47 protein-coding genes and 2 pseudogenes (1 of these 49 running past the window's edge) are annotated in these 57,353 nt (G+C 63.3%); 23 read left to right on the top strand and 26 right to left on the bottom strand.

Features of this window, described 5'->3' with window-relative positions:
- Window positions 1–114, bottom strand: partial view of a hypothetical protein gene (locus ACODSJ_RS07285; protein WP_489101073.1) — the 5' portion only. 123 nt of this gene lie to the left of the window's left edge; the window shows 114 of its 237 coding nt (coding positions 1–114); its start codon is at window positions 112–114; its stop codon lies beyond the left edge, outside the window.
- Window positions 115–285: 171 nt separating this feature from the next.
- Between ACODSJ_RS07285 and ACODSJ_RS07280 the strand changes: the two genes are divergently transcribed.
- On the top strand, window positions 286–627 hold the full coding sequence (locus tag ACODSJ_RS07280; protein ID WP_489101072.1) for a hypothetical protein: 342 nt from the start codon (window positions 286–288) through the stop codon (window positions 625–627).
- Window positions 628–733: 106 nt separating this feature from the next.
- Here ACODSJ_RS07280 and ACODSJ_RS07275 read toward each other — a convergent pair whose 3' ends face one another.
- Window positions 734–1,636: a LysR family transcriptional regulator gene (locus tag ACODSJ_RS07275; protein ID WP_489101071.1), complete on the bottom strand. Its 903-nt coding sequence runs from the start codon at window positions 1,634–1,636 to the stop codon at window positions 734–736.
- Between the two features lie 95 nt (window positions 1,637–1,731).
- On the opposite strand from ACODSJ_RS07275, the gene ACODSJ_RS07270 reads away from it, so the two are divergent.
- On the top strand, window positions 1,732–2,745 hold the full coding sequence (locus ACODSJ_RS07270; RefSeq protein WP_489101070.1) for an aldo/keto reductase: 1,014 nt from the start codon (window positions 1,732–1,734) through the stop codon (window positions 2,743–2,745).
- A 33-nt stretch (window positions 2,746–2,778) separates the two neighbouring features.
- Here the strand turns inward: ACODSJ_RS07270 and ACODSJ_RS07265 are convergent, their stop codons facing one another.
- On the bottom strand, window positions 2,779–3,156 hold the full coding sequence (locus ACODSJ_RS07265; RefSeq protein WP_489101069.1) for a hypothetical protein: 378 nt from the start codon (window positions 3,154–3,156) through the stop codon (window positions 2,779–2,781).
- Between the two features lie 307 nt (window positions 3,157–3,463).
- On the opposite strand from ACODSJ_RS07265, the gene ACODSJ_RS07260 reads away from it, so the two are divergent.
- Window positions 3,464–4,867: an alkaline phosphatase D family protein gene (locus ACODSJ_RS07260; protein WP_489101068.1), complete on the top strand. Its 1,404-nt coding sequence runs from the start codon at window positions 3,464–3,466 to the stop codon at window positions 4,865–4,867.
- Between the two features lie 33 nt (window positions 4,868–4,900).
- Here the strand turns inward: ACODSJ_RS07260 and ACODSJ_RS07255 are convergent, their stop codons facing one another.
- Window positions 4,901–6,145 (bottom strand): acyl-CoA dehydrogenase family protein, encoded by a 1,245-nt coding sequence (locus ACODSJ_RS07255; RefSeq protein WP_489101067.1) that lies wholly within the window; start codon window positions 6,143–6,145, stop codon window positions 4,901–4,903.
- Window positions 6,146–6,498: 353 nt separating this feature from the next.
- Between ACODSJ_RS07255 and sfnG the strand changes: the two genes are divergently transcribed.
- From sfnG to ACODSJ_RS07220, 7 genes are all read left to right on the top strand, one after another.
- Window positions 6,499–7,596: a dimethylsulfone monooxygenase SfnG gene (gene sfnG, locus ACODSJ_RS07250; RefSeq protein WP_489101066.1), complete on the top strand. Its 1,098-nt coding sequence runs from the start codon at window positions 6,499–6,501 to the stop codon at window positions 7,594–7,596.
- 14 nt (window positions 7,597–7,610) lie between these two features.
- Entirely contained in the window at window positions 7,611–8,771 is a 1,161-nt protein-coding gene (locus ACODSJ_RS07245; RefSeq protein ID WP_489101065.1) for an AMP-binding protein, read from the top strand.
- Between the two features lie 13 nt (window positions 8,772–8,784).
- Window positions 8,785–9,567, top strand: a complete 783-nt coding sequence (locus ACODSJ_RS07240; protein ID WP_489101064.1) for an ABC transporter ATP-binding protein — start codon at window positions 8,785–8,787, stop codon at window positions 9,565–9,567.
- A gap of 233 nt (window positions 9,568–9,800) precedes the next feature.
- Entirely contained in the window at window positions 9,801–10,682 is an 882-nt protein-coding gene (locus ACODSJ_RS07235) for a branched-chain amino acid ABC transporter permease (protein ID WP_489101063.1), read from the top strand.
- 13 nt (window positions 10,683–10,695) lie between these two features.
- Window positions 10,696–11,763, top strand: a complete 1,068-nt coding sequence (locus ACODSJ_RS07230; RefSeq protein WP_489101062.1) for a branched-chain amino acid ABC transporter permease — start codon at window positions 10,696–10,698, stop codon at window positions 11,761–11,763.
- 73 nt (window positions 11,764–11,836) lie between these two features.
- The gene (locus ACODSJ_RS07225; RefSeq protein ID WP_489101061.1) at window positions 11,837–13,162 is read left to right on the top strand and encodes an ABC transporter substrate-binding protein; all 1,326 of its coding nucleotides are present in this window, start codon (window positions 11,837–11,839) and stop codon (window positions 13,160–13,162) included.
- 58 nt (window positions 13,163–13,220) lie between these two features.
- Window positions 13,221–14,015, top strand: coding sequence for an ABC transporter ATP-binding protein (locus ACODSJ_RS07220; protein WP_489101060.1), 795 nt, complete (start codon window positions 13,221–13,223; stop codon window positions 14,013–14,015).
- A gap of 163 nt (window positions 14,016–14,178) precedes the next feature.
- Here ACODSJ_RS07220 and ACODSJ_RS07215 read toward each other — a convergent pair whose 3' ends face one another.
- Window positions 14,179–15,282: a sigma-54 interaction domain-containing protein gene (locus tag ACODSJ_RS07215; protein WP_489101059.1), complete on the bottom strand. Its 1,104-nt coding sequence runs from the start codon at window positions 15,280–15,282 to the stop codon at window positions 14,179–14,181.
- A gap of 579 nt (window positions 15,283–15,861) precedes the next feature.
- On the opposite strand from ACODSJ_RS07215, the gene ACODSJ_RS07210 reads away from it, so the two are divergent.
- The 4 genes from ACODSJ_RS07210 (at window position 15,862) to ACODSJ_RS07195 (ending at window position 22,005) form a co-directional block, all read left to right on the top strand.
- Entirely contained in the window at window positions 15,862–17,262 is a 1,401-nt protein-coding gene (locus ACODSJ_RS07210) for an amino acid permease (RefSeq protein ID WP_489101058.1), read from the top strand.
- A gap of 309 nt (window positions 17,263–17,571) precedes the next feature.
- Window positions 17,572–19,293, top strand: a complete 1,722-nt coding sequence (locus tag ACODSJ_RS07205) for a type I secretion system permease/ATPase (RefSeq protein ID WP_489101057.1) — start codon at window positions 17,572–17,574, stop codon at window positions 19,291–19,293.
- Window positions 19,286–20,653, top strand: a complete 1,368-nt coding sequence (locus tag ACODSJ_RS07200) for an HlyD family type I secretion periplasmic adaptor subunit (protein WP_489101056.1) — start codon at window positions 19,286–19,288, stop codon at window positions 20,651–20,653. The genes ACODSJ_RS07205 and ACODSJ_RS07200 overlap by 8 nt, the downstream gene beginning before the upstream one ends.
- Window positions 20,654–20,655: 2 nt before the next feature.
- Window positions 20,656–22,005: a TolC family outer membrane protein gene (locus ACODSJ_RS07195; protein ID WP_489101055.1), complete on the top strand. Its 1,350-nt coding sequence runs from the start codon at window positions 20,656–20,658 to the stop codon at window positions 22,003–22,005.
- Between the two features lie 18 nt (window positions 22,006–22,023).
- On the opposite strand, the gene ACODSJ_RS07190 is transcribed toward ACODSJ_RS07195, so the two are convergent.
- Together ACODSJ_RS07190 and ACODSJ_RS07185 are read right to left on the bottom strand one after the other, a co-directional pair.
- Window positions 22,024–24,597: a bifunctional diguanylate cyclase/phosphodiesterase gene (locus ACODSJ_RS07190; RefSeq protein ID WP_489101054.1), complete on the bottom strand. Its 2,574-nt coding sequence runs from the start codon at window positions 24,595–24,597 to the stop codon at window positions 22,024–22,026.
- A 280-nt stretch (window positions 24,598–24,877) separates the two neighbouring features.
- Window positions 24,878–26,125 (bottom strand): annotated as a pseudogene (locus tag ACODSJ_RS07185) (ATP-binding protein); the annotation flags it as partial.
- Here ACODSJ_RS07185 and ACODSJ_RS07180 point away from each other — a divergent pair.
- Together ACODSJ_RS07180 and ACODSJ_RS07175 are read left to right on the top strand one after the other, a co-directional pair.
- Window positions 26,122–26,814: pseudogene (locus ACODSJ_RS07180) on the top strand (thioredoxin family protein); the annotation flags it as partial. The pseudogenes ACODSJ_RS07185 and ACODSJ_RS07180 sit on opposite strands and share 4 nt — an antisense overlap.
- Before the next feature lie 228 nt (window positions 26,815–27,042).
- A complete protein-coding gene (locus ACODSJ_RS07175) occupies window positions 27,043–27,369 on the top strand; it encodes a hypothetical protein (RefSeq protein WP_489101053.1) in 327 nt (108 codons plus the stop codon).
- On the opposite strand, the gene ACODSJ_RS07170 is transcribed toward ACODSJ_RS07175, so the two are convergent.
- From ACODSJ_RS07170 to ACODSJ_RS07100, 15 genes are all read right to left on the bottom strand, one after another.
- A complete protein-coding gene (locus ACODSJ_RS07170; protein ID WP_489101052.1) occupies window positions 27,333–27,455 on the bottom strand; it encodes a hypothetical protein in 123 nt (40 codons plus the stop codon). The two genes, ACODSJ_RS07175 and ACODSJ_RS07170, sit on opposite strands and share 37 nt — an antisense overlap.
- 194 nt (window positions 27,456–27,649) lie before the next feature.
- On the bottom strand, window positions 27,650–28,567 hold the full coding sequence (locus tag ACODSJ_RS07165) for a dihydrodipicolinate synthase family protein (RefSeq protein ID WP_489101051.1): 918 nt from the start codon (window positions 28,565–28,567) through the stop codon (window positions 27,650–27,652).
- A 151-nt stretch (window positions 28,568–28,718) separates the two neighbouring features.
- Entirely contained in the window at window positions 28,719–29,747 is a 1,029-nt protein-coding gene (locus ACODSJ_RS07160; protein ID WP_489101050.1) for a trans-3-hydroxy-L-proline dehydratase, read from the bottom strand.
- Between the two features lie 120 nt (window positions 29,748–29,867).
- The gene (locus ACODSJ_RS07155) at window positions 29,868–30,590 is read right to left on the bottom strand and encodes an amino acid ABC transporter ATP-binding protein (protein WP_489101049.1); all 723 of its coding nucleotides are present in this window, start codon (window positions 30,588–30,590) and stop codon (window positions 29,868–29,870) included.
- Window positions 30,583–31,233 carry an amino acid ABC transporter permease gene (locus ACODSJ_RS07150; protein WP_489101048.1) on the bottom strand — a complete coding sequence of 217 codons (651 nt, stop codon included), beginning with the start codon at window positions 31,231–31,233 and terminating at the stop codon, window positions 30,583–30,585. The genes ACODSJ_RS07155 and ACODSJ_RS07150 overlap by 8 nt, the downstream gene beginning before the upstream one ends.
- Before the next feature lie 12 nt (window positions 31,234–31,245).
- Window positions 31,246–31,911, bottom strand: coding sequence for an amino acid ABC transporter permease (locus ACODSJ_RS07145; RefSeq protein WP_489101047.1), 666 nt, complete (start codon window positions 31,909–31,911; stop codon window positions 31,246–31,248).
- Window positions 31,904–33,682 carry a cis-3-hydroxy-L-proline dehydratase gene (gene lhpI, locus ACODSJ_RS07140; protein ID WP_489101046.1) on the bottom strand — a complete coding sequence of 593 codons (1,779 nt, stop codon included), beginning with the start codon at window positions 33,680–33,682 and terminating at the stop codon, window positions 31,904–31,906. Before lhpI ends, ACODSJ_RS07145 begins: the two co-directional genes overlap by 8 nt.
- Window positions 33,683–33,692: 10 nt before the next feature.
- Entirely contained in the window at window positions 33,693–34,511 is an 819-nt protein-coding gene (locus ACODSJ_RS07135) for an ABC transporter substrate-binding protein (protein WP_489101045.1), read from the bottom strand.
- A 231-nt stretch (window positions 34,512–34,742) separates the two neighbouring features.
- The gene (locus ACODSJ_RS07130; protein ID WP_489101044.1) at window positions 34,743–35,492 is read right to left on the bottom strand and encodes an AraC family transcriptional regulator; all 750 of its coding nucleotides are present in this window, start codon (window positions 35,490–35,492) and stop codon (window positions 34,743–34,745) included.
- Window positions 35,493–35,813: 321 nt separating this feature from the next.
- On the bottom strand, window positions 35,814–37,070 hold the full coding sequence (locus ACODSJ_RS07125) for an FAD-dependent oxidoreductase (protein WP_489101043.1): 1,257 nt from the start codon (window positions 37,068–37,070) through the stop codon (window positions 35,814–35,816).
- Window positions 37,067–37,303: a 2Fe-2S iron-sulfur cluster-binding protein gene (locus tag ACODSJ_RS07120; RefSeq protein ID WP_489101042.1), complete on the bottom strand. Its 237-nt coding sequence runs from the start codon at window positions 37,301–37,303 to the stop codon at window positions 37,067–37,069. Before ACODSJ_RS07120 ends, ACODSJ_RS07125 begins: the two co-directional genes overlap by 4 nt.
- A gap of 158 nt (window positions 37,304–37,461) precedes the next feature.
- Entirely contained in the window at window positions 37,462–38,577 is a 1,116-nt protein-coding gene (locus ACODSJ_RS07115; protein WP_489101041.1) for an NAD(P)/FAD-dependent oxidoreductase, read from the bottom strand.
- Window positions 38,574–39,506 carry a 4-hydroxyproline epimerase gene (locus tag ACODSJ_RS07110; RefSeq protein ID WP_489101040.1) on the bottom strand — a complete coding sequence of 311 codons (933 nt, stop codon included), beginning with the start codon at window positions 39,504–39,506 and terminating at the stop codon, window positions 38,574–38,576. The genes ACODSJ_RS07115 and ACODSJ_RS07110 overlap by 4 nt, the downstream gene beginning before the upstream one ends.
- A gap of 111 nt (window positions 39,507–39,617) precedes the next feature.
- A complete protein-coding gene (locus ACODSJ_RS07105) occupies window positions 39,618–40,289 on the bottom strand; it encodes a GntR family transcriptional regulator (RefSeq protein WP_489101039.1) in 672 nt (223 codons plus the stop codon).
- Between the two features lie 210 nt (window positions 40,290–40,499).
- Window positions 40,500–41,666: an MFS transporter gene (locus ACODSJ_RS07100; protein WP_489101038.1), complete on the bottom strand. Its 1,167-nt coding sequence runs from the start codon at window positions 41,664–41,666 to the stop codon at window positions 40,500–40,502.
- 143 nt (window positions 41,667–41,809) lie between these two features.
- Between ACODSJ_RS07100 and ACODSJ_RS07095 the strand changes: the two genes are divergently transcribed.
- Complete coding sequence (locus ACODSJ_RS07095; protein WP_489101158.1) at window positions 41,810–43,201, top strand: aminotransferase-like domain-containing protein; 1,392 nt, start codon at window positions 41,810–41,812, stop codon at window positions 43,199–43,201.
- Window positions 43,202–43,564: 363 nt separating this feature from the next.
- A complete protein-coding gene (locus ACODSJ_RS07090) occupies window positions 43,565–45,706 on the top strand; it encodes a TonB-dependent siderophore receptor (RefSeq protein WP_489101037.1) in 2,142 nt (713 codons plus the stop codon).
- Window positions 45,707–45,824: 118 nt separating this feature from the next.
- Here the strand turns inward: ACODSJ_RS07090 and ACODSJ_RS07085 are convergent, their stop codons facing one another.
- Both ACODSJ_RS07085 and ACODSJ_RS07080 read right to left on the bottom strand, forming a co-directional pair.
- Window positions 45,825–46,259 carry a nuclear transport factor 2 family protein gene (locus ACODSJ_RS07085; protein ID WP_489101036.1) on the bottom strand — a complete coding sequence of 145 codons (435 nt, stop codon included), beginning with the start codon at window positions 46,257–46,259 and terminating at the stop codon, window positions 45,825–45,827.
- Between the two features lie 170 nt (window positions 46,260–46,429).
- Window positions 46,430–47,323, bottom strand: a complete 894-nt coding sequence (locus ACODSJ_RS07080; RefSeq protein WP_489101035.1) for a LysR family transcriptional regulator — start codon at window positions 47,321–47,323, stop codon at window positions 46,430–46,432.
- 197 nt (window positions 47,324–47,520) lie between these two features.
- On the opposite strand from ACODSJ_RS07080, the gene ACODSJ_RS07075 reads away from it, so the two are divergent.
- The 5 genes from ACODSJ_RS07075 (at window position 47,521) to nahK (ending at window position 55,717) form a co-directional block, all read left to right on the top strand.
- Entirely contained in the window at window positions 47,521–48,840 is a 1,320-nt protein-coding gene (locus ACODSJ_RS07075; protein WP_489101157.1) for an MFS transporter, read from the top strand.
- The gene (locus ACODSJ_RS07070; protein ID WP_489101034.1) at window positions 48,837–50,111 is read left to right on the top strand and encodes a glucarate dehydratase family protein; all 1,275 of its coding nucleotides are present in this window, start codon (window positions 48,837–48,839) and stop codon (window positions 50,109–50,111) included. Before ACODSJ_RS07075 ends, ACODSJ_RS07070 begins: the two co-directional genes overlap by 4 nt.
- Window positions 50,112–50,468: 357 nt before the next feature.
- On the top strand, window positions 50,469–51,653 hold the full coding sequence (locus ACODSJ_RS07065; RefSeq protein ID WP_489101033.1) for a porin: 1,185 nt from the start codon (window positions 50,469–50,471) through the stop codon (window positions 51,651–51,653).
- A gap of 328 nt (window positions 51,654–51,981) precedes the next feature.
- Window positions 51,982–53,145, top strand: a complete 1,164-nt coding sequence (gene nosP / locus ACODSJ_RS07060; protein ID WP_489101032.1) for a nitric oxide-sensing protein NosP — start codon at window positions 51,982–51,984, stop codon at window positions 53,143–53,145.
- The gene (gene nahK / locus ACODSJ_RS07055; RefSeq protein WP_489101031.1) at window positions 53,075–55,717 is read left to right on the top strand and encodes a hybrid sensor histidine kinase/response regulator NahK/ErcS'; all 2,643 of its coding nucleotides are present in this window, start codon (window positions 53,075–53,077) and stop codon (window positions 55,715–55,717) included. Before nosP ends, nahK begins: the two co-directional genes overlap by 71 nt.
- 119 nt (window positions 55,718–55,836) lie before the next feature.
- Here nahK and ACODSJ_RS07050 read toward each other — a convergent pair whose 3' ends face one another.
- Both ACODSJ_RS07050 and ACODSJ_RS07045 read right to left on the bottom strand, forming a co-directional pair.
- Window positions 55,837–56,502, bottom strand: coding sequence for a response regulator (locus tag ACODSJ_RS07050; protein WP_489101030.1), 666 nt, complete (start codon window positions 56,500–56,502; stop codon window positions 55,837–55,839).
- A gap of 59 nt (window positions 56,503–56,561) precedes the next feature.
- Complete coding sequence (locus tag ACODSJ_RS07045) at window positions 56,562–57,095, bottom strand: PQQ-dependent catabolism-associated CXXCW motif protein (protein ID WP_489101029.1); 534 nt, start codon at window positions 57,093–57,095, stop codon at window positions 56,562–56,564.
- Between the last annotated feature and the right edge of the window lie 258 nt (window positions 57,096–57,353).

Below are 57,353 nucleotides of genomic sequence, written 5' to 3'. Positions count from 1 at the left end.
CGGGTCGGGTTCAGTGCTGCTCAACAGCACGCTTTCGTACTGGACCAGGTAATCGGCCACCCGCTCCCGGAAATCGGGGAGTACCGCGTCGCGAATCAGGTCAAATGTTCTCATGCAGAGGCCTCATCAATCGTTCCCAAGGATGCGTATTGGACGGCAGGGCGCGCAACTATTGCTAGGAGTAATAGTGACCATTACCAAATGCAAGTTCTGCTTTGCCGACAATCACTGGAAAATCACCGCCATCGAACACGCAGCCCAGTATTTTATTTTCAGGATAGACCCATGCGCCCTTTATTTTCGCTCTCCCTGGCGTTTGCCTCATTGTTGCTCGCCGGTTGTGCCTCCGCGCCGAACGACCCGACCCTGACCATGCAGACCAGCAAGACGCCAGCCCAGTACGCCGACTGCGTCGTGCCTAAATTGCAAGGCAGCGCGTTGAGCCCCACCGTCTCGCAGACCTCGCGCAGCTACCGGATCGTGGTGCCGAGCAAGGTTTCGGCGGACAACGTGCTGGAAGCCTACAAGGCTGGGGAGGGTGGCAAGGTGTTCCTCTACGAGCGCCACTTGCTGGCCTCCAACTTGCTGCCTTCGAGTTTTGAACGTGCCGCACAGGACTGCCTCTGACGGCGACACGTAACGGTTTGCACCGCGCTCCTTTGGTTGGCCGCAACCAACCAATTCCCTTGCCCCGCACCGTATTCGGTCGCGGGGCTTTTTTTGCCCGCCGGTTTCAGCGTCGCCCCGCATCCGCCCGGATGAACTCGATGAGCGCCTTGAGGGCCGGTGGCACATGGCGTCGGCTGGGGTAGTAGAGGAAGAACCGGCTTGGCGGCGCTTTCCAGGGCGCTAGCACTTGCGTGAGATGCCCATTGCGAATGTCATCGCGCACCAGCTCTTCGTAGACGTAGGCAATCCCGGCGCCATCTTTCGCGGCCTGGATCATCAGCGCATCGTCCTCAAGAATGAGCGGGCCGGTGACGGACAAACGGATCGGTTGCCCATCGGCCTGATATTCCCAGGCGTACAGTTTACCGCTGGGGAAACGCCGGGCGATGCAGGCGTGGTTTAGCAAGTCGCGGGGCGCCTGGACGGGCCCGTTTGTGGCCAGGTAAGCCGGTGAAGCAACGGTCACGAAGGATTGAGGAGGGCCGACAGGGACGGCGATCATGTCGCCGGCCAGGTTTTCGCCAAAGCGGACGCCGGCGTCAAACCCGTCGTTCACGATGTCGGTCAAGCCATCATCGGTGATCAGGTCCAGTTGGATACGTGGGTATTTGGCCACGAACGGTGCGAGCACTTTCGCAAATACCGCACGGGCCGCCGGCCGCGCCATGTTGAGGCGAAGCTTGCCGGTGGGCACGTCTTGCATCGAGGTCAATTGCGCCAGCGCATCGGCCACCTGTTGCAGGGCCGGGGTCAGCGTGGCCAACAGTTGGTGGCCGGCCTCGGTCGGGGTCACGCTGCGGGTGGTTCGGTTGAGCAGCCTGACACCCAGGCGTGCTTCCAGCGCGCGCATCGCGTGACTCAATGCCGAGGCCGAAACGCCACGCTCGTCGGCGGCCTTGCGAAAGCTGCGATGCCGAGCGACGGCGGCGAAGGCATCCAGTTCGGAAAGGTCAGGGTGTTTATTCATGAATGCTGTTCAGTAGTTCAAATACGATTATCCATCTTATCGTCATGAGATCACTTCCGGATACTGCCCACATTCATCTGTGGAGAACACTCGCTATGCAAAAGAATCGACTTGGATCGTCGGATATCCTGATTTCGCCCATTGGCCTGGGTACCTGGGCCATTGCCGGCACCGGCTGGGAATACAGTTGGGGTGCGCAGGAAGACGAGGACAGCCTGGGCGCCCTTGAATATGCCGTCGAACGCGGGGTGAACTGGATCGACACGGCAGCGGTTTATGGCCTGGGCCATGCCGAGCAGTTGGTCGGCCAGCTGTTGCGTCGGATGCCGGCATCGCGGCGTCCGTTGGTGTTCACTAAAGGCAGCCTGGTCTGGGATCCGGTTACCAAGGCGATCTCACACTCGCTGGCGCCTGAATCGTTGCTCGCCGAGATCGATGCAAGCTTGCGCCGGCTTCAGGTCGAAACGATCGATCTTTATCAGATCCATTGGCCAGCCTTTCCTGCCGACGGCAGCAGTGAAGGGATAGAAATGGCGCTTTCGGCGCTGGCGACCGCGCGTGAACAGGGGAAAATCCGGGCTATTGGCGTCTCGAATTTCGACGTCGCGCAACTCAAGCGGGCACAGGCGGTGACCGAGATCGCTTCACTCCAGCCGCCTTATTCCGCCTTGATGCGGGACATCGAGCAAGACGTCCTGCCCTTTTGCGAAGAGGCCGGGATGGGCGTGCTGGCCTATTCCACCCTTCAATCGGGGCTGCTGTCCGGCAGCATGACGCGCGAGCGCATTGCGCAGTTGCCCGACGACGATTGGCGCAAGGCGCGTAGCGCGGATTTCCAGGAACCGCGCTTGAGCGCGAACCTGGCATTGGTCGAGGTGTTGGCCGGTATCGGCGAACGGCACGGGGTGAGTGCGGCCGCCGTCGCCATTGCCTGGGTGCTGCGCAAGCCGGTCGTGACCGGCGCCATCGTCGGTGCGCGTCGCCGCGCCCAGGTCGATGGGCTGGTCGCCGGTGCACAGCTGCAGCTGAGCGCCGAGGAAATCGAGGAAATTCGACCCTTCTTGCCGCTGGGCATGGGCACGAATGTGCCCGGATCGTCTGCGCGATGACGAGTGCCGCTGGCGGCCTCGCCTTGTCATTGCCTAATGACTGACCACGGGGTAGTGCTTGATACGACACGCATGGGAGTTGCCGTCGCCTTTGCAGATGCCATCCAGGTACCGGTAGTCGACCCGCAGCGACTGCCCTTTGGCGGGCCATTGCTTGCGCGCAAGGGTGGCTTGGTAATCAGGCGTTTCAGGCGTGAAAGCGATCGTCGCGCCGGCCTCCGGGCATTGCACGGCAGGTGATGCCGGACGGACCTTCAGGACCTGCGCCCTGAGCTGCGGGTAGGGATTTTTCACGACTTCAGTGACGCGCAGCTCCAGGCGGCAGATCTGCCATGTTCCCGCCTGCACGGACCCGCACAGTAGGGAGAGCGTCAGGGCGAGTAGAGCGGAGCAGGTTGTAGAAGGAGTCATTTGGCCTTGCCTGGTTACGAAGGTTTGGGCGCATCTGGCGTTACCAGGGCTTGTACGAAAAGTGCATGCGCGTCTTTTCGTTCAAACCCTAGTCCGAAATGCAATAACACCTATGGTAAAAAATTCGAAATCGGCACGCCTCACTATTTGACGCTGCAGCGAGCATCGGCTTTTCTTGTGCTGAACCCAACAACGATTACTTCTTATAAGCCAATCGCTACAGAGCGCTCAGCATGGATGTTTGTGCGTGTCTTCCAACGTTGATCACTCCTGTTGCCGAGTCGCTTTTCGATAGCAGGAGGCAGCGATGCAGTTAAAGGACGCGACGGTCGGTCCCATTGTGGGCTACACCGACTCCAAACACGCTCGGCTCTGGTTCAGGGGGACATTGGATGCACCTACGCCGGACACTTACAATCGCTGTTTTGGCGCCCTTCGATTGCGTGAGAAGAATGGGCAGTGGCAAGGCGTCCTGCACAACAAGATGTCGCCCAACTTCGACATGACGGCGGTTTTTGTCTTGCAAGGATTGAAGGCAGAAACACAGTACGAATACCAGGTGGGTTGGATCATTCTCGACACCGAACTCGAAGGTTTCTCGTCCATTCCGGACACGACCTTCGTATTCCCTGAAAAGATATTCAGTTTTCGCTCAGGAAAAGATAAAGGTTCCGCCAGCCGCTCCTACGTTGCAGGCTCTTGCCGCTATTTGCTCAAGCTGTTTGGCTTGAACATTTTCGATGACCGGGGCGACAAGATGTTCCAGAGCATCCTCAAGCATGCCGAAACCAACGTGCTTGATGGCGTTGTCATGGTGGGGGACCAGATCTATGCGGACGACCTGAATTTTGTCTCGCCGGACACACGCATCAACGAATTTTTCGAACGTTACCGCCAGGCCTTCAAGCAGCCAAACATTCGCGAGCTGATGTCTCGCTACCCGACCTACATGATCCTGGACGATCACGAAATCGAAGACAACTGGCCCAGCAATGCAGACGTCGTTGATTGGAAAACCCTTTATCCCGCCGCCATACATGCCTACCTGACCTACCAGGCCAGTCATTCACCCCTGTACGGGGTTTCTTCCGATGCGCGAATAGAGGGGGTGCCAAACAAACTGTGGTACAGCTTTTCCGATGGGTTGATCGACTGGTTTTTCATGGACTCGCGAACCGAACGTTCCGCACCCGGAAGACCGTTGAAAATGATCAGCGACGTTCAGATGGAGGGACTGCTCAGTCACCTGAAATCCAATAAAGGCAGTTATAAGTTCGTGGTCACTTCGGTCCCCATGTTTCCGGATTTCACCTCGGAAACGGGCGATAAATGGATGGGCTATCCCGAACAACGCGAAGTGATCCTGTCCTTCATCAAGAAAGAAAAAATCAAGAAGGTCTATTTCATTTCTGGCGACGTGCATTGTTCCTTCTGTGCTGAGCTGACGTCGCAAAGCGATCCGGCCTTTCGGGTTTATCAAATCGTTTCTTCGTCGTTTTTCTGGCCTTATCCGCACATGAGTGCTTCGGGGTGCATCATCGGTCCGGTCAAATCGATCGTCGAACCGCAGGATTATGTCGCTACGCTGAAATCGGATGTTTATTCCGATGACAATTTTTCCATCATTGACGTCAAGAAGGACGCGGTCACGGTTTCTTTTTACGATAGAAAAAACAAACCGCTGGGGGGCAAGACGATACTCAAGTCTTAGAGTTTGCCCGGCCTGCAAGGCCGGGCAATGCGTTCAGGCCTGTTTCGATCCCCCTCCAATCTGCCAGACATACGGCGGCTCGGTCCCGTTGATTTCCCAGTCACCGATGATACGTTCCTTGTAGATCAGCGGGTTGTGGGAGGCGGCGGTGCGGGCGTTGCGCCAGTGGCGGTCGAGGGTTTTGCCGGTGCTGGTGGCCGAGGCGCCAAGGGCGTTGAACAGATCGCTGGTGGCGCGGAGCACCAGGTCGGAGATGACGATCTGGGCTTGGGCCGATTCCAGTTCGGCCAGGATGTTGGCGGTGTGTTCTTGCTCGGTGTCCTGGCCGAAGCGGCTTTCATAGGCGCGTTGGGAGGCGCCGGCAGCGCGCAGGGTGGTGGCTTCGGCGGCATAGACCTGGCTCGATGCCTTGCCGATCACTTGCTGCACTTGCACGTCCTGGCTCACTTCGCTGGCATTGCCGGTGCTGAAGACCCGCGTGCGCTTGCGCACTTGTTCGGTGAAATCGCGTACCGCCGCACGGCCGGCGCCGGTCTGTACGGCCAGCAGGACCAGTTGATAGAACGCGGTCTGGTACTTGAAGCGGGTGGCAAAGTCGATGAGGTTCTCGGCCTCGACCACCGCATTTTCGAACACCGACGTACCGCTGCCGGTGGTGCGCTGGCCGAAACCGTCCCAGTCATCGCTTTGCTTGATGCCTGGTTGGTGTGCGCGCACGGCGGCGATCACATCGTTGCCATTGTCGTCACGCTGGGCGAACAGATCGATCCAGTCGGCGAAGATGCTGCCGGTGCTGTAGTACTTGGTGCCGTTGACCACCCATTTGTCGCCTTGGCGGGAAACCCGGGTACCGACCTCGCCGATTTTCACGCTGCCCACTTCTGTCCAGGCATTGCCCACCAGTTCACCTTCGACAAAGCGCTTGAACCAGATGTCCTGAGGGCTGCTGGCGTGTGCGTTGAGGCGATCCTCGACAAAGGCGAAATGTCCGCGCAGTGCCTGGGGCAGGTTGGAGTCGGCCTCGGCCAGTTCGATCAGCAGTTGCAACAACTGCGGCAACGAGGCGCCGGCGCCGCCGTATTCGAGGGGGACACGCACTGCGCCAAAACCGGCTTGGGTGAGCCACTTCACTTGTTCGAAGGGCAGGCTGCGGGTTTGCTCGCGCTCCAGGGCGCCGGCCTGGATGCGCGCGAAGATCGGCCGGAATCGTTGGGCCAAGGCTTCATAGTCGGTGCCGGTGGACAGGACCGGCGGCAGGTGTTGTTGCTGTGCAGTCATGGTGACGTTCCTTCTGATGACGAGAGGTCGAGCGGTGTCCAACGGTCATTGCACAGTCCATGCCCGCTGCCGTGGGCCTTTGAATTCGGGGGATGCACAGTGCCGGAGAGCGCCGCGCCTGTGCTCCGGCGAACAATGTGCTGGGCGACTGTACGCCAGGCAACAGCAGGGGCGATCTGGCGGGTGTTGGCAGGGCAACAGCGACTCGACAGCTTGTCTGGCACGGGACAGTGGTTGTCTTGAGATGTTGTTCAACTAATTGATTTTAAAGCAAATAATTAAGTGGCACGGTTGCTGCTGAGGGCCTTGTGCAGACGCTGAGGTGGCGTCTTCCAGCATGAGGAAGTACAGACATGAGCCAGGACCCGATCAAATTTGCCTACTGGGTGCCCAACGTCAGCGGAGGTTTGGTGGTCAGCAAGATCGCGCAGCGCACCGACTGGGGCATCGACTACAACCGCAAGCTGGCGCAGATCGCCGAAGAGGCGGGTTTCGACTACGCCTTGACCCAGATCCGGTTCACCGCCGGCTACGGTGCCGAGTACCAGCACGAATCGGTGGCGTTCAGTCACGCGTTGCTGGCCGCCACAACACGCTTGAAAGTCATTGCCGCCGTGTTGCCAGGCCCCTGGACGCCTTCGGTACTGGCCAAGCAGATCGCGACCATCGATCAACTGACCAACGGCCGGGTGGCGATCAACGTGGTGTCGGGCTGGTTCAAGGGCGAGTTCACCGCCATTGGCGAACCGTGGCTGGAACACGATGAGCGCTATCGCCGTTCCGAGGAGTTCATCACTGCGCTCAAGGGCATCTGGACCACCGACAACTTCACGTTCCGTGGCGACTTCTATCGCTTTCACGATTACACCCTCAAGCCCAAACCGTTGCAGCAGCATCCGGAGATCTTCCAGGGCGGCAGTTCCCGGGCAGCGCGGGACATGGCGGCCAGGGTGTCGGACTGGTATTTCACCAACGGCAACACCGTGGAAGGGGTCAAGGCGCAGGTCGATGACATCCAGGCGAAAGCGGCGGCCAACCAACATAAGGTCAAGGTCGGTGTGAATGCCTTCGTCATTGCCCGCGACACCGAGGAAGAGGCCCGGGCGGTGCTCGCCCAGATTATCGACAAGGCCGATCCCGAAGCCGTCAACGCATTTGGCGCTGCCGCGAAACAGGCCGGCCAGGCCAGCCCGGAAGGTGAGGGGAACTGGGCCAAGTCGAGCTTCGAAGACCTGGTGCAGTACAACGACGGCTTCAAGACCAACCTGATCGGCACGCCGCAGCAGATTGCTGAACGGATCGTCGCGCTCAAGGCAGTGGGGGTGGATCTGGTGCTCGCCGGCTTTCTGCACTTCCAGGAGGAAGTCGAGTACTTCGGTCGCAAAGTCTTGCCGTTGGTGCGTGAGCTGGAACAGCGCAAGGCCCCGGTCAGAACGGCGGCAGTCGCTTAGGCGCGGGAGGCAGCATGGGCACGTTCACCGGCATCCCCCACACGCAACCGGCCAGCTTACCCCAGTGGTTGCAGCGACAGGCGCATCAGCACAGCGCCGATGTCGCGCTGCGCCACAAGCATTTGGGCATCTGGCAAGTGCAAACCTGGGGGCAACTGGCCGACGAGGTGCAGCGCTTGGCGAGTGCCCTGCAAACCCGCGGTTTCTCGGTGGGCGCGACCCTGACGATCATCAGCCGACCGAGGCCGCAGGCGCTACTTGCCGCCTTGGCGGCACAGTGGCTGGGCGGGGTGGCGAGCCTGTTCGATCCACTGGAGGCTGCGGCCGGGCAAGTGCAACGGCTCGGCACCTTGCAGCCGGATTTCGTCCTGGTCGAAGGCTTGGAGGAGATCCTGCGCCTGCGCGCCGCGCAAGTGGCTCCGCGCGTGCTGGTTTACCTCGACAAGCGTGGCCTGGGGGACTCGGTCGTTGCTGACCAGGCGCTGGATTACACCGCGCTACTGACCCAGCGACCTCACGCTGAACTGCCGCCGCAAGGGCCTGCGCAGCAAGGGGCATTCGTCTTTTATCGCGGGGCTGGACAGGCGATTGAAGCGCAACGCATCAGCCATTCCGAGCTGTTGCAGGAAGGCCAGCGATTGGTGGTGCGCGAAGGCTTGGGCCGCCAGGAAGAGGCCCTGGCCGCGCGGGCTTTTGCTTCGGGCGGACAGGCCCGCTACCTGCTCGCACCCTGGCTGATTGTCGGTTTTCGCCTGAACTTTCCCGAGAACCTGGCGACCCGTGATCGCGACCGGCGCGAGTTGGGGCCAACCCTGGTGGCCGGTACCCGTGAAACCTACGAACGCTTGCACCGTTATGCGCTGGAGCGTTTGCCGGAACCGGGCGGTTGGTCGCGCGGGTTAGTGGAGTGGGCGCTGGCGGCGCAACCAGGACTGTTGCAGCGCTACGTGGGCCATTGGCTGGTTCGCCGGCCCCTGCGCGATGTGCTGGGTTTTTCCCGGACCCGCGCGCCGTTGTTGGTGGGCGATGCCTTGTCGCCCGAGGCCCAGGTATTTTTCCAGGCGCTGGGTATCCAGGTTCGCCAGTGGAGTGATTCGGCCCAGTGGGATGTGCCGATTCTTCCCGTGGAGCAAACCGTCAATGACTGGACCGGGCGCCAGTCGCAACTGGCCTGAGAGGAGACGCACCATGCCCGAAGTGACCACCGCGCACCTGCTGGAACTGGAACATATTTCGCTGTCATTCAAAGGCGTCAAAGCGGTCACGGACATCAGCTTTCGCGTCGCCACCGGTGAGATCTGCGCCTTGATCGGCCCCAACGGTGCCGGCAAGAGTTCGCTGCTGAATGTCATCAGTGGGGTGTACCGGGCCCAGGAGGGGCGTATCCGGTTTGACCGCCAGGAGCGGCGCCGGATGCGCCCCCATGACGTGGCGGTACGCGGCATCGCCCGCACCTTCCAGAACATCGCGCTGTTCAAGGGCATGAGCGTGCTCGACAACGTGCTCACCGGGCGCAACCTCAAGCGTCGCAGCAGTTGGATCGAGCAGGCACTGCGGGTCGGTCGAGCACGCGCCGAGGATGACCTCCAGCGCGAAGCGGCCGAGCGAGTCATGGCGTTCCTGCACCTGCAACCCTGGCGCGACGTCCTGGTGGGCACGCTGCCCTATGGCTTGCAGAAACGCGTGGAGCTGGCCCGTGCCTTGGCCGCGGAGCCTCGGCTATTGCTGCTGGACGAACCCATGGCCGGAATGAACGCCGAGGAAAAGCAGCAGATGAGCCGCTTCATCGTCGACATCAATCGGGAACTGGGCACCACCGTGGTGTTGATCGAGCATGACATCGGCGTGGTGATGGACATCAGCGACCACGTGGTGGTGCTCGACTACGGTCGCAAGATCGGCGACGGCGCGCCCGAATACGTACGGCAAAACCCCGAGGTCATTGCGGCTTACCTGGGGACTCGCCACTGACATTGGAGAAGCGCTGCCTTCCCCACAGGGCGGGTAGCCAAGTTGCGCCCGCAGAACAGGAACAGGCATGGAATTCTGCTCAGTTAAGGCAGACGCCAAACCCGTGGCGAGGGAGCTTGCTCCCGCTGGGCTGCGTAGCGGCCCTTCTTGTGAGTGCTACGCACTCAAGCGGGAGCAAGCTCCCTCGCCACAGGATCCTCGTTCGTACGGACTGCACAGCATTAGGAACAGCGATGGAATTTTTCTTTGAAGTATTGATTGGCGGGTTGCTGGCAGGGGTGATGTACGCGCTGGTGGCCATCGGTTTTGTGCTGATCTACAAGGCCTCCGGCGTGTTCAATTTTGCCCAGGGCGCGATGGTGCTGTTTTCGGCGCTGACCTTCGTCAGCCTGCTGGAACGTGGAGTGCCGTTCTGGCTGGCGTTTCTCATCAGCCTGGCGGCGATGCTGCTGGTGGCGGTGCTGGTGGAGCGCGTGGTGCTGCGCCCGCTGGTCAACCGCTCGCCCATCACGCTGTTCATGGCCACCCTCGGGCTGTCCTACGTCATCGAAGGGTTCGCCCAGGCGCTGTGGGGCGCCCAGGTGCATGGGCTGGAGCTGGGCATCAGCGACGAACCGTTGGAGCTGGGCGGGATGCTGCTGTCGCAGTTCGATATTTTCGCCGCGCTGACGGCGGCGGTCCTGGTGCTGCTGTTGTCCTGGCTGTTCAACAAGACCCGGCTCGGGCTGTCGTTGCGGGCGGTGGCCGATGATCCGCTGGCGGCGCTGGCGGTGGGCATCCGCTTGCAGCGAGTCTGGGTGGTGGTGTGGGCCGTGGCGGGGTTTGTCGGGCTGGTCGCCGGCCTGCTCTGGGGCGCTCGCCTGGGGGTGCAGTTTTCCCTCTCGCTGGTGGTGCTCAAGGCCTTGCCGGTGCTGATCATTGGCGGCTTCACCTCCATCAGCGGCGCGATTGTCGGCGGCTTGATCATCGGCGCTTCGGAGAAGTTGGCGGAGGTCTACCTCGGGCCCTTCATCGGCAGCGGCATCGAAAACTGGTTTCCCTATGGGCTGGCGCTGCTGTTCTTGCTGGTGCGTCCGGCGGGGCTGTTTGGCGAACGCGCCATCGAACGGGTTTAGGAGGGCAAGCACCATGTTTTATCGAGAAACCGGCCAGTTCAACACACGCTACGCCGAGGACCGCCGGGTCTTCGCCTTGCGCCAGGATCGCCAGGGGCTGGCCGCGTTGCTGCTGTTTGCCTTCGTCGCGGTGCCGTGGCTGGGGAACGACTATTGGTTCAGCGCGATCCTTATTCCGTTCCTGGTGCTGTCCCTGGCCGGTTTGGGGCTCAACGTGCTCACTGGTTATGCCGGGCAACTGTCGCTCGGTTCGGCGGCATTCATGGCGGTGGGGGCCTTTGCCACTTACAACCTCGAAGTGCGGGTAACCGGCTTGCCGTTGCTGGTCAGTATCGCCCTGGGCGGGTTGGCGGCGGCGCTGGTGGCGGCGTTGTTCGGCCTGCCGAGCCTGCGCATCAAGGGCTTCTACTTGCTGGTGTCGACCCTGGCGGCGCAGTTCTTCGTGACTTGGGCACTGACCCGGTTCAGTTGGTTTTCCCATGACAGCGCGTCAGGCGTGATCAGCGCGCCGCGCCTGGAGGTGTTCGGGGTGAACCTGGATGCGCCGGTCGGGCGCTATCTGCTGACCCTGTCGGTCGTGGTGGCGCTGTTCTGGCTGGGCAAAAACCTGGTGCGCAGCGAATTGGGGCGCAACTGGATGGCGGTGCGCGACATGGACACCGCTGCCGCCGTGATCGGCATCGCCCTGGCGAAAACCAAGCTGCTGGCCTTCGCCATCAGCGGTTTTTTCCTCGGGGTGGCGGGTGCGCTCTGGGCCTTCGCTTACCTGGGGACGGTGGAGCCCCACGGCTTCGATCTCAACCGGTCGTTCCAGATCCTGTTCATCATCATTATCGGCGGCCTCGGCAGCCTGCTGGGCAACTTCCTCGGCGCGGCCTTCATCGTTCTGTTTCCGGTCCTGCTCTCGAACCTGGTGGCGCTGCTGCCCGGCGGGCTGGTTGACGCCGGCCAGGTGGAAAACCTGCAGAAGATGATTTTCGGCGCGCTGATCATCCTGTTCCTGATCAAGGAGCCAGAGGGCCTTGCACGCCTCTGGCAGAGATTTTGCCAGCGCGCACGGCTCTGGCCGTTGCGCTACTGAGCGAACCGCAAGAAACGCGGGTTTGCCGTTCCACTCCGTTGGCTTACCACTGGCCTCATACCAAGGAAAATCCATGTCCAAACGATCATTCGCCAGCCGCCTGGTGTTGGCGCTGAGCCTTACCGCCGGGGCCTTCACCGCCCACGCGGACAACGAACAGTACTTCCCGCTGCAAAGCTATCGCGTCGGCCCTTATGCGGCCGGCGGGACGGGCTTTTTCGGGGGCTTTATCGACTACCTCAAATACGTCAACGCCAACGGCGGCGTGAACGGCGTCAAGTTGACGTGGAGCGAGTGCGAGACCGAATACGTGGTGGAAAAAGGCGTGGAGTGCTATGAGCGCCTGAAGAAGGGCTTGAACGGCGCACCGGCGGCGGCCACCAATCCGCTGTCGGTGGGCATTGCCTACGCCACGCTGGAGCGTTCGACCGCCGACAAGCTGCCGCTGATCACCATCAACCACGGCCGCACGGACTCCACCGACGGCAGCGTGTTTCCCTACGTCTTCCCGTTGCAGTTGAACCCGTATTCGGAAGTGTCGGCGATCGTCAACTACATCGGCCAGCGTGCCGGCGGACTGGACAAGCTCAAGGGCCTGAAGATCGTCACCCTGTACCACGGCTCGCCCTACGGCAAGGAAACCAACGAGGTCTTGCAGACCCTGGCCAACCGGTACGGCTTTGCATTGACGCTGCTGGAAGTGCCCCATCCAGGCAACGAGCAGCAGTCGCAATGGCTGAACATCCGCCGGGAAAAACCTGACTGGGTGATCCTGCGCGGCTGGGGCGTGATGAACCCGGTGGCGCTGAAAACCGCGCAGAAAGTCGGCTTCCCGGCCGACCATATCATCGGCAACATCTGGAGCAATTCCGAAGACGATGCCGCGCCGGCCGGCGCGGCGGCCAAGGGCTTCATCGCCATCACCACGCACCCCTCGGGCACCGATTTCCCGGTGTTGCAGGGCATCAAGCAGCAAGTAGTCGACGCCGGCAAGGGCGACCTGGCCGATCCCAAGCGTTTCGGCACCGTGTATTACAACCTCGGGGTGGTCAACGGCATCCTCAATGTCGAAGCCTTGCGCATTGCCCAGCAGAAGTTCGGTGACAAGCCCCTGACCGGCGAGCAGGTGCGCTGGGGCTTCGAGCACCTCAAGCTCGACGACGCCCGCCTCAAGCAATTGGGGGCGCTGGGCCTGGTGCAGCCGTTGCAGTTGTCGTGCGCGGACCATGAAGGCGGCGGTGCGGTGCGCTTCCAGCAATGGGACGGCACGCAGTGGAAGCTGATCAGTGATTGGGTCCAGGCCGACCGCGCCTTGTTGCGCCCGATCATCGAAGCTTCCTCGCATCAGTACGCCCGGGAGAAGGGTATTACCCCGCGTGATTGCAGCCAGGAATCCTGAGGCATTGCGGCGACCGGCGCGTGACCCCGGTCGCCATTTTTCGAAGAGGCGATAGAGCATGACGAATGGGCCGATCCTGCAAGTCGACGATATTGAAGTCCTGTATGAACAAGCCGTCCTGGCGGTGCGCAGCGTGTCGCTGAGCGTGGAAAAAGGACAGGTCGTGGTGTTGCTGGGGGCCAACGGCGCGGGGAAGAGCACCACCTTGAAAGCGGTGTCCAACCTGGTCCGCGCCGAACGGGGCGAAGTGGTGCGCGGGCGCATTGTCTATCAGGGCGAGGAGGTGACCCACAGCGCGCCCCATACCCTGGCGGCGAACGGCCTGGTGCAAGTGCTCGAAGGCCGGCATTGCTTTGCGCAGTTGAGCGTGGAGCAGAACCTGTTGGCCGGTGCCCTTGCGCGCCAGGTGCCACGGCGCCAACTCCTGGCAGACCTGGAGTCGGTGTATGCACACTTTCCCCGCTTGAAATTGCGCCGCAAAAGCCTGGCCGGCTACACCTCCGGTGGCGAGCAGCAGATGATCGCGATAGGCCGGGCGTTGATGGCCAGGCCGCGACTGGTGCTGCTGGACGAGCCGTCCATGGGCCTGGCTCCGCAGATCGTCGAGGAGATTTTCGAGATTGTCCACCAGCTCAATCGGCGCGAGGGTGTCAGCTTCCTGATCGCCGAACAGAACATCCATGTCGCCCTGCGTTACGCCCACTATGGCTACGTGCTGGAGAGCGGCCGCGTGGTCAGCGAAGGCCGCGCCGAGCAACTGGCGGCACGGGGCGATCTACAGGATTTCTACCTGGGCGCAGGGACGAGGGGCGAGCAGGGCGCCGGGCTTGAAGCACAGCGCTTCTCATCATGAGTTCCGAATCGCTTTTGTGACGAGGGAGCTTGCTCCCGCTGGGGTGCGAAGCACCCCTAATGAGCTGAATGCAATCAAGCTGCTCTACGGCGTTGACTGGCTTGGGGGCCTGCTTCGCAGGCCAGCGGGAGCAAGCTCCCTCGCCACAGGTGGGTGTTTGGAGTCAGGTTGAGAGATTGAGCACCTGTCCGTCCCGGGTACTCAGCGCCGGGCGGCGCTTGTTGACTACCAGTTCGCCGATCTTGATCAGCAATGTGCGGGTGACGTTGCGGCTCAGTCCCAACAGGCTGGCGGTGTGGACCTGATTGCAATGGGCGTGTCGGTAGACCGCACGCAACAGCTGGGCTTCGACTTTCTCATAGAGGTCTCCATGTTCCTGTTCGAGCAGCTTCTCAAAGGCCTTTTGCAACAAGGCTTCGGCGCTGTGCGAGACGCTGTCTTGCGGGTTGTCCTGGCGCTCGATGCGAAAGCTCGACAGGTGCAGGTCTTGTTCACCGATGACGCTGTTGCGGCAGATCAACAGGGTGTGATGGATGACGTTTTCCAGTTCACGGATGTTGCCGGGCCAGGAATAGTCGAGCAATTTGCGCTGCGCCTGGGCGTCCAGCCGGACCTCGCCCTGACCGAGCCTGCGGCTGTACTCGGCGATGAAGTGGCGGATCAGCGGCAGGATGTCGCCGGGGCGTTCGCGCAGGGGCTTGAGCACCAGGCTGACGACGTTGAGGCGGTAGTACAGGTCCTCGCGAAAGTGACCGGCGTTGATGGCTTTTTCCAGCTGCACGTTGGTGGCGGCCAGCACGCGCACGTTGATCTTGATGCTCTTGCGTGAGCCAAGCCGCACCACTTCGCGCTCCTGCAATACCCGTAGCAGCTTGACCTGGATCGGCAACGGCAGATCGCCGATTTCATCGAGAAACAGCGTGCCGCCGTCAGCCTCTTCGAACCAGCCGGCCTTGGTCGTCAATGCACCGGTGAACGCGCCTTTTTCATGGCCGAACAATTCGGCCTCCACCAGCGTCTCGGAAAACGCCCCGCAATTGACCGCAACGAACGGCTTGTCGCGACGGGCGCTGAGGTTGTGTACATGCCGTGCCACCAGCTCCTTGCCGGTACCGGTCTGGCCGATGATCAGCACGCTGGCTTCGCTGGGGGCGACTTGCTGCAGATGGGCCAGCAAGGCGCGGGAGGTCGGGTCTTCAAAAACCTGGGCGGTGGCACGGATCGACGTCGCCAGGCCGGGAGAGGGAGGAAGTGTCAGAAGCTGCATGACGGTGGCCCGTTTATGAGAGTTGCCGTGATTGAGGAGGGGCGTGCCCGGGTTTCTTGATGACGACACCCAGGTGGCTTTTCGATTTAAGGCTTAATCTAATGGATATAAAAAACAGAGAAAAAATAACTTTAAGTTATTAGCTTAAGACTTTCGTTGTCAGCTGGACCTCGTTCACCCCCGTGGCGAGGGAGCTTGCTCCCGCTCGGCTGCGGAGCAGGCCCCCTACATGGTTTCAGGCTAAGCGCATTGCCTGGTTTTGCGCCTGCTTCGCCCGAGACGTCGGACCGGCCGAGCGGGAGCAAGCTCCCTCGCCACGGGGCCTAACACCCGGGTGCTGCGCAGGTGTCTAGCCTGGGCAAAAGGCCATCCCGCAACTGGCGAAATCAGGTAACAGGATGGCGCATACAGGTAACTAACTCGAGAGGGAAGACAGGTAACGTGGCGGATCTTTTCACCGTGTCCAAGTCGTGAGGGGTGGAACAGGAACAGACGGGTGTGCTGCTTTCAGGAGGGCGGCGAATGGTTATCCCGACGATCCCCCGGCACGCCTTAATACCATTACAAGAGAATAAAAATATGACCAGCCCCAGTTTCAAGGATTCGAACGGCCATCTGGCACAGGGCTTCAAGCCTCGTCACGTCACCATGTTGTCCATTGCCGGGATCATCGGCGCCGGGTTGTTTGTCGGGTCGGGGCATGCGATTGCCGCAGCGGGCCCCGCGGTTTTACTGGCCTATCTGTTCTCCGGCCTGTTGGTAGTGCTCGTCATGCGCATGCTGGGCGAGATGGCGGTGGTCAATCCGGACACCGGCTCGTTTTCCACCTACGCCGACCAGGCCATCGGGCGCTGGGCAGGCTTTACCATCGGCTGGCTCTACTGGTGGTTCTGGGTCCTGGTGATTCCTATCGAAGCCCTGGCCGCCGGTCACGTGTTGAACCAGTGGTTTCCCTCCATTGACGCCTGGGTGTTCGCCTCGGGCTCCATCATTGCGCTGGCGGTGACGAACCTGTTTAGCGTGTCCAAGTACGGCGAATTCGAATTCTGGTTCGCGATGGCCAAGGTCGTGGCGATCATTGGCTTCATTGTCCTGGGTTTCTGCGTGCTGATGGGGTGGATCCCTGACCGTGAAGTCAGCGGCCTCAGTCGCTTGATGGAAGAGCATGGCGGGTTCGCCCCCAATGGCCTGTCGGCGGTGGTCGGTGCGTTCATCACCATCATGTTCAGCTTCATCGGCATCGAAGCGGTGACCATCGCTGCGGCCGAATCCGACAACCCGGCGAAGAACATCGCCAAGGCGACGCGTTCGGTGCTCTGGCGTATCGGCGTGTTCTACCTGGTGTCGATCTTCGTGGTCATTTCGGTGGTGCCCTGGAACGATCCACTCCTGGCTTCCGTGGGGTCCTACCAACGGGCGCTGGAACTGATGCAGATTCCCCACGCCAAGTTCATGGTGGATGTGGTGGTGCTGATCGCCGTGGCCAGTTGCCTGAACTCCTCGATCTACATCGCCTCGCGCATGCTCTATTCCCTGGCGCGGCGTGGCGAGGCACCAAAGGCCGTGCAGGTGACGTCGTCGGTCGGTGTGCCAAGGGGCGCGGTGATTGCCAGTACGGTGCTGGGGCTTGGGATCACTCTGTTCAGCTTCTTCATGCCGGCCGGGCTGTTCGAATTCCTGCTCGCCACTTCCGGCGCCATTGCCTTGCTGGTGTACTTGGTAATTGCCATCTCCCAATTGCGCATGCGCCGGATGCTGCGTCGCCAGAACGTCGAACTGCCGTTTCGCATGTGGCTGTTCCCGTGGCTCACCTGGTTGGTCATCGCGTTCATCTGCACGGCCCTGGCGGTCATGTTGGTGACGCCCGAGCACCGCAGCGAGGTGAGTTCGACCCTGGGCCTGGCACTGGCGATTTCCCTGATCGGCCTGCTGACATCGCGTCAGCATCCGCAGGCCAAAGGCGCGGTTTCCCTCGGCTGATTGCCACGCATTTTTCCCCGGTTGGCGCCAGGTTCCTGGCGCCAACAAACCCTCCCCGAAGGCCCGTTCAAGCCTTGAAAACCCTGGCCTTGCAGCGCGGCACATCCGCTGGTCACCCACATCGAAACCCAGCCGGTCGAACCGGCACTAACCCGTGGTTGCGTGGTCAGTAATCTGCGCCTGTAGCGACGAGGAACGTCTCTGATAGCGGCACGTCAGGCTACGTTATGTTTTCCCCGTTGCCTTGGGGCACGAAGCTCGCGATGGATTGCGTCTTGGGACCGACTTTCCTTTTGCGGGCGACCTTCTATGGCACTGCTTCTCGATCCGCGTCACGACATCGATGCCGCTTTATTGAGTTACCGACGGGTGTTCTGGTCGCTGGCACTGTTCAGTGGCGTGATCAATCTCCTGGTGCTGGTGCCTTCGCTCTACATGATGCAGGTCTACGACCGGGTCCTGACCAGCCGCAACGAAACCACCCTGTTCATGCTCACGCTGATCGCCCTGGGCCTGTTCATGCTCAGCGCCTTGATCGAGTGGGTACGCGGCGAAGTGATGATCCGCATGAGCGCGGGGCTCGACGAAGCCCTGGGCGAGCGCATCTTCGACGCGGCCTTCGCCCGCAGTCTGCGCGAACACAATGCCAACCCGGCCCAGGTGTTGACCGACCTGGCGACGCTGCGGCAACTGATCACCGGCCAGGGCCTGATCGCCTTGCTCGACGCGCCGTGGTTGCCGATCTTCCTGTTGGTCGCGTTCGTCTTCCACCCCTGGTTCGGCGTGTTGACGCTGCTGCTGGCCCTGGTGCTGATCGGCCTGGCGCTGTGGGGCGAACTGGCGACCCGCACGCGCCTGGGCGAAGCCAATCGCCTGGGCGTGCAGTCGTCGATCTATGTCAACGGCACGCTGCACAACGCCGAAGTCATCCAGGCCCTGGGCATGCTGGGGCCGTTGCGTCAGCGCTGGAGCCTGCTGCAACAACGCATCATTGCCGCCCAGGCCCACGCCAGTGACCGCGGCGCTCGTATCACCTCGGCCACGCGCTTCGTGCGCATCAGCGGCCAGTCGTTGTCCCTGGGCCTGGGGGCGCTGCTGGTGCTCGAAGGACAACTGTCGGCGGGCATGATGATCGCGATGTCGCTGTTGCTGGGGCGGGCCCTGGCGCCCGTGGAGATCGCCATCGGTTCGTGGAAGCAGTTCAATTCCGGACGCCAGAGTTACCTGCGCCTGAGCCAATTGCTCGCCCAGCATCCCCGTGAACGGCTGCGTATGCCGTTGCCACCGCCCACCGGCGCGGTGCGCCTGGAGTCGTTGTACGTCGGCCCGCCCGGGGCCACGCAGCCGATCCTGCGGGGCATCCAGTTCAGCCTGTCCAAGGGCGATGTGCTGGCCGTCGTCGGCCCCAGCGCCAGCGGCAAGTCGACATTGGCGCGGGCGCTGGTCGGGGTCTGGCCGGCCCTGGGCGGGTCGGTGCGCCTGGACGATGCCGAGATCGGCCAGTGGTCCCACGATGCCTTGGGGCCGCACCTGGGCTACTTGCCCCAGGACATCGAACTGTTCGATGGCAGTGTGGCCGACAACATTGCCCGCTTCGGCGAACAGGACCCCGACAAGATCATCGCGGCGGCGCGTCATGCGGGCATCCACGAAATGATCCTGCGTTTTCCCAAGGGCTATGACACACCGCTGGGTCCTGGCGGACTCGGCCTTTCCGGCGGGCAGAAGCAGCGACTCGGCCTGGCCCGCGCGCTCTACGGACGCCCGGCGCTGATCGTGCTCGATGAGCCCAACTCCAACCTCGATGAAGTGGGAGAGCTGGCGCTGGTGCACGCCATCAGCGCCCTCAAGGACGCGGGCAGCACGGTGGTGCTGATCACCCATCGCCCCAGCGTGCTGGCGGTTGTCGATCACATCCTGGTGCTCAAGGACGGGGTTCAACAAGCGTTCGGCCCACGCGAGCGGGTGCTCAAGGCCTTGATGCCAGGGCCTCGGCCGGCCGCCGTCAGGGAGGCTGGCAAAGATGCATGACTTGACCCCAGGATCCGCCTACGGCGAACAGGGCCTGAGCCTGCGCGGCAGCGCGGTGCTGCCCGGCGCCAATACCGACGCCCGTGGCGCTGCGCGCTATGGCATCGGATTTTTGGTCCTGACGTTGGGCGGCTTTCTGCTTTGGGCCTGCCTGGCGCCGCTGGACCAAGGGGTGGTGGGCAGCGGCACGGTGGTGGTGGCCGGCGAGCGCAAGGCGGTGCAGTCGCTGGTCGGCGGCGTGGTGGAAAAACTGCTGGTCAGCGATGGCGACCGCGTCCGCCAGGGGCAGTTGCTGGTGCAGCTCAACACCGTGCAAGCGCAGTCGCAACTGGATGTGACCCTGGGCAAGTTGCTCAACGACCGCAGCGTCGAGGCGCGCTTGATCGCCGAGCGGCTGGGCAGCGATGAAATCCAATGGCCCGCGCAATTGCTGGAGCGCGCCGACGAGCCACGGGTCAAGTCCGCGATGGCCTTGCAGAGCCAGTTGTTCGTCACCCGGCGGGCAGAGCTGGGCAGCCGCTTGCAGATCATCGAACACGAAGCCGCCGCGTTGCAGCAGCAGTTGCTCGGCTACGAAGGGGTCAAGCGCAACTACGATGCGCAGATGCGCTTCCAGCAGCAGGAACTCGAAGGCTTGCGCGAGTTGGCCCGTGAAGGCTATGTCCCGCGCAACAAACTCTTCGAGGCCGAGCGCAACGCCGCGCAACTGGCCGGGCAGATCGCCTCCGGGGTAGGGGACGTGGGGCGGACTCGCCAGGCCATCAACGAAAGCCGGCTCAAGGCGTTGCAGGCGCAACAGGAGTTTCGTCGCGACGCCGAAACCCAGCTCAGCGAGGTGTCTGCCGAGGCCGCCGGGTATGCCGACCAGATCCGTGCCTTGCAGTTCGAGGTCGACAACGGGGCGATTCGTGCGCCGGTCGCCGGGCAAGTCATGGACATGAGCATTCACACGGTCGGTGGCGTGACGCAGGCCGGCCAGACGCTGATGCAGGTGGTGCCGCTGGATGCGCCGATGGCAATCACCGCGCGTTTCGAGCCGCTGATGGCCAACAAGCTGCACCCGGGCCTGCCCGTGCATGTGCATTTCACCGCCCTGCAGCGGGTGGACACGCCCACGGTTACCGGCACGGTGACGACGGTGTCGGCGGACCAACTGATCGATGAACAGACGCATCGGCCGTACTTCTCGGCCAAGGTCGAGATCGCCTCGGACACTGTCGCCTCGCTGCAGGCGTCCGGGTTGCTGGTGCGTCCCGGCATGCTCGCCGACGTGACGGTGGTGACCGGCGAGCGGACCCTGATGAACTACCTGATGAAACCCCTGCGCGAACGCTTGCTGGCCGCCTTCAAGGAGGAATGAGCATGACCGACCGTTATCGCTACAGCTTGCGCGTGCTCCTGGGGCTGTGCACCGGTTGGGCGGTAATCGGCCCGGCCTGGGGCGCCGATTCCGGCTTGAGCCTGATCGCCGCCTACGACGCTTCGCGCCTCAACGATCCGACCCTGCAATCGGCTACCCATGCCTTTGAGGCATCGCGGCACGAAGAAGCGATCGGTCGCGCGGGGCTCTATCCGCAAGTGTCGCTGACATCGCGCTATGGCTATGGCGGGCGTACCGATGGCGGTGACGACCGCAGCTACGTCAACAGCAACGACTATCAGGCCAACAGTGTCACCCTGGCGGCCCAGCAACCGCTGTACGACAAGGCCCGCTGGGCGGCATTTCAAGAGGGCAAGGCGCGGGGGCAGTTGGGTAACCAGCTGTTCGACGTCGCCGGCCAGACCCTGTATGACCGGGTTGCCAAGGGCTACTTCGACGTCGCCCGCGCCGAGAATGAGATCAAGCTGATCGCCCAGCAGAAAGTCGTCATCAATGGCTTGGTGACGCAGAGCAAGAAGCTGTATCAAGGTGGGCAGGGGGCGATCACCGACATCGATGAAGCCCAGGCGCGGCTCGATCTGGTGGAGGCCCAGGAGGCCGAAGCCCTGGCCCGTCGTACCGCGGCGTTGCGCGCGTTATCCGGCCGCGCCAGTGTGCCCATCGACGACATCCAGCCGATGCGCGAGGAACTCGCCGCCGCCAGCCCGATTGCGCCGGAACAGGATTTGCCGTACTGGACCGCGATTGCCCGTGACGCCAGCCCCGAGTTGGCGTCACGGCTGGCGGCGGTGAAAGTCGCCGAGGCGCAGGCCGACAGCCAGCGTGCCGGGCATTATCCGACGTTGTCGTTGACCACCCAATTGACCCGTCGCGAAACCCGCCAGTACGAGGCGCTCGATCCGCGCCAGGAGAGCTACTACGTTGGCGTCCAATTGGATATCCCGCTCTATCGCGGTGGCGGGACACGTGCCTCGGTGGCGAAGGCCGAAGCACAGCTGGCCGGTGCCCAGTCGGACTACGATGTGCAACGCCAGCAACTGGCCGAGGACATCGAGGCCGATTACCTGGGCGTCGTCGCCGGGTTTGCCAAGAGCAAGGCGATGCAGCGGGCCGTGGAGTCCAATCAGCGGGCCTTGATTTCAACGCAAAAGGGTTTCCAGGGCGGCGTACGCTCGACCGTGGACATCCTCGATGCGCAACAGCGGCTGTTCCAGGCCCGCCGGGACTTGCTCAACACCAAGTTGGACATGCTGCAAAGCTACGTCAGCCTGCACACCCACACAGGCCAGATGAACCGTGCGGTGTTGGAGCAGGTCCAGAGCCTGTTTTGAAGAAACCGCTGGGCCCGTTCATAGCCACCTTGGGGCGGTGAAGAACGCGGCCATCTCCGAGCGGGCCAGCGCCGAGCCGAAGTAGGGGCCTTGCACATGGTCGCAGGCCACGCTACGCAGTTGGCTGAACTGCCGGGCGTTCTCGATGCCTTCGGCGGTAACCATCAGGCCGACGCTGCGGCTGAGTCGGATCATCGCCAGCACGCCTTGCTCATCGTGCTCCAGCCCCAGCTGCGAGAGGATGTTGCGGTCGAAACGGATGCCATCGAACGGTTGGTTCAGCACCTCGCGAAGGGACGCGATGTTGGTGCCGAACTGGTCGATGTTGATCCGCACGCCCAGTGCCTTGAGGGCATGCAAGGTGTTGGCAACGGTGTGGTGGTCGACCAGCAGAATCCCTTCGGCCACTTCCAGGGTCAGGCGATCCGGCGCCAGGCCGCTGGCCTGCAGAGCACCTTGCACCTGGTCGAGCAAGAAGCTGCTGCTGAACCACTTCGGCGAAACCGCGACGGACACGTTGACGGTGCTTGGCCAGGCCATGGCTTCTTCGCAGACGTTGGTCAACAGCCAGGTGCCGAGCTCTTCCAGCTGGCCCGAGGCTTCTGCGACCGGGATGAACTCGGTTCCGCCCAGCTCGCCTTTTTCAGGGTGATGCCAGAAAGCCTGGGCCTCGAAGCCGTGCAGTTGTTCAGCGCTCACGTCGAACCGTGGCAGGTAGCGCAGTTCCAACTGATCGCGGTGCATGGCGTCGCGCAGTTGCTGCTCGTATCGCCGACGGTCGCGGGCCAGGTTACCCATGGCCTCCACGTACACGCGCCAGGTGTTGCGGCCGGCGGCCTTGGCGGCGTACAGGGCGATGTCGGCCTGGCGCAGCAGCTCATCGGCACGGCTGATACCGGGCTGTGACCAGGCCACGCCGATGCTCACGCCCAGGTACAAGGTGTTGCCGTCCAGGTGCATGGGGCGCTGCATGCAATCGATCAGCCGTTTGCACAGCTGATCCAGGTCGTGCGTCGTGCCCGGGTCGGGCATGACAATGACGAACTCGTCGCCGCCCAGGCGGGCCACCAGGTCGGTGCCGCGCACGTTCTGTTGGAGGATATGGGCGACTTCCTTGAGCACCTTGTCGCCGACGGCATGGCCCAGGGAGTCGTTGACCGGTTTGAACCGGTCCATGTCCAGGTTCAACACGGCCAGCGGCATGCCGCTGGCCGGGTCCAAATGTTCGCTGAGGCAGTCGAACAGGCGGTTGCGGTTGGCCAGCCCGGTCAGCGGGTCGTGCAGCGAGAGGTGCTTGATCTGGGCCAGCGCCCGCAGTTCCTCGGTGATGTCCGTGGCGGTCCCGCGAAAGCCCTGGGTTCCGGCCTCGATGGCGCGGACCGAGAGTTTGCAAGTGCGCAGGCGCTGGTTGCGGGCCGTGTATTCGCACAGCAACGGGGCGCTCGCGCAGTTGCTGGCGCCGCCGAGCAGCCAGTGGGCGATCGAGATCGAGCCGTCGTGAGGGTTGAGCAGCCGGTGCAGGGGCTTGCCCAGCCATTCGGCCGGACTGAAGCCGGTCACCTGTTCGAAGCGCTCCGAGAGGTAGGTCAGTGTCCCGTTCGCGTCCACCTCCCACAGCCAGTCGGACGACACTTCGGCGATGTCGCGAAAGCGTTCTTCACTGCGCTCCAACGCCTTGCGATGGGCCAGCAGGCTGGTGTATTGACGCTCCTGGGCGCGCAGCATGACCAAGGCATGGCGCAACACGGCCAGGGCCAGAAACGCCAGGATCAGCAACGCCATCGCCAGCAAGGGCAGCAGGACCTTGCGCAGATCATGCCCGGGGGTCGCGGGTTGCCATGCCAAGGCTTCCTGGGTCAACGGATCCAGCAACAGCTGGGCGGTGTCAGCCGGGCCCGGTGACCGGGCGATGTGGGCGTTGGACAGCGCATAGTCCGTTGCCAGGCCTTGCAGGGCCGTGGTGTCGAGGACTTTGACAAAAAGCATCAGGCTGGGTGGGCCCGGTATTTCGGCCACGCTGTGGTCCGTGCCGGTGGTGATGGCTGACGTGGCGACGTAGGCGGGTGCGTCGTTGTGATGCATCAGCTCGACAATCACTTCATCGCGATTTTTCTTGGCGCTGGCTTTCTTTTTAAGGGCGCGCAGGTCACCGGCCAGCCAGGTGTCGGCATCGACATTGCTCATCTGGCCGTCGATCACCGAATAGACGGTCTTGCCGGAGGGTGCGATGACGAACACCGCCTGGTAGCCGTAGAGCGAGAACACGCTGCTGCCGACGTTTTCCTGGTCATAGGCCCACGCCTTGTCCACCTGGACATGCAAATGCCGGTAGGCGTCGCTCCATTTGGAATAGTCGCTCAGATCGCGCCCGATGCCGCGGCTCAGGCCATCGATGGCCCGTTGGGCAAAAAACAGGCTTTGTTGCCGGGCGCGGGTGTCTTGGGCTTCGGTGATGTCGAGCAACACGGCGATGGCCAGTGCGGACATGACAAAGAGCAGGAGCATGATGGCCGGGAAGGTTCGGCGGGTGAAACTTCGGGTTGGCAGGGCCGAGGGAGAAACAGCAGTGTCGTTGCCAGCATCTTCAGTCATAAACAAATCATCAGCTAAACGTGAAATATCCCGCACGCCTCTGTATCGGCTGACCGATCGATTAACTTAATTAACCTGGCATCCGGTAGGGTATTTAGACCCCCAAACCCCAACCGGCCCCTGTGGCGAGGGAGCTTGCTCCCGCTGGCCTGCGCAGCAGGCCCTTGCATTGATTCAGGTGAATCGCATTGGCTGGTTTTACGACTGCTGCGCAGCCGAGCGGGAGCAAGCTCCCTCGCCACAGGGGGTTGGGGTATCTGGGCGGGCGCCCACAGCGAGCTCAGCCGGCGAGCGGGCTGTTGCGCTCCAGGCGGAGTTCGGCGCAGAGGCCGCCGCCTTCGCGGTTGCTCAGGGTCAGTGAGCCGCCCAGGGCCATTGCCAGTTGCTGGGCGATGGCCAGGCCCAGGCCGGTGCCGCCGGTTTCGCGGTTGCGCGAGCTTTCCACCCGGTAGAACGGCTTGAGCACTTCGGCCAATTCCTGTTCATTGATGCCGGGGCCGCGGTCCAGTACGCGGATCGCCAGTTGGCCGTTGTCGGCCGGTTGCACCTGGATCTGCGCCGCACCGCTGAATTTCAAGGCGTTGTCCACCAGGTTGACCAGCACCCGGCGCAAGGCGTGGGGGCGGGTGTCGATCACGGCGGCGTTCTTGCCGGACAACCGCACGTCCTTGCCCGTGTCCTGATAGTCAAACACCAGGCTGTCGAGAAACGCATCCAGGCTGATACGGCAACTGGCCTCGGTGGCGCCGTGGAGACTGCGGGCGTAGGCCACGCCTTCGCGCACCAGGTGTTCCATTTCACCCAGGTCGCTCCAGAGCTTGTCCTTCTCCAGGCTCTCGTCCATGAACTCGGCGCGCAGCTTCATGCGCGTGATCGGGGTCTGCAAATCATGGGAAATCGCCGCCAACAACTGCATGCGTTCCTTGAGATAAGCCGCGATTCGGTCCTGCATGGCATTGAACGCCTTGGCGGCATGCACCACTTCGACCGGGCCCTTTTCGTCCAGGCGTACGCCGTGGGCGTTCGGGTCGAGGGTTTCCACTGCGCCGGCCAATCGGGTCAGCGGGCGCACGGCGATGCGCACCGCCAGCCAGGTGCAGCCGATCAGCAGCGCCAGTTGCCCGAGCAGCACCGCCGGCAACCAGGGCGAGAGGGGTGTCATTGCCGGGCGGACGTCGATGGTCAGGGGGCTGCCGTCGTTCAGGCGCAGATGAGCCTGATAGTGTTTGCGTGGCCCCGGTAGGTCGGTGAAGGTCAACGGGTGGGCCTTGCCGATCGCTTCCTGGATCGAGCTCACCGACACCGGCGCGTCGGCCGCGCTCATCGGTTGGCCGGACTGGCCTTCGTCGAGCCGGTAGTCATAGTTGGGCCGGGTGAGTTTCGCCAGCCAGGCCTGGCGTTCGCCGGCCGGTAGCCGGTCGAGGATGGCGACGGAGGTCGCGACATCGCTTTCCAGATTACCGAGCATGGTGGACTTGGCGCTTTGGTATCGCTCGTAGTACTGGACGCCGAACGACAGGCCCTGGGCGCGGGTTGGTCGGTCGGCTGAAACTCTCGCTGCCGATCACCACCTGGCTGCGCCGCGGCACCGGAGCGCTGGTGCTGCTGGCGGCGGTGGCGATTGGCACGGGCGTCGATAACCGATTGCTCGCCAACACGTCTTCCGAAGGCGCGTCGAGCCTGGAACAGCGGGTGCTGGAAAAGGTGCCCAAGGCCATCGATTACCTGGTCAGCCAGGCCGGCGCCGCCTCCATGCCGAGCCTCGAACCCCAGGGCACCATGCCCGCGCTGGACGGCGCGGTGCAGTGGTTGAACTCACCGCCACTGGACCGCGAGGCCCTGCGGGGCAAGGTGATGCTGGTGGACTTCTGGACCTATGACTGCATCAACTGCCAGCACACGCTGCCCTATGTGAACGAATGGGCGAAAAAGTATGAAAAGGATGGATTAGTGGTGATCGGTGTCCACACGCCGGAATACGGCTACGAAAAGATCATCGACAACGTCCGTGAGCAGGTGCGCAAGCTGGACATTCATTATCCGGTCGCTATCGACAACCAATACGCGATCTGGCGGGCCTTCAACAACCAGTACTGGCCGGCCCATTACTTCATCGATGCCAAGGGGCAGGTGCGCTACAGCCATTTTGGCGAAGGGCGCTACGGTGAGCAGGAGCAGGTGATCCAGCAGTTGTTGCAGGAGGCGAAGGCCGGTTGAGACCTGTGGTGAGGGAGCTTGCTTGTGGCGACGGGATTTATCTGTGGGAGCAAGGCTTGCCCGCGATGAAGTCGGCGCGGCCTATCTGGAACCGAGTTGTCTGCTTCGCGGGCAAGCCTTGCTCCCACAGGTCCTCTCACCACAAAGGAATTGCTCAGCCGTGCTGGCCCCTTGCTCATTTGGATGAAGTCAAACTTCTTTCCTTTCAGAAAGTTGGGCGACAAACCTATGCGTATTTCTAAGTGGGTCGTGGCAACGTTTTTCCTGGCTGCCGTCTCGTTCGGGGCCCAGGCCAAGGCGCTGACGCAGAACCAGCAGTCCGTGTGCCGCTGGGGGTCGGACATCGCCGCGGGGGCGCAGGCGTCGAAGCTGTCCGGCGTCAGCCTCTACGGCGCTCGCAGGAAGCTGCAAGTGCGCAGGTTTTCCCGTCCGTGGATGCGCATGAGCGCCCTGGGCATCACCGAGCAGACGTACAACAGCGCCTCGCGCCTCAAGCCGGCCGCCGTCAAGCAAACCTATTACGAGCAATGCGTGCGCCATGAGTTGGCCTCGTAGTCGGCCTCGCTCAGTTCTGCGCAGGCACTGAGCAGCCTGTGGTTGGCCCATTGATTGTTCAGGGCCTGGGCCAGGAAATAATTCATGGCAAGCCTCTCTCTCATTTCTGCCACAAATCCTGTGGGTTCACCACAAACCCCTGTGGGAGCGGGCTTGCTCGCGAAGACGGCGGTACATCCAGCATAGTCATACCAGATAGACCGCTTTCGTCGGATCGCCGCCCGGAGCAAGCCCGTTCCCACAGGGAGTTCTTCATCTGCCTTGCGGCGCAGGTCGGACCTTAAAGCCCCACATCCGGCAGTTCCGGCCGATTGGCCAGGGCCTTGGCCATGATCTGCTCGACGTACAACCGGTCCTCTGTCGGCAAGGCCAGGCGCGGTGGGCGGGTGAGGGCGCTGCCGCGGCCGGCGATGGCTTCGCACAGCTTGATGCATTGCACCAGGTCGGCGCGGGCGTCCAGGTGCAGGATCGGCATCAGCCATTCGTAGATCGGCATGGCTTCGGCGAAGCGTCCGGCGCGGGCCAGGCGGAAGATGGTCTCGCCTTCCTTGGGGAACACGTTGGACATGCCCGAGACCCAGCCTTCGGCGCCCACGGCGAGGCTTTCCAGCACCACGTCGTCCAGGCCTGCGAACAGCACGAAACGGTCGCCGACTTCATTGCGCACGTCGATGAAGCGCCGAGTGTCGCCAGAGGAATCCTTGAAGCACACCACGTTGTCGCAATCGGCCAGGGAAATCAGGATGTCCGGGGTCACGTCGTTCTTGTAGATCGGCGGGTTGTTGTAGACCATCAGCGGCACGTCGGCATTCCGGGCCACGTAGCGAAAATGCTCGGCGGTCTCGAACGGCTTGGAGCCGTAGACCAGTGCCGGCATCAGCATGACCCCGTCGACCCCGACCTTGCGCACCGCGTTGGCGACCTTGGCCGCCTGCACGCTGGTGAACTCGGCCACGCCGCAGATGACCGGCACCCGGCCACGGGAAGCGTCCACCGCGACCTCGGTCACGGCGATTTTTTCCTCGGCGCTCAGGGAGGTGTTTTCCCCCACCGAACCACAGACCACCAGGCCGGAGACGCCATCGCGGATGACGTTGGAAATGACCTGATGGGTTTTTTCCAGGTTGATGGAAAAATCATCGTTGAATTGGGTGGTGACGGCGGGGAATACGCCGCTCCAGTTGATGCGTTTGCTCATGGTTGTCTCCGATTGTTAATGGTTTTGTGGCGAGAGGATTTGTGGGAGCAAAGCTTGCTCGCGATACAGGCGCCTCGGTTCCCATGGAAGACCATGTCAGTTTCATCGCGGGCAAGCCTTGCTCCCACAGGGGGCGATGCGAGTCTGGGAGTCATGCGCCGGGCCAGGTATCGGAAAGCCGATAGCCTTGGGGCCAGGGGTCGGCCGGGTCGAGCAACAGCTGATGCGTCCCGGTGATCCACGCCCGTCCGGCGATGCACGGGTAAATCGCCGGGCGCCCGGCCACGTCGGTCAGGGAGTCGATGCGGCAATGGAATTCGGAGCCGATGATCGAGCGCCCGATGAAGCGTTCTCCCACCTGCATCAGCCCTTTGGCCTGCAACACCGCCATGCGCGCCGAGCAACCGGTGCCGGTGGGGGAGCGGTCGATCTTGCCGGGTTGGATCACCACGGCGTTGGCGCCGGTGGCGATGCCGTGCTCGTGGACGATGGGCGCGGCGATCTGGCAGAACGAAATATGCGACCAGTCCGGGTTCAGCGGATGCGTGAAGCCCAGTTGCTCATTGGCGGCGCGGGTGATCTTCAAGCCCACCGCCACCAGCTCGGCGGCCTCGTCGGGGCGAATGGCAAAGCCCAGGCGCTGAGCGTTGACGATGACAAAACTGTCGCCGCCGTAGGCCGTGTCCACTTGCAATGAGCCCAGGCCCTCGACTTCGATCCAGGCGTCGAGGCGGTCGGCGAAGGAGGGCACGTTCTTGATTTCCACCCGTTGCACCTTGCCGTCGCGGCAGTCGGCGACGGCTTCGATCAGCCCACCGGGGGCTTCGAGCACCAGGCGGGTCTGGGGTTCGGTCATCGGCAGGATGCCGCTGTCCAGCAGCACGGTGGCGACGCACAGCGAGTTGGAGCCGGACATCGGCGGGGTGTCGGCCGGCTCCATGATGATCCAGCCCATTTGCGCCCGTGGGTCCTTGGCCGGCACCAGCAGGTTGACGTGGCGGAACACACCGCCACGGGGTTCGTTGAGCACGAAGTTGCGCAGGGTGTCGTCCCGGGCGATCCAGCGTGACTGTTCCCACACCGTGGCGCCGGATGGCGGGGCGACGCCGCCGACGATCACATCGCCGACTTCACCTTCGGCGTGGCAGCTGACGACATGGATGATTCTGGAAGAGCGCATGGGTCAGATCCTTGTGTTGTCTATTCGGGCCCCATCGCGGGCAAGCCTTGCTCCCACAAAGGGTTTTGTGGTGTACACGAAACAGTGTGGGCGCGGGCTTGCTTGCGAAGGGGCCATTTGTTATTTCACCGACTTGAGAAACGCCGCCGTCTCGGGCTGCACCGGATTGCCAATCACCTGCTCCGGCGGTCCGATCTCATGGACCCTGCCGTTGCAGAAGAACGCCACGCGGTCGGACACGTCGCGGGCGAAGCGGATCTCGTGGGTCACCAGCACCATGGTCATGCCGTCTTCGGCGAGCATGCGCATGGTGTCCAGCACTTCACCCACCAGTTGCGGGTCCAGGGCCGAGGTGGCTTCGTCGAACAGCATGTAGTCCGGCGACATCGCCAGCGCCCGGGCTATCGCCATGCGCTGTTGCTGGCCGCCGGAGAGCTTGCCGGGAAAGGCCTTGAGTTTGTCCCCCAGGCCCACGTGTTCGAGTTGCTTGACCGCCAGCGCCTCGGCCTCTTCCTTGCTTTTGCCCAGCACCTTGCGCGGCGCGAGCATCACGTTTTCCAGCACGGTCAGGTGTGGGAAGGCGTTCCATTGCTGGAAGACGATGCCGATCTTCTGTCGCAGGCGATTGAGGTCGGTGCCGCGGTCATGGACCTCGACGCCGTCCACCCGGATGCTGCCTTGCTGGATCGGTTCCAGGCCGTTGATGCACATCAGCAAGGTCGATTTACCGGAGCCGGAGCCGCCGATGATCGACACCACTTCGCCTTTGTCCACGGTCAGGCTCACACCCTTGACCACTTCCAGGTCACCGAAGGATTTGTGTACGTTTTCGATCTCAATCATTTTCCTGCCACCTTCTTTCCAGACGTGCGCCAAGGCGGGCGACCACCAGGCTCATGAGGTAATAGATGAGCCCCGCGATGCACAGCACCAGCAGGGGTTCCTGGATCCGTGTGACGATGGTTTGCGACGCCCGCAGCAATTCGACGATGCCGATCCACATCACCAGCGCGGTGTCTTTCATCACCCCCAGCACCAGGTTCAGCCAGCCGGGAAAGGCCACCCGGGTGGCAATCGGCAGGACGATGAAGCGCAGGTCCTGCACGTAGCTCAGGCCCAGGGAACGGCTGGCCCGGCGCGTGCTCAAGGGCACCGCCAGGACGCCGCCGCGGACGATTTCGGTGAAGTACGCGGCGGCGTAGACCCCCAGCACGATGCAGCCGACGGCAAAGGCGCCGAGGTCCAGGCCGGCGATGCTCTTGAGCGAGTTGAACAGTACGAACTGGATCAGCAGCGGCACACTGCGAAACACGTCCAGCACCCATGCCAGGGGCAGGCTGGCCCGGGGCAGCAACGCTCGCAGCAGGCCGAACAGCAGCCCGGCCAGGCTGCCCAGCAGGATCGACCACACAGTCAGTTGCAGCGTGACCCAGGCGCCGTCGAGCAAGAACAGCAGGTCGTTAACGGTGAGACTCGTCGAAAACATGACCCACCCTCCTCAGTAACGAAACAGGCGCCAGGACAACAGTCGGGCCAGCCCGACGATCGATTTGGCGATGAGGTAATAGAGCACCGCCGCGAGGGCGAAGTATTCGAAGGTGCGGAAGGTCTTCACGTTGTATTCCTGGGTGACGCCGGTGAGGTCGTTGTTCAGCCCGACCACCACCCCAAGGGAGGTCATCAGCACTGCCCAGACCATCTGGTTGGTCAGTGGGTAGAAGACGATGCGCAACAGTTGCGGGACGATGATCATCCGGTAGGCCTGGAAGGCGCTCATGCCCAACGAGCGCGCGGCGCGCATCTGCGTGCCCGGCACGGCCTTGAGGCCGCCGCGAAAATTTTCCGCCAGGTAGCCGGCATTGTTGAAGGTGATCCCGGCCAGCAGCGCCAGCCATGAGCTGACGTGTAACCCAAGGGAGCCGAGGCCGAAATAGAGGATGTAGATCTGGAACAGCGAGGGCGTGTTGCGGGCGACGGAGACCCAGCCGTTGCCCACGCCCCGCAGCAGTGGCTGACGGGCCTGGCGCATCACCGTCAGCACCAGGGCGATCAGCACGCCGAAGATCATCGACAACGCCGCTGTCTCGAACGTGACCCAGGCCCCGGCGAGCATGTCGGGCAGGGCGCGAAAGGCCGGGCGCCATTGGAAACTGTAGTCAAACATGGGTGGGGCTCCCTGTGCGGGCGGTGGGTTGCAGCCACTGCGGCGGTTGGGCACGGGTCGTGGCGGTGCAGGCGGCCTCGACGCATTCCTTGAGGCTGGCGAAATGCACCTCGCGTCCCACCAGGCCCGGCGCGTAATGGGCGTACTTGCCAGAGTTGGTCATCAGGGTGGTGGCGCCCGGCGGGATCACGGGTTCGCCGAGCATGCACCAGCAGGTGTCGGTGACGAGCGTCGCGCCAAACCCTTCGATGGCCGCCAGATACCCGGCCTTGCGTGCCTGCTCCAGCACCGTCCGGCCGCAGGTGATCGCCAGCACCACATTCGGATGCTTGACCCGGCCCGCGCACAGGGTCGCGAGGCGGGCGAATTCGCTGAGGGAGAAGTGCGGGTTGCCCAGCGACACCACGTCCACCCGATGGTCCCGGGCGCTGTTGAGCTCGCGCCAGCTGGCAAGCAGGCCGGCGGTGTCGACGGTTTCCCGGGGCAGCGAAGCGTCGCCTTCCAATACATCGACCGGGTCGAGGGCTTCCGGTGTGACCCCGGCGATATGAAACAGCGGTGCGGCGCTGGTGGTGGCGAACGCGGCGCCGAAGGCCTTGAGGTCGTCCAGTGTCGGGGCGGCGTGTTCCAGGCCGCGTATCAGCGCAATGCGCCGGCCCGCCAGGCTGCCGATGTGGTAGCCCAGCAGCGGGTAGAAACTGTCGTCCACGTCACCCAGTTGCGGCACGTCGATGATCAACCGGGCCTTGCGCGGAGCGTCGAGATGGCAGCCGGTCAACGGCGTCCGACCGCACAGGGCGATGCAGATGTCGAGAAAGTCCGGGTACTTCTGCGTGCGCGCGCCCAACACGCTGTTGGCGTAGACCACCGCGTTGGATTCGGCCCAGACGATCTGCTCGCCGGTTTTCGGCGCGCTGTCGAGCAGGTAGGGCGCGCAGGTGAAGCTCAGTTGTGCACCCATCGCCATGTAGGCATCGCCCAAGGCACTGGCCGGCTCGCCCAGGGCCGGGTCGACGCCCAGCTCGCGCCAACGGCGCTGGTCCACGGAAATGGCATTGAGGGTGGTGGGCACGCGCACCTTTGCCCCCCATTGCACCAGTTGCTCGGCGAAGCGCAGGCTCGCCGGGCCGGTGTAGATACAGCCGTCGATGTGGGCCTGGGTCACGTCCAGCAGTTGCGTTGCGCCCTGGATCCGGGCCATGCGCAGCACGATCTGCATCGCGATCTGGGCGGCCTTGCCGTGGGTGCCGTCGAGCAGTGCCCGGTCCTGGTCGGTCAAATGTACGGGTGACGTCGCGGTGGGCGGCAAGGGGGCGTCCGCCGCCTGCCAGTCATCGGAGGGGCGACGGCCGGAGAGGGTCAGGCGATGACCTTCGACCCGGACGAAACCCTGGCCGCGCAGGTTGTCGAAGGCCTCGCGTCCCACGCACACCACCGGCAGCGAGCGCTGGAAAATCACCTCGGCCACCAGCACGCCCAGGGTGAGGATCTCATCGGCTTCGGCCAGGATCAGCGCGGCGGGGGCGTGACCGTTGCTGATCAGCTCCATCAAGACGCTGCTGCCGGTGCAGGAGCCGCGTCCACTGGGAATCGCCAGCACACGGCCGGCCAGGCGCTCGCCGCTCAACGGGTGATGCCGGTCGATGACCTCGCCGCTGGCCGAGTCGACCCCGCCCCAGAAGCTCAAGCCGACGTCGGCGAACAACAGGGTGCCCTGGGCGGCACCCTCCACCAGGCTGCGGCCCGTTACGCGGGTAGGCGTGCTTGGCATGCCGCACCCCTCAGTAGTAGACCTGGGGCACGGTCAGGTTGGCGGGTGGGATCTCGGTGCCGACCCATTTGACGAACAGTTCCTTGTAGCGGCCCGTGCGCACCTGTTGGTTGACGAAGAGGTCGAGGTAGTTGAGCAGACCGTATTCGCTGCGCTTGGCGCCGAGGGACACGTAGTCGATGACGTAGGGCGCGTCACCGGCGATTTTCAGGCCCTTGTACTTGCCTGACTTGATGGTCGCGGCGGCCACAGTGTTGGTCACCACGGTGGCATCGATATGCCCTTGGGCGACGGCCAACAGGGTGTCGTTCTGCGACTGGTAGGCGCGGAAGCTGCCGCTGCCCCAACTCTTCTGGTCCTTCTCCAGGGCAATGGCTTCGTAGGTGCTGCTGGTGTTGCCCAGGGCCTTGCCCTTGAGGTCGGCGTAGCTGTTGATGCCGGTGTTGTCACGGGTCAGCACGACCATCTGGAAGGCGAAGTAGGGCACCGTCAGGCCAACGGTCTTGGCCCGCTCCAAGGTGTCGGACGTAGAAGCGACAATGACGTCGGCACGGCCGGACAGCAGCGCGGGGATGCGGTCGGAGAATGGCGTTTCCACCACTTCGGCATCGACGCCGAGGACCTTGGCAAGGTCGTGGCAGTAGTCCACGTCAAAGCCCGCCGGCTTGTTGCTTTCGTCACGAAAACCCATGGGCGGGAAGTCCAGGGTCACGGCGCAGCGCAGCTTGCCCGAGCCGATGATGTCGTCGAGCTTGTCGGCCTGGGCTGAGGCGATGAAGAGGGGCGTGAGAACAACGCTGAGGGCTACGGCCAGTGCTGGGTTTTTCATAAATGCCTCGCTGTCGAATAAATGCGGTGAAATATCGTATTTAGGATTTCGTATACGATATTAGATAAGCAATCGGCATGCCGATTTATGTGCTCTGCCCGAAAGTCTGGTAATGGATTGATTTTTAAAAATAATTCGGCGGCGCCGGGTTTTGGCGCTGCGGTAGGGGTGGCTGGCGAGTGTTACAGATGGGAGCAACCGCACGCATCACGCCCCACAGGAGAACACGCGTCAGCGCTGATTTTCACGAAACTGGCTGGGCGAGAGGCTGGTCAGGGCGCGGAACTGGCGACTGAATGCACTGTGGTCGGTGTAACCGCAGCGCAGGGCGACTTCGGTGATGGGCAGGTCGTGGTCCAGTAACAGCCGGGACGCTTCTTCCAGGCGCGCCTTGTGGATCATCTGCCGTGGCGTGAGCTGGAAGATGCGCTTGCAGTGCCGCTCCAGCTGCGCCACTGAGAGGCCGGCGATGGCGGTCAATTCGGCCAGGCTGATGGGGTGGGCGAAGTGACTTTTGATGTGGGCGTCCACAGCCGCCAGTTTCTGGAACGCCGGGTGACTCGATTGCGGCCGTTGCAGGTCGCGAGAAATGCCAGCCAGGCCGACGATCCGCTCATGGGCGTCACGCAGCGCGAGCTTGTGGGTCAGGCACCACACCGGTTGGTTGCCGTAATAAAGATGCAGTTCGAGCTGGTCGGCCAGTTCCCGGCCGCTGGCGAGCACCTTGCGGTCCTGCTCGGTGTACACCGGACCAAACCGCTCGGGGAACACTTGCTCGGCGGTGAGACCGAGCAAGTCGCTGCTGTGCTTGAAGCCACAGCGCCGGGCCAGGGTCTGGTTGACGAAGGCGTAGCGGGCCTGAGGGTCCTTGATGAAGAACACCACGTCCGCCAGGGTGTCCAGCAGCGGTGCGATGGATTGCAGGCTGTTGAGCAGGGTGTCGAGGTCGCAAGGGGCGAAGGCGGTGAGCGAGGGGTACATGGCCGGCGTCGTCTTTTGGGGAGGTGTGCAGTGTCAGTCGAAAGTCGGGTGCCTGTCACGCTGCCAGCGTGAGCAGGCACCCGCGGGCGTTCGCGGTTCATATGACACCCATTCAATGTGGCGAGGGAGCTTGTTCCCGCTGGCCTGCGAAGCGGGCCCCTGCATTGCTTCAGGCAGACCGCGTCGCCCGGTTTGCGACTGCTGCGCAGTCGAGCGGGAGCAAGCTCCCTCGCCACGGTTTTGGGGGGCTGACTTCGCCAGATCGCCGCCTGGCGCGAGCTTGAACTGGGGCAAACTCAGGGGGCTGAAGGTGTGTCTTGCTCAGGTCGGCGGGGTTTGTTCCAGGTTCAGCAAGGTCTCGATCCGTGCCGGGCTGAACGGTGGGCGCGGGGCGGGGGGTGTCCAGCCGAACAGGTGCTCCAGCGCGGCGCCGCAGACTCGACCCTGGCAGGCGCCCATGCCGCAACGGCTGGCGAGTTTCGCTTCGCGCCAGTTTTCCTGCCCGACCAGTTGGCCGTAGGGCACGTCTTCGCAGCGGCAGACCAGGGTGTCGGCGTGGGCGAGGGTCTTGAGGCGCGCGTCGAGGGCGAACGCGCGGTGCAGTGCCTGGGCGAACCCCTGCCAGCGGGCGCGGCGCGGCCACAGCCTTTGGGCGGCGGCGTTATTGTCGACGGCGGCGTGGCCTGCAATGGCCCCTTCGACCAAGGCCAGTTCACTGCCGCCAAACCCGGTGCATTCCCCCGCCGCGTAGTGGTCGCGGCGGGTGGTGGCTTGCCAGGCATCGACCGCGAGGGCCTGGTTGTCCACACCGCAGCCCAAGGCCTGGCCTAATTGAGTATTGGGAATGAGGCCGAAGCCACAGGCCAGTCGGTCGCAGGCCAGCTCAAAGGTTCGACCGTGCTGCCACAGGCGCACGCCTTCGAGCCGCCCGTTCCCCAGGGCTTCCAGCACGTGGGTGCCGGTGCGGTAGTGACGGTCGAACAGATGCAGCGATTGCCACAGCTTGCCCGGCCAGCGCGGCAGTTGCGCAGCGAAACCGGCGACGACGTGGCGACCGGCTTGCTCGGCGATCCGCACCACCTGCGCCCCGTGCTGCTTGGCGGTGGCGGCGCTGGCCAACAACAAGGGGCCGCTGCCGGCGATCACCAGCCGTTCGCCGCGCACCGGCAGGCCGCCCTTGACCAGCGCCTGCAAGCCACCGGCGCCGGTGACGCCGGGCAGTGTCCAGCCGGGAAACGGCAGCAGCAGCTCCCGGGCGCCGGTGCACAGGATCAGGCGTTGGTAGGTGATCTGCCAGCCACGCTCGGCATCCTCCACCAGCAGGGTTCGCTCGGCGGCGCAGGCGATCACCCGCGTGCTGCTGTGGCACCGCACATTGGCGCAAGCCTGCAATTGTTCGCGCAGACGACGCGCCTCCACGGGCAATTGGGCCTGGGGACCGTCGCGCCAGATCTGCCCGCCCGGCAGCGGGTTGTCATCCAGCACCACGATGCGTGCACCGCTGCTTGCTGCGGCAAGGGCGGCGGCCATGCCGGCAGGGCCGGCACCGATGATCAGCAGGTCGGTGGTTTCGTTCATGGCCGGGTCTGCACCTGCATGCCGTCGTGGCAAAGGGTCTGGCAGGCCAGGCGGCGCCGGCCGTCGATCAGCACCCGACACTCCTGGCAAACGCCCATGCCGCACAACGGTGCGCGGCGCTGGCCGCTGACCGAGGTCCGGCTGCAACCGTCCGCACCCAACGCCAAGGCCGCCGCGACGCTGGTGCCGTTGGCGACCGAAAGTGGGTGGCCGTCCAGGAACAAGTCAGGCATGGGGCTGGTGCTCCTTGGTCAAGCGGATGTCAGGAGCACACCCAGAACCTGTGGCGAGGGAGCTTGCTCCCGCTGGGGCGCGAAGCGGCCCTGTTTTGGGGCTACTGCGCAGCCCAGCGGGAGCAAGCTCCCTCGCCACTGGGGCTGTGTGTCGGGGCTTAGGCATGGGCGGGTTCTCCGAGAAAACGCTGCGGCAGGTAAGGTTGCGCCGCAAGGGGCGAGGTTTCGTTGAACAGCTGCGCGACCAGCAGGTCGGCGGTGGCGGGCGCCGTGGTGACGCCCAGGCCTTCGTGCCCCACCGCCAGCCACAGGCCCTGGCGTTGCGGGTGTTGCCCCACCAGTGGCAAACCGTCGGGGCTCGCTGCGCGAAAACCGGTCCAGGCCCTGATGCCGTTGAGCTGCGCCAACCCCGGCAGGTAATCGACGGCACGCTTGAGCATTTTCGCCAGCATCCAGCCTTCGACATGCGGGTCGACGCTGCCGAACTGCCGCGAGGCGCCGATGAATAATTGCCCGGTCGGCCGTGGCTGGATGTTGCAGGCCACCGACGGGCCGCTGGCGTTGTGGGCGCTGGTGACGTAACCCAACTCCACCAGCGTATGGGTGACGGTGGCGGGGTAGCGGTCGGTGATCAGCAGATGGCCCTTCTTCGGTTCGATCGGCAGTTCCGGGCACAGTTCGGTGGCTTGGATACCGTTGGCGAGAATCACCGCTTCGGCGCTCAGCCAGCGACCGTCGTCAAGGCGCACGCGCTGACCATCCACTTCAACGACCCGGGCGCGCTGCTGACGAATATTGCCGTGATCCAGCATCCAGCAGGCCGCCGCTGGGGCATACAGGATGCCGTCGCCCTTGATCAGCAACCCGCCCTCCAGGCCTTCGCGCAATTGCGGTTCGCGTTGCTGCAGCGCCGCTTGGCCGATCAGCTTGCAGGCTTCGCCATGGGCCAGCAGGTTGAGGTATTTGCTGTGGGCCACGGCCATTTCCTCGGCGTTGGCCGCCAGCCACAAGGTGCCGTTGTTACGCCAGGCGCAGCTGTCGGGCAGTGCGGGGGCCAGGCCGCGCCAACGCCGCAGGGAGTATTGGCTGAGGGCCAGTTCCGCCGGGTTATCGTCCAGTACCAGCAAGTGGCCCATGCCGGCCGCCGTGGCGCCATGCCAGCCGGCATCCAGCACCAACACTTGCAAGCCGCGCAAGGCCAGGGCCTGGGCACACGCCGCGCCGATGATGCCGGCGCCGATGATGATCACATCGGCCACAGGGCCCTCGCTCACGGGCGAATGCCCCAGGCGAAGGGGTCGTCCTGTTCGATGATCAACGTGGTTTCCGCGCTGATGTAGGCGCGACCGCGAATGGTCGGCACGATGCGTTCGCCCGCCCGTTCGTAGCTGCCTTCGAACTGGCTGCCAATGACACTGGCCTGGCGCCAGGTCTGTCCCGGTTGCAGCTTCCCGTCGGCGGCCAGGCACGCCAGTTTGGCGCTGGTACCGGTGCCGCAAGGGGAGCGGTCGTAGGCCTTGCCGGGGCAGAGCACGAAGTTGCGGCTGTCGGCATGCGGGTCGTCGGTGAACAGTTCGATGTGGTCGATCAAGCCGCCGTCTTCGCCGCGAAAACCCTGCTGCTCCAAGGCCTGTTGCACGGCGTAGGTGTAGGCGGTCAGGGCGTCGAGGTTGTCGCCCGCGACCCGTTGGCCATGGCCAGCCATCAGGAAAAACCAGTTGCCGCCCCAGGCCACATCGCCCACCACCGGACCGATGCCCGGCACGTCCAGGCCCAGCGCCTTGCGATAACGGTAGGCCGGCACGTTGCGCACGCTGACCGAGTGGTCATCGTGCAGAGTCGCCTGCACCGTGCCCACCGGCGTCTCGATGCTGTGCACGCCGGGGCCGATCCGGCCCAAATGGGCCAACGATGCCACCAGGCCGATGGTGCCGTGGCCGCACATGCCCAGGTAGCCGCTGTTGTTGAAGAAGATCACGCCGGCACAGGCGCGGGGGTCCACCGGCTCACACAACAGCGCTCCCACCAGCACATCGCTGCCGCGTGGTTCCAACACGCAGGCACTGCGCCAGGCATCGTATTCTGTCGCCAAGCACTGCTTGCGTTCGGCCATGCTGCCGCGGCCCAGGTCTGGGAAACCGTCGATGACCAGGCGGGTCGGCTCGCCGCCGGTGTGGGAATCGATCACGCTGATGCGTTTCATGGGCGCCCCTGTGCGTTCGGATGAGTGACCTCAAGGGTGGCTCGCGCAGCGGGGCGATGGCTTGATGGCTTTATCCGTCGTCCATGACGAAATCGGCACAGTGCCGAGCCATCAATGGCTTGAAGGCAGGAACTTGAACAGGCTTTCGCAGACCCCGGCGATGTGTTCGTCCAGCAGCCCCACGGCCCGCTCGACGTCGCCGGCACGGCAGGCCTTGATGATTTCCCGATGCTCGTGATCGGCGCGGTCCTTGCCCGCCGACAGGCTCATCTGCATGCGCAGGTAGCGCTCCAGTTTGTCGTGGACCGAGCGGATCAACCCCACCATGAAGGGCCGTTGCGCCGGTTCGTAGAGGCAGGCATGCAATTGCCAGTTCAGTTCGGCCCAGCGTCCCACATCGTCCTCGCCGATGAATTCGCGGCAGATGCCTTCGGCGCGGGCAAATGTTTCTTCGCTCATGTTGGGAATCGCCAGGCGCAGCACCTTGTCTTCCAGCAGCATGCGCACTTCGAACATCTGCGCCAGTTCCGCCTCGGAAATGCGCGTGACCATCGCCCCGCGATTGCGCTGGAACATCACCAGGCCTTCGGCCTCCAGGCGCTTGAGGGCTTCGCGCACGGGGATCTTGCTGACGTTGAACTGACGGGCGATGTCGTCCTGGCGAATCGGCTCATCCTCGGCAAAATGCCCCGCGACAATCGCTTCACGCAGGTGAAGGGTGATGATCTCCGAGGTGGAAGGGGTATTGCCCAGGTCGGGCAGATTGAACTTGGATAAGGTCACGGCGGCGGGTCGTTCGGCTGAGATGGGGATATGGTATACGACTTTGCCGGGTGCAGTGTCCCGAGACGTCGCCCCCTGTTTGCAGCGGGGGCAGGGTGCGGACTGCGTGGCGAGGGAGCTTGCTCCCGCTGGGCTGCGTAGCAGCCCCGACATTTTGCGATTGCTGCGCAATCGAGCGGGAGCAAGCGCCCTCGCCACAGGGTTTTGGGTTCAGCCGTGGGAGAGGTGGCTCACATAAGCCTGCGCTCGGACGATGTACCATCCAGTCACCGACGCACCGGCCAGCAAGGCCAGGCCGAACACGATCAGCGCCACCTCAGCGCCGAACGCGTCGGCCAGCAGCCCGGTCACCACCACCGGAATGCTGAAGCCGATGTACGCGAACAGAAAGAACCCGGCGCTGACCCGGGCCTTTTCCGCGCCGGCCATCGCGGTAATGGCCGACAACCCGCCGAGATAGAGAAAGCCGTAGCACGCACTGCTGGCCCCCAACGCTCCCAGCAGCACGGCGAGCAGCGAGCCGGTGCTCGCGCCCCAGGCCAGCAATGCGTAGCTCAACGGCAGGATCAACAACCCCAGGCCGGTGGCCCGGGCCGGATGCAGGCGACGAACCCACGGCTGGAAAAGCAAGCCGCAGCTGATCACGGTAAAGGTCGACAAGCCAGACCAGCGCTGCAGGTCATGGGTGGCGAGCACGGAGGGCAGGATCGCGATGACCAGGCCCGACGTCGCCCAGGCCAGCAGCATGGAAAAACTGTAGGGCAGGCTGCCGGCGGGAAACAATGGCGGGCGCAACAGCGGTGCGCTGCGGCGTTTCACGGCGGGGTCCGGCAGCCGCCACACCACGACGATCGCCAGGCCAGCCAAGGCCAACTGCAACCAGAAGCTGCCCGGCGTGACGCTGGGGTGGGCGAACAGGAAAAGACTGGTCAACGCCGCGCCCAGGCCAAAACCCAGGGACGTGCTGGCGGTGACCCGGTTGGACGAGGCGCGGGCATCGCCAGTGGCCATCAGCTCGGCCATGTAGGCCGTCGAGGTCGCCGAGGCCAACCCCGTGCCGACGCCCATCATCAGTCGCGCCACACCCAGCGCCGGCAGGCTCGGCCAGAGCGACGTGACCACGGTGGCCAGCATCGACAGGCCCAGCGCTACCAGGATCAACGGTTTGCGTCCGACCCGGTCGGCCAGGCCGCCCAGAGCCAACAACACCGGCAACACCCCCAGTACGTAGCCGGAAAACGCCACCGCCGTCGCGCCGGCGCCATAGCCGGACAACTGGGCATAGGTGGTGTACAGCGGTGCTTGCAGGTTGACCGCCAGGGTGATCAGGCACAAGCCGAAGGCCAGTCCCCACGAGTGTCGATGCTGAGTGTTCAAAAGCGTTCCTTATGGCGCGATGCCTGAGGGTGAAGTCCGTGGACTATCACGTGCGGGCACGCCCCGAACAAGGAACAGACCGACGCCTTTTATGCTTAACTGTTCGCTGAAAATTTGCGAACACTTGAGCGAGCGTGCCTGCCGTGGACCTGAATATCGATCGCAACGCGGCTGAACCCGTGATCCGCCAACTGGTGGACCGGGTCACGGCCTGGATCGCCGCCCATGGCATCCGCCCCGGCGCCCGCATGCCGTCCATTCGGCACCTGGCCCGGGACAATGGGCTGAGCCTGTCGAGCGTGATCAAGGCTTACGACCAACTGGTGGCCAGCGGTGTCCTGGAGTCCAGGCATGGTGCGGGGTTCTTTGTCGCGCAGCCATTGCCGCGGCCCATCGTCCCTGAAACCGAGCCGGATCAGCAGAAGTGGCAGTTGTTCGAGCCGGCGTCGGCGCAGCTCAAGCTCGGTTGTGGCTGGCTGCCCGACACCTGGCGCGACGACACCGACTTGGCCCAGGCGATCCGCCAGGTGGTGCGCAGCGACAGTCAGGCATTGTTCAACTACAGCACCCCGTTGGGCTCGGCCCAACTGCGCCTGCACATTCAAAAGCGCCTGGGCCTGATGGACATCCACGTCGATCCAAGCCAGATCATCACGACACAGGGCGCCAGCCATGGCCTCGACCTGCTGGTGCGCACGCTGCTCAAGCCTGGGGACCTGGTGCTGGTGGAAAGCCCTGGCTACTACAACCTGTTCAACCTGCTGAAGCTGCACGGGGTCAAGACCCTGGCGGTGCCCAGGACCGCCCAAGGGCCGGACATCGCCAGCCTGGAACGGCTCCTGGCCGAGCACAAGCCTTCGTACTTCTTCATCAACAGCATGTACCAGAACCCCACCGGCACCAGCCTGGCGCCCAGCGTCGCCTATCGCTTGCTGCAACTGGCGACGCGGCATGACTTTCGCCTCATCGAAGACGACATCTACGCCGACTTCCAGAACGGCACGACCTCGCGGTTGGCGACGCTCGACGCCCTGGACCGGGTGATCTACCTCGCCAGTTTCTCCAAGACACTGTCCAGTTCGCTGCGGGTCGGTTATGTGGTCGCGCAACCGGCGATCATCCAACGCCTGGCCGAGATCAAGATGGTCACCGGCATCGGTTGCTCGTTGCTGGCGGAAAACGTCGTGGCGACGCTGTTGGCCAACGGGGCCTATCGCAAACTGGTCCAGCGCTTGCGCCAGCGCCTGAACAAGCAGATGGCGAGCACCCTGCGCCTGCTCGATCCGTCGCACTGGGAAGTCTTTGCCGAGCCCACGGGCGGATTGTTCGTCTGGGCCAGGGTTCGACGACTGGAAGCGTCGCGCGTGCAGCAAATCGCCCGGGAGCTGGACGTGCAACTGTCCTCGGGCGCGACGTTCCTGCCCGACGGAAAGGCGTGCGATTGGCTGCGACTGAATGTGGCCTATACCCAGGACATTCGTGCGCAGATGTTTTTCCAGCGGATTGAACAGGCGTCGGCGGCGATGCTTCAGTGACACCGGGGAATGATGTTGTTTGGCATGAGCATGCTTTGCTCAGCAGCTTGCGGCTGCTTGCAGATCTGGCGTTCGCTCCTGGATCTCTGTGGCGAGGGAGCTTGCTCCCGCCGGCCTGCGAAGCAGGCCCCTGCATTGTTTCAGGTACACAGAGTTGTAAGGTTTTACGACTGCTGCGCAGCCGAGCGGGAGCAAGCGCCCTCGCCACGGGTTTGTGGTGCCTGGGCACGATAGAGGCGTGACGAAAAATCAATGGCGTTAATGGGAATGCATATCAAATAGCAATGAGTTGCTGTATCTTTCGCGACTCATTCTTGTCGGCCGCGAAAGCAGCCGGTGTTCTTTCATTAGGATTGTGCATCGATGCGTCGGATTCTCGTTTCACTGTGTGTGCTCCAGGCTTATTCCGTTTCCTCCTGGGCCGTCCAGCCCATCGCCACTGACCCGGCGCCCCTGGAGTTGCAAGCCACGGACATCGTCGGTACCGCCGACTATGAAACAGCCCAGGGACCGGTGAAGGGCTACCACGCCACCCGTTCCGCCAGTGCGACGCGTACCGACACCGCCATCCATGAAACCCCGCAGTCGATCTCCGTGGTCTCGCGCGACGTCGTAGAAGACCTCAGCGCCACCCGCTTGCAGGACGCCCTCGATTACGCCGGCGGCGTGGGCCGCGGCAACAATTTTGGTGGCCAGGGCCTGACCACCTTCACGGTGCGCGGTTTCACCACCGGCGAATTTTATCGCAACGGTTTCCCGGTCAACCGTGGCTACCCGAACGCCCCCGACGCCAACACCATCGAGCGCCTGGAAGTGCTGCGCGGTCCGGCCGCCATGCTCTACGGCCGTGGCGATCCGGGCGGTACCTTCAACGTGGTGTCCAAGCAACCGTTGGCCGAACGCACGGTGACCCTGGGCAGCCAGGTCAGCGACCAGGGGCTGCGTCGCGGCACGCTGGACGCCTCCGGGCCGTTGGACGACGAAGGACGCCTGGCTTACCGCCTGAACGTGATCGGCGAGGGCGGCGACACGTTCCGCGACCACGTCGAGACCGAGCGCTACGGCGTAGCGCCTGTGGTGAGCTGGCAGGTCAACGACACCACGCGCCTGATCTTCGAAGGCGATTTCATGCGCAACAATGCGCCGCTGGACCGTGGCCTGACCCACTACGCCGGCCAGCGTGGCACCGCGTCCCGCGACACTTTCTTCGGCGAAAAAGACGCCGGCAAGTTGCACAATGACAACAACCTGCTGCAGGTGCGTTTCGAACACATGCTCAACGACGACTGGACCCTGGCCGGCGGCACCCAATGGCTCGACGGTACCCTGCAGGGCAATGCGGTCGAAGGCAACGGCATCGCCGCCGACGGACGCACCCTGGGGCGTAACTTCAACTACCGCAAACTGGAATGGACCGACCGGGACACCCAGCTCAACCTCACCGGGCATTTCTCCACCGGAGGTTTCGAACACACGTTGCTGACCGGTATCGAGTATGAAGACTACGACTACCAGTCCATCATCCAGCGCTCCTCCGGCGCCGTCGGCGCTTACCCGATCGATATCTTCGATCCGGTGTATGGCCAGGCGCGCCCGGCATTGACCCGAACGCCCACCGATGACCAGGAAAACCTCAAGACACTCGGCGTGTTCGTCCAGGACCAGGTGGCGCTGACCGAGCGGCTGAAGGTCTTGGCCGGCGCGCGTTTCGAGCATTTCGAGCATGAGTACGAAACGTTCGTCCCCCAGGCTCGGCCCGGCAGCCGGAACTGGGACACCACTGAAAATGCCGTTACTCCGCGCTTGGGGGTGAGCTACGACTTGACGGACACGGTGGCGGTCTATGCCAACACCGCGCGCTCGTTCAAACCCAACACCGGGGCCAGTCGCCAGGGTGGCGGGTTCAAGCCGGAAGAGGGCAAGTCCTACGAAATGGGCGTGAAGTGGGAGGCCCTGGATCGCCAGCTGAGCGTCGATGCTGCGGTGTATCAGATCGAGAAACGCAACGTGCTCACGCCTGACCCGCTGGATTCGACGTTCAACGTGGCCGCCGGTGAAGTGCGCAGCCGAGGTTTCGACTTGAACGTGGCGGGCAACCTGACGCCGCAATGGCGCGTGATCGGTGGTTACGCCTATGTGGATGCAGAGGTGACCAAGGACATCAGCATCCCGACCGGCACCCGTTTGCTCAACGTCCCCCGGAACAGCTTCAGCCTGCTGAACGTCTACGAGTTCCAGGACGGCGGCCTCAAGGGCCTCGGCCTGGGGCTGGGGACGAAGTACGTCGATGAGCGGGCCGGCAATACCGCGGCCAGCACGTTCACCATGGACAGCTACACCGTTGTCGATCTGCTCGGCTACTACAAGGTCAACGAGCGGATTCGTCTCAACCTGGACCTGAAGAACCTGTTCGACGCTGATTACGAAGAGGGCGCATTCGGTGGGGTCTACGCTTACCCGGGCGCACCGCGCACTGTGCAGGCCGGTATTTCCTACACGCTCTGAGGCAAGTGCATGAGCACCCCGGCGCAAGGCGCTGGGGTGCAGTCGCCCCGTGGCGAGGGAGCTTGCTCCCGCTTGAGCGCGCAGCGCTCACAGACATGGAGCAGCCCTCACATCACCATCAGAACCGAAACGCCTGACGACCGATCAGCAGCCACTTGCCATCTTTCTGCTTCTGCCAGATCTGGAAGTTCTCGATTTCCGTGGGAACCACCTCGGCGCCCTTGATTGCCTGCGCCGAGAAGTGGTTGCGCACCAGCGCCACATCTCCCGAGAGGGTGATTTTCTGGTTCTTCATCTCCAGGGTCTTGAACGCGCTCTTGCCGGTTTCGATGTCAGCGATGAAGGCTTTCTTGTCCTGGATGTTGCCGCTGGAATGGCCGTAGCTGAGGTTTTCGGCGGCCAGGGCGTTAAGTTGTGGGATGTCCTTGTGCAGCATGGCCTGGGTCAGATGGTCGACAGCCTGGGCCACGTCTTGTTCGGCCGAGGCAGCCGCGGTCGCGGCGTAACCGCCGAACAGGCACAGGAAGCCGAGGGCCAATGTGGTTTTTCTCATGGGGATTTCCTTGTTGTTGTAGGTATCAGGAACGCGAGCGATATTGTGCTCGTCGGTCATCGTACAACTTGTCGGGCTGGACTGGAATAGCCGATGGGCAAACCACCCAGGCGCAGGGCTCAAGGGCGTCTAGCAATGTGGCGAGGGAGCTTGCTCCCTCGCCACACATTTCATCCCTCCCGAACCGCCCCGCGAATCCCCTCCAGCAACATGCTGAACGCCGGGTTGTCATTGTCTTCGCGCCATACCAGGTGCAATTCGCTCTGCACCCCTTCGTCCAGGTCGATCTCGCGAAACACCACCTGCTTGAACACCACGCTGGTGGCACAGCGCGGCACCAGCGCCAGGCCCATGCCGGCGTTGACCAGGGCCAGGATCGTCAGTGATGACCCCAACCATTGCACGAATTGCGGCGCGACCCGGGCCGAGCGGAGCATGCCGGTGAGCAGTTCGTTGAAGGGCGGGTAGGCGGAGTGGGAATACATGAGGAACGGTTGCTGGTCCAGGTCCTGGACGCAGACGGACTCGGCGCTCGCCAAGGGGTGGCCGGCCGGCACCGCCAGCACGAACGGCTCGCGCACCAGGCATTCGGTGGCGTAGCCGGTTTCCAGCAAGGGTGAGCGGACAATGCCGAGGTCGATGCGCCGGGCGCGCAGTGCTTCGTGCTGTTGGTAGGTGTTCATTTCCGCCAGGACGATTTTCACCTGGGGCTGTTTCAGCCGCGCCTCGGCGATGACCTTGGGCAAGAACTCATACACCGCGCTGCCGACGAAGCTGATGGTGACCGAGCCGATGTCGCCCTGGGCGAAACGCCGGGCGGCGACGGCGGCTTGTTGGGCTTGTTCGAGCAGATTCTGCGCTTCGATGAAAAATGCCCGGCCGGCCGCTGTGAGCGCCACGCTGCGGGTGCTGCGCGTGAACAGCTCGACGCCGAGGTGATGCTCCAGCAACTGGATCTGCCGGCTCAAGGGCGGCTGGGTCATGTTCAGGCGTTCGGCGGCACGCCGAAAGTTGAGTTCGGTTGCCACCGTGGTGAAGTAACGCAGTTGGGCCAGTTCAAACATTGATTCAATCCAGGTATCAATCAAGTGCCAAGTTAGATTAGACGGGAACAATTGCCCGCGTCCATGATCGTCCCGTTCCCCACAAAAACAATGATCGGGAGGCTCCCTTGAACAAGCAATCGGCCTGTACCCCTGACAGCACCCTGGCGCTCGCGACGGCCAAGGTCAAACGGCATGTCCTGCCCCTGGTGGTGGTGATGTTCATCGTCAACTACATCGACCGGGTCAACATCGGCTTCGTGCGCAGCCACCTGGAAACCGACCTGGGCATCGGCGCTGCCGCCTACGGGCTTGGCGCGGGGCTGTTTTTCATTGGCTACGCGTTGTTCGAAGTGCCGTCCAACATGCTCCTGCAACGCTACGGCGCCCGTGCCTGGCTGACGCGCATCATGTTCACCTGGGGCGCGGCGGCGATGGCCATGGCCTTCGTGCGCGGCGAAACCAGTTTCTATGTACTGCGCTTCATCCTCGGCGCGGCGGAGGCGGGGTTCTTTCCCGGCATCATCTACTACTTCACCCAGTGGCTGCCGGCCAACGAGCGCGGCAAGGCCATGGCGATCTTCCTCAGCGGTTCAGCCATCGCCTCGGTGATTTCCGGGCCGGTGTCCGGCGCTTTGCTGCACGTCAGCGGGCTGGGCCTGCACGGCTGGCAATGGATGTTCCTGATCGAAGGTTTCGCCTCCATCGTGCTGTGTGGGTTTGTCTGGTTCTGGCTGCAATCGCACCCAAGCCAGGCCAAATGGTTGAGCGCCGAAGAGAAGAGCGTGCTGATCGCCGCCATCGCCGAGGAACAACGGGCCAGGGAAGCCGCCCAAGTGATCAAGCCCTCGGTGTTCAAGCTGCTGGCCGACCGGCAGATCGCACTGTTTTGCTTCATCTATTTTTCCATCGCCCTGACCATCTACGGCGCGACGTTCTGGTTGCCGAGCATGATCAAGAAAATGGGCGGGTTGGGGGACTTTCAGGTCGGCTTGCTCAACTCCATTCCATGGATCATTTCCATCGTCGCCATGTACGGTTTCGCCGCGCTGGCCGGCCGCTGGAAATTCCAGCAGGCCTGGGTGGCGGTGACGCTGGTGATTGCCGCGTTCGGCATGTTCATTTCCACCACCGGCGGGCCGGTCTTCGCCTTCGTGGCGATCTGTTTTGCGGCGATCGGTTTCAAGGCCGCGTCGGCGCTGTTCTGGCCGATTCCCCAGGGCTATCTGGACGCGCGCATCGCGGCGGCGGTGATCGCGCTGATCAACTCCATCGGCAACCTCGGCGGCTTCGTCGCGCCCACGGCCTTCGGATTCCTGGAGCAGACCACGGGCTCCATCGAAGGCGGCCTGTATGGGCTGGCCATCACCTCGCTGATCGCCGCCGTGGTGATCTTCTTCGCTCGCACGACACCCCGCCTCACACCACGGTGCGACACGCCCAGTTCCGTCTCCGGTCGACCTGAAGCGGTGACCGAACAAGCCGCGCCGCAAACAACCAAAGCCTTGAACCCTGGCCCATCGGGAGCCGCTGTATGAAGATCAAACGCGTCACCGTCACCCCCATTGCCTTTCGCGATCCACCGCTGCTCAACGCCAGCGGCATCCATGAGCCGTTCGCGCTGCGTTCGATCATCGAGATCGAAAGCGATAACGGTTACATCGGCCTGGGCGAAAGCTATGGCGATGCGCCGGCCCTGGCGATCCAGCAGCAACTGCAAAACCAACTGATCGGCCTGGACCCGTTCAACCTCAACCGGTTGCGGACCCTCGTCGAGGCCACCGTCGCCGCGCAGAAACCGGCCGGTGCCAGCGGTGCGGAACTGGCGCCGGGCTCCCATGCGAGCAAGGCCGTGAGCAATGCCTACTCGGCGTTCGAAGTGGCGTGTCTGGACTTGCAGGCGCGCTACCTGAACGTCCCGCTGGTGGACCTGTTGGGCGGTGCGATTCGCGATCAAGTGCCGTTCAGTGCGTACCTGTTTTTCAAGTATGCCGAGCACATCGATTCGCCGTATCCGCCGGACAGTTGGGGCGAAGCGCTCAACGAGGAGCAGATCGTCGCCCAGGCCCGGCGCATGATCCAGGACTACGGTTTCAAGAGTATCAAGCTCAAGGCCGGGGCGCTGGAGCCGGAACGCGAAGTGGCGTGCATCAAGGCGTTGAAGCGGGCTTTTCCCGGTTATCCGTTGCGCATCGACCCGAATGCCAACTGGTCCCTGGACACCTCCATCCGCATGGCGCAACTGCTGGGGGATGATTTGCAATATTACGAAGACCCGACGCCGGGGCTGGAGGGCATGGCCGAGCTGCACAAACGCACCGGGCTGGCGTTGGCGACCAATATGGTGGTCACCGATTTCGAGGAGTTTCGCCGTAGCGTCGCGCTCAACAGTGTGCAGATCGTGTTGGCCGACCACCATTACTGGGGCGGCCTGCGCGACACCCAGGCGCTGGCGAAAATGTGCGCCACCTTTGGCCTGGGGGTGTCGATGCATTCGAACTCCCACCTGGGCATCAGCCTCATGGCGATGGCCCATGTGGCGGCCGCAGTCCCGAACCTGGGCTACGCCTGCGACACCCATTACCCCTGGCAGGAGCCGGATGAAGAGGTGATCAAGGGCGGCAAGCTGCCGATTGTCGACGGCTGCGTGAAGATCACCCGCGCGCCGGGCCTTGGGCTGGAACTGGACCGCGATCAACTCGGCATGCTGCATGAACAGTTCCTGCGCTGCGGCATTCGCCAGCGCGACGACGTGCGACAGATGCAGCGTTATCGGCCGGAGTGGAAGACCGTCAAGCCGAGGTTCTGAAAGACCGCAGAGGGGCCTGCTGCGCAGGCCAGCGGGAGCAAGCTCCCTCGCCACAGGGGGCGCACCCGCACTCGAAAATGAAGTCCAACCCAGCTGTTGTGGCGAGGGAGTTTGCTCCCGCTGGGCTGTGTAACAGCCCCAAAACAGGCAACGCGGTATGACTGCTCAATGAGTTGATCCTCCCAGACCCACACCCAAAGTCTCGCGCCCGTCGGCCTCGCAGTCTTACGCCCAAACTGCCGCGCCGGGCCGGCGCTTCCAAAGCAGCCGCCAATCGCCTCCAAGGCAGCGTATGACGGGGCCTGGCGCCTTTCGATAATCGCCTCCGACATCCCGTCCCCTGTTGCGGAGCGCGCTATGCACAACAATAAAAATACCCGCCAACGTTTTTTGCCTGCGGTCATCGCCGGCCTTTCGACCCTCGGCCTGACGCCCTTGGCCCACGCCGAAATCATGCTGTACGACAAGGACCAGACGACCTTTTCCACCGACGGCTACATCAACGCCTTCTACGTCAACAGCGACGTGGATCGGGCGGGGGATCAGTACGACCGTCGCCAGGCCCGGGTGAAGATGGGCTTCTTGCCCAACTACCTGGGCTTCAACATGAGCAAGCAGGTCGATGACCTCAAGCTCGGCGCCCGGGCCTCGTTCTGGGTGACCATCAACGACAGCGAGACCAACGGCACCGACACCGCCATCGATGTGCGCCAGTTCTACGGCACCGTCGCCAACCCGGCGTGGGGCGAAGTGTTGATCGGCAAGGACTTCGGGCTGTTCGCCCGTTCCAACATCCTGCTCGACGAATTGCTGGCCGGTTATGGCCAGGTCAGTGACACCCTCGGGCTGGTGGACGGCGGCGGCGTCTCGTTCGGCAATATCGGCAGCGGTTATCCGTATCCGTTCCCGACCTCGCAGATCACCTATCGCACCCCGGTCATGGACGGGCTGCGGGTGGCGGTGGGGATCATGGACCCGGTGGACACCAACGACAGCAGTGCCACCGGCAAGGCCTACCAGGAGAACCCGCGCACCGAGAGCGAGATCACCTATCAGTTCGACCTGGGCGGCGCGAAGATCTACAGCTGGCTCAACGGCAGCTACCAGACCTCGGAGAACACCGACTCTTCCGTCGAATCGGTCACCTCCAAGGGGCTGGGGTATGGCGTGCAAGCCAAGATGGGCGGCTTCTCCCTCACCGGCTCCGGCTTCCAGGCCAAGGGCATCAACCCGTTCTTCACCAACAACGCCGGCGAGGCCACGCTGCGCAATGTCGACAGCAAGGGCTATCTGTTGCAAGGCTCCTACAAGTTGGGCAAGAACCGCCTGGCGCTGTCCTACGGCAAGACCGATGACGACGGCAACGGCGTGGTGGGCAGCGGCGCCGACTATGAAACCCGTGGCATCGCGCTGTTCCATGACGTCAACGACAACCTCAAGCTGGTGGCCGAGTACAACCAGTTCGAAATCAACGGCCACGACACCAGCGCCCAGAATGAAGACACCGATACCTTTGCGGTGGGGGCAGTCTTGACCTGGTAAGAAAGAACACCGCATACCCGTGGCGAGGGAGCTTGCTCCCGCTGGCCTGCGCAGCAGGCCCTTGCCTTGCTCCAGTCAACCGCAGTGCATGGTTTACGACTGCTGCGCCCGAGGCGTCGGACCGGTCGAGCGGGAGCAAGCTCCCTCGCCACAAGAGTATTCCAAACAAAGTACTGAGTTTTGGTGGCGACCCAGCCGTGCGCATCGCGGCCGGGCCGCCACTGTTCTCCTCCCATGGAAGCGCCCACCCGCTACCCAAGTAGCATTCGTCGGCCCGGTGCCGCTTCGTACACTCAAGGCTCCTATCACGCATCCGCCGGAGACGTACATGCAGCAGGCCCAGAGCGAAGGTGTGGTCAACGCCATGTCTCAGGCAGGCGACGTCCAGCAAGTGGCCCAGGAGCTGGCGCGACAGTTGTTGCACCCGCACCTGGGCTTCGTGCTGTTTTTCTGTTCCGCCGAATACAATTTGCCAGCCCTTGCCCAGGCGCTGTCCCAGAGTTTCGGCGGGATTCGCCTGGTGGGTTGCACCAGCGCCGGGGAAATAACCCCCCAAGGCTATGGGCGCAACTGTGTGACGGCGGTGGGGTTCGACCACCGGCACTTTTCCATTGCCGCCGAGCTGATTGGCGAAATGGAGCACTTCAGCCTCATCGACGCCCAGCAAATGGTCGAGCGCCTGGCGAGCGGTTGCCGCAGCAATGCGTTGGCGCCGATCAAGGGCCACAGTTTTGCGCTGACCCTGCTCGATGGTTTGTCCAGCCGCGAGGAAATGGTGCTGGCGGCCCTGAGCGCCGCACTGGGAGACATCCCGCATTTCGGCGGTTCGGCCGGTGACGACAACTACCTGACCCACACCCACGTCTACTTCGAAGGCCAGTTCCACAGCGGTGCTGCCGTGGTTCTGCTGATCAACACCTGGCTCGAATTCGAAGTGTTCACCACCCATCACATCCTGCCGCGCGAGGAAAAACTGGTGGTGACCGGCGCCGACAGCGCCTCGCGACGGGTCTATGAGCTCAACGCCGAACCGGCCGCCGAGGAATACGCCCGGCACATCGGCGTGCCGGTGAGTGCACTCGACTACCGGGTCTTCGCCGCCCATCCGCTGGCGGTGCGCATCAACGACCAGTACTACGTGCGGGCCGTGCAGCAGGTGCACCCGGACCTGAGCCTGAGTTTCTATTGCGCGGTGGAGAACGGCATCGTCCTCACGGCCATGACGCCCGGTCCCTTGCTGCACAACCTGCAAGACCTGTTCGACGGTTTGCGGACACGCCTCGGCGACCTGCTGCTGACCATCGGCTGCGACTGCTTCCTGCGGCGCCTGGAGCTGGAAGGCTGCGGTGGCCTGGAGCCGATCGGGCAGTTCCTGCGCGAGCAACGGGTGATGGGGTTCAACACCTATGGAGAACAGTTCAATGGCATGCACATCAACCAGACCTTTACCGGAGTTGCCATTGCCCGACATCGCGTCCCCGGCCATCGCTGAGTTGCAGGCGCAAGTCGCCAGCCTGCAGCACGAGAACCGCAAGTTGCGGCGCATCAACGAGGCGCTGATCGAGCGGGTCGAGTCGGGTGCGACCCGAGGCAATGACCCGTATGCGGCGTTCCAGCACTCGGTGGTGCTGGCCGAGCAGGTGCGCGAGCGCACGGATGCCTTGAACCAGGCCATGGCCGAGCTCAAGGCCGGTAACCACTTGTTGGGCGAAGCGCGGCTGCGGGCAGAAACCGCCCACCAGCACCTGATCGATGCCATCGAAAGCATTTCCGATGCCTTCGTGCTGTTCGACGCCCAGCAACGCATCGTGCTGTTCAACAGCCGCTTCAAGGCGTTCTGGGCCCACAGCCGGGTGCGCATCATTGCCGGCATGCGGCTGTCCCAGGTCAAGCACCTGATGACCGCCAATGGCTTGTTCAGTGAGGAAAACCGGGGGCAACCGGATGAGCCGGTGTTGTATCGGTTGCAGAACGGCCGCTGGCTGCAAGTCAGCGAGCGACCGACCCAGGAAGGCGGGCGGGTGATCCTGTTCACCGACATCACCGACGTCAAGCTCAGTGAAACCGTGCGCCGCGAGCAGGCCATCGCGCAGAAGTCGCACCTGTTGCAACGGGCCGTGGACAACCTGTCCCAGGGCGTGGCGATGGTCAACGCCCAGGGCGTGCTGGAGTTGTGGAACCGCCGGTTCCTGGAGCTCAGCGGCCTGGCGCCGGTGGCGGCCCATCGGCCGTTCAACGAAGTGATCGCCGACAGCGAGTTGCAACTGCTGACCCCGGCCAGTCGCGATCGCAACGGTCGCTTGATCCACGAATGCGAGCAGCGCCTGTCGGATGGCCGGGTGCTGGAGATTCGCACCCACCCGTTGCCCACCGGCGGCTACGTGAACACCTTCACCGACATTACCGAACGCTACCAGCATGCCGAGGCGTTGAGCGAGAGCGAACGCTGGATTCGCCTGATCACCGACCATGTGCCGGCGTTGATCGCCTACCTCAACGCCGACCTGGTCTACGAGTTCACCAACAAGGTCTACGAGCAATGGTACTGCTGGCCCCGTGGCGTAATGCTCGGCCAGAGCCTGCGCGAAGCCCACAGCGAGCAGCATTACCAGCGCCTGGAGGCCTATGTGGCACGGGCCTTGGCCGGGGAAAGCGTGACGTTCGAGTTCGCCGAGACCAACATCAACAACCAGGAGCGCTACATGTTGCGCTCCTATGTGCCCAACCGACTGGCCAATGGCGAGGTGGTAGGGATCTTCGTGTTGATCCGCGACATCACCGAGCGCCGCCGCACCGCCGAGGCGCTGCACCAGGCCTACCAGAACCTGGAGCAGCGGGTTCAGGAGCGCACCGCTGAACTGACCTCCCTCAACGACCAGTTGCTGCGCGAGATCGACGAGCGCAGCCGGGCGGAATTGCGCCTGCGCGAGGCCAAGCGCGAAGCCGAACAGGCCAACCTGTCCAAGACCAAATTCCTCGCGGCGGTCAGCCATGACTTGCTGCAACCGCTCAACGCGGCCCGGTTGTTCACCAGCGCCTTGCTCGAACGTCGCGAACCGGTCGCGAACGCGCAACTGGTGCGCAACGTCAGCAATTCGCTGCAGGATGTCGAGAACCTGCTCGGCACCCTGGTGGACATCTCCAAGCTCGACGCCGGGGTGATCAAGGCCGATGTCGCGCCGTTCGCCCTCAGCGAGCTGCTTGGCAACCTGGCGGCCGAATACGCCCAAGTGGCCCGCAGTGAAGGGCTGGCGTTGCACTTTGTCGGCTGTTCGGTGCTGGTGCGCAGCGACATGCAATTGCTGGCGCGAATCCTGCGCAACCTGCTGACCAACGCGATTCGCTACACCCCCAGCGGGCGCGTGGTGTTGGGCTGTCGACGGCATCGCCAGAGCGTGTCGGTGCAGGTCTGGGACAGCGGCATCGGCATTGCCGAGGACCGTCTTGAAGAAATCTTCCAGGAGTTCAAGCGCGGCGACGTGCAGCGTCCGAACCAGGACCGCGGGTTGGGCCTGGGGCTGGCAATTGTCGAGAAAATCGCCGGGATCCTCGGCCATCGCATCCAGGTGCGCTCCTGGCCGGGCAAGGGGTCGATGTTCGCCATCGAAGTTCCGCTCAGCGCCACCGCGCCGAAACCGCTGCCGTGCCTGGACATGAGTGAACCGATGCTGGAGCGATTGCGCGGTGCACGGGTCTGGGTGCTGGATAACGACGCGGCGATCTGTGCCGGCATGCGCACGTTGCTCGAAGGCTGGGGCTGTTGCGTGGTGACCGCATTGTCAGAGCAGGACCTGGCGCGCCAGGTGGACAACTACCACGCCGAAGCAGACCTGCTGATTGCCGATTACCACCTCGATAACGAGCAGAATGGCGTGGACGCCGTGGCCCGGATCAACGCCCGTCGCGCGTCACCGATCCCGGCGATGATGATCACCGCCAACTACAGCAACGAACTCAAGCAGCAGATCCGCGAACGCGGCCACACCTTGATGCACAAACCGGTGCGGCCGATGAAGCTGAAGATTGCGATGAGTCATTTGTTGGGCCAAACCCGCAACCACTAAGTCGAGCACTGTTGTGGCGAGGGAGTTGTGGGAGCAAAGCTTGCTCGCGACACAGACGATGAGGTTTCGGAGCTTATGGCCTCATCGCGGGCAAGCCTTGCTCCCACAAAGATTAGGATTCAACGCCGCAAATAAGCGCCAAAGTCGATATCCCCGGCACTGAGAATCGCCTGCACCCGGTTGTGCACGTTGAGTTTGCGCAGGATCGCCGAGACGTGGGCCTTGACCGTGGTTTCGGCGATGTCCAGCGTGTAGGCAATCTGCTTGTTCGATTCGCCCTTGGTCATGCGTTCGAGTACCAGCAATTGCTTGCGGGTCAGGGCCTGGAGCAGTTCGGGAGGGAAGGCCGGGGTCTCACTCATGCGCCGTCCCACCGGGTTCTTTTGCGTGCGGATGATATCCGGCGGCAGGTACACGTTGCCGTTGAGGATCTGCTCGATGGCCTCGGTCATTTGTGAGCGCGGCGAGGATTTGGTGATGAACCCGACCGCGCCGTAAGTGATCGCCTGCAACACCACCTGCTTGTCCTGCTCGGCAGAAACGATCACCACGGGGATGGTCGGCGCCTCGTTGCGCAGGTTGATCAGGCCATTGAGGCCATGCATGCCGGGCATGTTCAGGTCCAGCAGGATCAGGTCCAGGTCGTCGTGCTCGCCGGTCAACGCCAAGGCACTGTCCAGGTCGGCGGTTTCCATGACCTCGCTTCCCGGAAAACCGTCACTGATGACGTTGTGGATGGCTTCGCGAAACAGTGGGTGATCGTCGGCTATCAGAATTTTATACATGGCCATTCACCTCGTTATTGTCGTGTGGAGCGCAGCGGTTGCACGCATTTCTTGCAGAATCAGGGAAAGGGTTCGGGGCGGGCCGCTTGCAGGGGAAGGTTGGCCGCTTCCCAGGCATCGAGGCCATCGCGATACCAATACAAATGCTTATAGCCCATGGCAGCGGCGCGTTTTACCGCGTTCCAGCTCAACCAGCAATCGGAGCGGCAGTAAAAGACCAGCGGTCGCTCCGCTTGCCCGGCGGTGGCCCGGCGCAGGTGATCGGTGAAGTAGTGCTGCCAGGTCGAGTCCAGCTCGCCGTCGCCGGTATTGGCCAGCCACAGGCTGCCGGGGAGGTTGGCGTGGGGCTCGTTGTCGATGAAGCGTCCCTGCAGCCAGGGTCGGCGGTAGACATCGATGAGGATCGGCGAGGGTGTTTGCTTGAGCAGGTGCTGCAAGGCCTCGGTGTCGAGGGTTTGCGCGCCGTCCACGGTGGCGGGCGTCGGGCTGCGGTACTGGGTAATGCGATAGCCCTGCGCGGAAAACAACGCAGAGTCGGCCTGCGCGACATTCAGCGCCAGGCCCAGCAGGACGATCGCCAGTAAACGGGGCATAGGATTTATCCTTTTTGTTATGGCCCCATTACATGTCAGGGTCGAAGCCTTGTGAATGCGACCATAGACAGGAAAACCGGTACTAAAGTAGTAATTTCGCCATGAGTCCTGCACTGCCGCCCCCTGTGGGAGCGAGCTTGCTCGCGATGGCGGCGGGACATTCAATGATGATGTCGACTGATACACCGCTATCGCGAGCAAGCTGAACTGGTCAAGTAATTCTGGACACCAGTTAAGGTTTCACGAGGCCAGTTTCTC

This window comes from Pseudomonas sp. FG6, assembly GCF_057809015.1.
This window is presented reverse-complemented; position numbering and strand designations above follow the sequence as displayed.

Coding starts and splice junctions, on each gene's coding strand:
- ACODSJ_RS07165 (WP_489101051.1), bottom strand. CDS start 28,567: ATGAGCAAACGCATCAACTGGAGCGGCGTATTCCCCGCCGTCACCACC.
- ACODSJ_RS07090 (WP_489101037.1), top strand. CDS start 43,565: ATGCGTCGGATTCTCGTTTCACTGTGTGTGCTCCAGGCTTATTCCGTT.
- ACODSJ_RS07160 (WP_489101050.1), bottom strand. CDS start 29,747: ATGCGCTCTTCCAGAATCATCCATGTCGTCAGCTGCCACGCCGAAGGT.
- ACODSJ_RS07155 (WP_489101049.1), bottom strand. CDS start 30,590: ATGATTGAGATCGAAAACGTACACAAATCCTTCGGTGACCTGGAAGTG.
- ACODSJ_RS07205 (WP_489101057.1), top strand. CDS start 17,572: ATGGCACTGCTTCTCGATCCGCGTCACGACATCGATGCCGCTTTATTG.
- ACODSJ_RS07080 (WP_489101035.1), bottom strand. CDS start 47,323: ATGTTTGAACTGGCCCAACTGCGTTACTTCACCACGGTGGCAACCGAA.
- ACODSJ_RS07150 (WP_489101048.1), bottom strand. CDS start 31,233: ATGTTTTCGACGAGTCTCACCGTTAACGACCTGCTGTTCTTGCTCGAC.
- ACODSJ_RS07275 (WP_489101071.1), bottom strand. CDS start 1,636: ATGAATAAACACCCTGACCTTTCCGAACTGGATGCCTTCGCCGCCGTC.
- ACODSJ_RS07045 (WP_489101029.1), bottom strand. CDS start 57,095: ATGCCCCGTTTACTGGCGATCGTCCTGCTGGGCCTGGCGCTGAATGTC.
- lhpI (WP_489101046.1), bottom strand. CDS start 33,682: ATGCCAAGCACGCCTACCCGCGTAACGGGCCGCAGCCTGGTGGAGGGT.
- ACODSJ_RS07130 (WP_489101044.1), bottom strand. CDS start 35,492: ATGTACCCCTCGCTCACCGCCTTCGCCCCTTGCGACCTCGACACCCTG.
- ACODSJ_RS07260 (WP_489101068.1), top strand. CDS start 3,464: ATGCAGTTAAAGGACGCGACGGTCGGTCCCATTGTGGGCTACACCGAC.
- ACODSJ_RS07085 (WP_489101036.1), bottom strand. CDS start 46,259: ATGAGAAAAACCACATTGGCCCTCGGCTTCCTGTGCCTGTTCGGCGGT.
- ACODSJ_RS07215 (WP_489101059.1), bottom strand. CDS start 15,282: ATGCAGCTTCTGACACTTCCTCCCTCTCCCGGCCTGGCGACGTCGATC.
- nahK (WP_489101031.1), top strand. CDS start 53,075: ATGGCATGCACATCAACCAGACCTTTACCGGAGTTGCCATTGCCCGAC.
- ACODSJ_RS07280 (WP_489101072.1), top strand. CDS start 286: ATGCGCCCTTTATTTTCGCTCTCCCTGGCGTTTGCCTCATTGTTGCTC.
- ACODSJ_RS07065 (WP_489101033.1), top strand. CDS start 50,469: ATGCACAACAATAAAAATACCCGCCAACGTTTTTTGCCTGCGGTCATC.
- ACODSJ_RS07145 (WP_489101047.1), bottom strand. CDS start 31,911: ATGTTTGACTACAGTTTCCAATGGCGCCCGGCCTTTCGCGCCCTGCCC.
- ACODSJ_RS07270 (WP_489101070.1), top strand. CDS start 1,732: ATGCAAAAGAATCGACTTGGATCGTCGGATATCCTGATTTCGCCCATT.
- ACODSJ_RS07200 (WP_489101056.1), top strand. CDS start 19,286: ATGCATGACTTGACCCCAGGATCCGCCTACGGCGAACAGGGCCTGAGC.
- ACODSJ_RS07110 (WP_489101040.1), bottom strand. CDS start 39,506: ATGAAACGCATCAGCGTGATCGATTCCCACACCGGCGGCGAGCCGACC.
- ACODSJ_RS07265 (WP_489101069.1), bottom strand. CDS start 3,156: ATGACTCCTTCTACAACCTGCTCCGCTCTACTCGCCCTGACGCTCTCC.
- ACODSJ_RS07230 (WP_489101062.1), top strand. CDS start 10,696: ATGTTTTATCGAGAAACCGGCCAGTTCAACACACGCTACGCCGAGGAC.
- ACODSJ_RS07050 (WP_489101030.1), bottom strand. CDS start 56,502: ATGTATAAAATTCTGATAGCCGACGATCACCCACTGTTTCGCGAAGCC.
- ACODSJ_RS07120 (WP_489101042.1), bottom strand. CDS start 37,303: ATGCCTGACTTGTTCCTGGACGGCCACCCACTTTCGGTCGCCAACGGC.
- ACODSJ_RS07240 (WP_489101064.1), top strand. CDS start 8,785: ATGCCCGAAGTGACCACCGCGCACCTGCTGGAACTGGAACATATTTCG.
- sfnG (WP_489101066.1), top strand. CDS start 6,499: ATGAGCCAGGACCCGATCAAATTTGCCTACTGGGTGCCCAACGTCAGC.
- ACODSJ_RS07190 (WP_489101054.1), bottom strand. CDS start 24,597: ATGACTGAAGATGCTGGCAACGACACTGCTGTTTCTCCCTCGGCCCTG.
- ACODSJ_RS07220 (WP_489101060.1), top strand. CDS start 13,221: ATGACGAATGGGCCGATCCTGCAAGTCGACGATATTGAAGTCCTGTAT.
- ACODSJ_RS07075 (WP_489101157.1), top strand. CDS start 47,521: ATGTTCATCGTCAACTACATCGACCGGGTCAACATCGGCTTCGTGCGC.
- ACODSJ_RS07175 (WP_489101053.1), top strand. CDS start 27,043: ATGCGTATTTCTAAGTGGGTCGTGGCAACGTTTTTCCTGGCTGCCGTC.
- ACODSJ_RS07210 (WP_489101058.1), top strand. CDS start 15,862: ATGACCAGCCCCAGTTTCAAGGATTCGAACGGCCATCTGGCACAGGGC.
- ACODSJ_RS07255 (WP_489101067.1), bottom strand. CDS start 6,145: ATGACTGCACAGCAACAACACCTGCCGCCGGTCCTGTCCACCGGCACC.
- ACODSJ_RS07070 (WP_489101034.1), top strand. CDS start 48,837: ATGAAGATCAAACGCGTCACCGTCACCCCCATTGCCTTTCGCGATCCA.
- ACODSJ_RS07135 (WP_489101045.1), bottom strand. CDS start 34,511: ATGAAAAACCCAGCACTGGCCGTAGCCCTCAGCGTTGTTCTCACGCCC.
- ACODSJ_RS07245 (WP_489101065.1), top strand. CDS start 7,611: ATGGGCACGTTCACCGGCATCCCCCACACGCAACCGGCCAGCTTACCC.
- ACODSJ_RS07125 (WP_489101043.1), bottom strand. CDS start 37,070: ATGAACGAAACCACCGACCTGCTGATCATCGGTGCCGGCCCTGCCGGC.
- ACODSJ_RS07235 (WP_489101063.1), top strand. CDS start 9,801: ATGGAATTTTTCTTTGAAGTATTGATTGGCGGGTTGCTGGCAGGGGTG.
- ACODSJ_RS07225 (WP_489101061.1), top strand. CDS start 11,837: ATGTCCAAACGATCATTCGCCAGCCGCCTGGTGTTGGCGCTGAGCCTT.
- ACODSJ_RS07195 (WP_489101055.1), top strand. CDS start 20,656: ATGACCGACCGTTATCGCTACAGCTTGCGCGTGCTCCTGGGGCTGTGC.
- nosP (WP_489101032.1), top strand. CDS start 51,982: ATGCAGCAGGCCCAGAGCGAAGGTGTGGTCAACGCCATGTCTCAGGCA.
- ACODSJ_RS07170 (WP_489101052.1), bottom strand. CDS start 27,455: ATGAATTATTTCCTGGCCCAGGCCCTGAACAATCAATGGGCCAACCAC.